This is a genomic window from Roseateles rivi, assembly GCF_043555845.1.
GTDB lineage: Bacteria > Pseudomonadota > Gammaproteobacteria > Burkholderiales > Burkholderiaceae_C > Roseateles > Roseateles rivi.
Genome location: NZ_JBIGHZ010000005.1, coordinates 112,343 through 169,841, shown reverse-complemented (window position 1 = coordinate 169,841; position 57,499 = coordinate 112,343). Strand labels below are relative to the sequence as shown.

Below are 57,499 nucleotides of genomic sequence, written 5' to 3'. Positions count from 1 at the left end.
CCCCGAGCAGCTGGTTGCTTGGTTCGATGGCAGCCATCTGTCCAAGAGTCCGGCGCAATGGGATCCGGCCAAGCTTGAATGGGTGAATGCTCAATACATCAAGCGTGCCGACGATCAACGCCTGGCCAGCCTGGTGCAGGCGCAGTTGGCCAAGCGTGGTGTAGCCGCGCCGGCACGGCTGGAAGCCATCTGCGCTTTGTACAAAGACCGCTGCGCGACCACGGTGGCTTTGGCTGACTGGGCCAGCGTGTATGCAACTCAGGTGCAGCCTAGCCAGGATGATTTGGCACAGCACCTTACTGAGCTTGCGAAACCTGCATTGGCAAGCTTGGCAGCGCGTTTTGAGTCGCTGGCGCAATGGACCCGTGCGGACATTGCTGCGGCGTTCAAGGAAACCTTGAGCGAGCATGGGCTGAAGATGCCGCAATTGGCTGTGCCTGTGCGTGTTTTGGTCTGTGGCTGCGCCCAAACCCCCTCAGTCGATGCGGTGCTGGAGTTGTTCGACAAAGAAATTGTTGTGAAACGCTTGCGTCAGCAGTAAAAAACGTTCTATACTCTCGTTCTCGCTTGAACAGCGCAGCGCCGTAGGGTGAACGCAATACCAAGCCGCAAGGTAGGTTTGCACACTTGAGGGGGTATAGCTCAGCTGGGAGAGCGCTTGCATGGCATGCAAGAGGTCAGCGGTTCGATCCCGCTTACCTCCACCATCACAGGTGGCGCGCTGTTCGGGAAGAAGGTTTAGTCCCCTTCGTCTAGAGGCCTAGGACACGACCCTTTCACGGTTGTAACAGGGGTTCGAATCCCCTAGGGGACGCCAAGTTTTGCGATACTTGAAAAATCATTCAGTGATTTTTGAAATTGCCAGAATATATCGGTGATATAATATATCTCGATATAAGGAGTGGTAGTTCAGTTGGTTAGAATACCGGCCTGTCACGCCGGGGGTCGCGGGTTCGAGCCCCGTCCACTCCGCCAACATTATGAGCTTGTGGCTCGCTATGCCGAATTTCGGGGGTATAGCTCAGCTGGGAGAGCGCTTGCATGGCATGCAAGAGGTCAGCGGTTCGATCCCGCTTACCTCCACCAAATTTGCTTTGCGGGCCGCAGGTTCAATATGTCCCCTTCGTCTAGAGGCCTAGGACACGACCCTTTCACGGTTGTAACAGGGGTTCGAATCCCCTAGGGGACGCCAAATAGAGAGTTTGGCTCTGGTCAGGCTCTTTGAATCGACGTAAAGCCGATTCTGGAGTGGTAGTTCAGTTGGTTAGAATACCGGCCTGTCACGCCGGGGGTCGCGGGTTCGAGCCCCGTCCACTCCGCCAACATATTTGCATAGCTTTTGCTGTGCGCAATTGAGTGAAAGTCCCCTTCGTCTAGAGGCCTAGGACACGACCCTTTCACGGTTGTAACAGGGGTTCGAATCCCCTAGGGGACGCCAAATAGAGAGTTTGGCTCTGGTCAGGCTCTTTGAATCGACGTAAAGCCGATTCTGGAGTGGTAGTTCAGTTGGTTAGAATACCGGCCTGTCACGCCGGGGGTCGCGGGTTCGAGCCCCGTCCACTCCGCCAACATATTTACGCATAAATTCCCCGGAATTTAGCGCTCATGAAAAAGGCCACCGCAAGGTGGCCTTTTTGTTTTCGTGAATCTTATTGCGCGCATAGGCGCTGACAAATGCTTGGCTTACAAGCATTTGCGCAATTTCTGTCAGGCATTGTTGCGGGATGGTTTGGGGTCGGCGACAACCCTGGTGTCGCCCGTATTCCAAGAAAAAACCCAAGTGACGAATACATCACTTGGGTTTTGATCTGGCGGAGAGAGCGGGATTCGAACCCGCGGTGGGCTATTAACCCACACACGCTTTCCAGGCGTGCGACTTAAACCACTCATCCATCTCTCCAGATGAGTCTGCTACTATAGCACGAAATTTCAGTAGCAAGACTGAACTTGCCAAAATGATGGGGCTGTGGTGCCCCTACTTCAGCCCCCCGCTGAGGAAGGCCTTGAGGCGTTCGCTTTGGGGGCGCACCAGCACTTCTTTTGGGGCGCCTTGTTCTTCCACCTTACCCTGGTGCAGGAAGAGGGTGTAGTTGGAGACTTCGCGGGCAAAGCCCATTTCGTGGGTGACCACGATCATGGTGCGGCCCTCAGCCGCGAGGTCGCGCATGACTTTGAGCACTTCGCCCACCAGTTCGGGGTCCAGGGCCGAGGTGGGCTCGTCAAACAGCATCACCTCAGGGTCCACGGCCAGCGCGCGCGCAATGGCCACACGCTGCTGTTCGCCGCCCGAGAGCTGCGCAGGGTAGACCGACTTGCGGTGGCTTACACCTACGCGTGCCAGCAGGGCTTCGGCTTTTTCAATGGCTTCAGCTTTGGGGATGCCCAGCACGTGGATGGGCACTTCGGTGACGTTTTCCAGCACCGTGCGGTGCGCCCAGAGGTTGAAGTTCTGAAACACCATGGCCAGGCGCGAGCGCCAGCGCTGTAGCTGTGCGGCGTCGGCGGCTTTGAGGCTGCCGTCGCGGTCGCGCACCAACTTGAGTTCTTCTTCGCCCAGGCGCAGCCGGCCTTCCCAGGGTTGCTCCAGCAAGTTGATGCAACGCAGGAAGGTACTTTTGCCTGAGCCGCTAGAGCCGATGAGGGTGATCACATCGCCGGGCTTGGCCGCGAGGGAAACACCTTTGAGCACTTCGCGCTCTCCATAGCGCTTGTGCAACTCTTCTACAACCAGACTGGCTGACATCTCAACGAGCTCCTAACAATTTGCCGCTGCGCGTGGGATTGCGTCCGGCGACTTTGGCAATGCGCGCTCCAGCGCACACCAAGTGAAGCGCATCACGCGCAAAAAACAGCCCATCCACGGGGGCCACGATTTCGGTCAGCACGCCGCTGAGTGGGTCGATGACGTGCGCCAGGCACTCACCGGCTTGAACCTCTCGCCCCAGTTCGCACACATAGGCCAGAACACCGCCGACCGGAGTCTCGACAAATTCGCAGCCAGCCAGAGGCCGCGCCTGACCGGCACTGGGCAAGGGCGGGGGCGTGAGGTCAAGCACGCCGCGCCGGGCCAGGTAGTGCAGCAAGGCCTGGGCGTCCTGACGGGCCAGCTCATGGTTCACATCGTGCTGGCCGCGCAGCTCCACCGTGGTGGACATGCAGGCTTGCGGAATGGGAAAGCGCACGTGCTCGCCGTTGAAGTGTTGCTGCCACTGTTGCCAGGGGCCAGAGCAGGCTTCGTCGAACGGGTGGTCGCCCGACTCTTCGGCCAGCAAGGTCAGCGGGGCTTGCAGGTCCGCGGCCAGTGCCTCGCACTGCGGCCAGCAGGCTGGGGTGGTGTAGAGGTGCATCAGCGACTGTGCGTCGCAATGCAGGTCCAGCACGATGTCGGCGTCGCAAGCCAGCAGGTAGAGCGTGCGGCGCAGCGATTGCAGCTCGGTGTGCGGCCGGTAGGCCGCCACTTGCGCCTTGAGGGCTTGACGCAGCACGCTCACGTTGTGAGCGGCGTCGCTGCTGCTGAGCTGGGCTTGGGCTGCCTGCGCAGCAGCCAGGGCAAAGGCCGGGTAGTGGCGGTTGAAGTTCTCGCCGCTGAGGCTTTCAAAGCGCCCCAGATGGGCTTGCTGCCACCACTGCGAGGCGCCTATGGGGTTGGCCATGGGGACCAGCACGACTTCACCCCGGATGGCGCCTTGGGCCTCCAGCGTGTTGAAGTGCTGGCGCAGATGCCAGGCGGTCAACATGCCGGGCAGTTCGTCGGCATGCAAGGAGGTCTGGATATAGACCTTGGGTCCACGCCCGGGCTGGCCATAGTGCAGCGACAGCAGCTCGCGCTGCGTGCCGGGCACGGGGCTGATGAGGGGGTGTCGTTGTTCGCGCATGAATCACAAAGCCTCAATGCAGACGCCTAGGGTAGGCTATCAGCGTGGCATGAGCGGTTTGAGCCAACGCGCTTCGGCGCGATGGAAAAGGGCCACCAGCACCAAGGTCAGGGTCAGGTAAAACGCTGCAGCGGTGATGAAGGCCTCGAAGGGGATGTAGTAGCTGCTGTTGACCACGCGTGCGGCATTCGTCAGGTCTGAGATGGTGACAATAGAAGCCAGCGATGTGCCATGCAGCATGAAGATGGCCTCATTGCTGTAGGCCGGTATGGCGCGGCGCAGCGCCGAGGGCAGCACGATGCGGCGCAGCATCACCCAGCGGCTCATGCCCATGGCCTTGGCCGCCTCGATCTCACCCGCAGGCATTGCACGAATGCCCCCAGCAATGATCTCCACCGTGTAGGCGCAGGTGTTGAGCGCAAAAGCCAGGCAAGCGCAAAACCATGGCGAGCTGAAGTAGGGCCACAGGGCGCTGTTTTGCATCCAGGCGAATTGCGCCAGGCCGTAGTAAATGAGAAAGAGCTGCACCAGCATAGGGGTGCCGCGAAACACATAGGTGTAGAGCCAAATTGGGCGCGACACCCAGGGGATAGGCAGAGCCCGCAGCACGGCAAGCGGAATGGCCGCCACCAAGCCCAGCAGCAGGGATGTAGCTAGCAGCTGCAGCGTCACCAGTGCTGCAGAAAAGTACATCGGCAGCTGCTCGGCAATGATGTTCCAGTTCATAGCGTGTGCCCCTTGACGCCAATGGACAGACGCTTTTGCAAGCGATCAAACAACAGCTCAGAAGCTGAGGTGAATACCAAGTAGATCAACGCAACAGCGGTATAGAACACAAAGGGCTCCCGCGTAGCCCCTGCGGCTTGGGATCCCCGTGTCATGAGGTCTGAGAGGCCGATGACCGAAACAATGGCGGTGCTCTTGATCAAGACCAGCCAGTTGTTGGACAAGCCCGGCAGCGCGTGACGAAACATCTGTGGAAAGGTGATGCGCCACGCAATCTGCCAAGGGCTCATGCCATAGGCTTGACCGGCCTCACGCTGCCCTGGCGGAACTGCCAGGAAAGCGCCACGAAAAGCCTCAGTGAGATAGGCGCCGAAGATGAAACCAATGGTCAGAATGCCCGCCAAAAAGGGGTTGATGTCCACGTACTCGTCATGCCCCAGGGCTGTTGCGATGGCGTTGACGGCAACCTGGCCGCCAAAAAACACCAACAGCATCAACAACAAGTCAGGCACACCGCGGATCACCGTGGTGTAGGCCGTGGCAGGCAATCGCAAGACTGCCCAGCGCGAGAGCTTGCAGAGCGCGCCCACCAGCCCCAACACCATGGCCAGAGACATGGAACTCAGAGCCACCCCGAGGGTGACTCCTGCGCCCTCGATCAGACTGTGCAAATAGCCATACAACATCTTCGACAACCGTTTTCTTTACTTCTTGGGGGCGATGTCGTACTCGAAGTACTTGTCGTTGAGCTTCTTGAAGGTGCCATTGACTCGCACAGCAGCGATGGCGTCGTTGATCTTCTTGCCCAAGGTCTTCTCGTCGAGCTTGCGCAGGCCAGCGCCTACGCCGGTGCCGAAGTATTTCGGGTCTTCAAAGTTGGGGCCCACGAAGGCAAAGCCCTTGCCGCCCGGCGTTTTCAGAAATCCGGTGTCGGCAGCAACCAGGTCAGCCAGCGTCAGGTCCACTCGGCCTGACTTGAGGTCCAGGAAGGCTTGGTCCTGGGTGGCGTAGCGCACGATTTGGCTGTTTTTGAACACCTCAGAGACAAAGCGCTCATGGATGGTGGCACGTTGCACGGCAATCTTCTTGCCTTTGAGGCCGGTGGGAGAGATTTCCAGCTTGGCATCGGCGCGCGCCACAAAGCGTGCGGGCATGTTGTAGTAGGAGTTGGAGAAGGCGATGACTTTTTTGCGCTCGTCCGTGATGGACATGGAGGCAATGATGGCGTCGACCTTGCGCGCTTGCAGCGCGGGGATGAGGCCGTCAAAGTCTTGTTGCACCAGCGTGCACTCAGCCTTCATTTCAGCGCAAAGGGCATTGGCCAGATCGATTTCAAAGCCCTTGAGCTTGCCGTCCGGGCCAACCTCGGAGAAGGGGGGGTATGCACCTTCCACGCCGATGCGGATTTTTTTCCACTCCGGTGATTGGGCATGAGCGGTGCTGAATGCGCTGATGGCCATGGCCAAAGCAAGCGCGCCTTGGGCGATGAGGTGTCGACGTTGCATGTACTCTCCTGTGGTTGCTGGGGTGAGGTGGAAAGGGTGGATAGTGCGCTGTCCCTGATCGCTAGAGCATCAGGGTTTGAGCGAGTGCAAAAACTCAAGAACGGGCTCCACGCTGGCGCGAGGATCTTCTTCCTGTGGCATATGCCCCAAATGTGCAAAGGTATGCCAGCGGCTGTGGGGCCAAGACGCGGTGAGATCACGCGTGGCTTGTTGGGGAATGTAGGTGTCGCGCTCGCCCCAAAGGATCAGGGTCGGAGTTTGTGAAACCGTCGAAGGTTCCGAGGGGTTGGCTCGCAGCACCTGCCAGCGCTGGCGTAGGGCCTCGCGGTGACCTTGTCGTTGGATCAGCTCGTAGTGGCGCTGCACCAGTTCGCTGCTGACGGCGCTGGGGTCTCCCCACAACTGCTGCAGTGTTTGCCGCAACAAAGGCCGGGGCAAGATGTCGTTCAGCAGCGGTGAGAGCAGGGCGTCCAGCCCCAGCAGCTGAAAGCCAATGGGCGGGTGCTGCAGCGCCGAGGGCTGCTGCCAGCCACCGTTGACCAGCACCAACGCCTCAACGCGTTCAGGGTGTTTGGCCGCGAATTGCCAAGCCAGCTGCGCGCCCAGCGAGTGCCCGCCCAGCACCACGCGGTCGAGCTTGAGCTGGGCCATCAAGGCCGTGATGAAGTTCAGGTCTTCCTCGGTGCTGTAGCGGCCTTGTGGCGAGGGACCACTCAGGCCCAGACCTGGCAGATCGACGGTGATGACACGGTAGCGGCCTTGCAGCTGCGCCACCCAGCCCTCCCAGCTGTGCAGGCTTGAGCCCAGGCCGTGCAGCAAGAGCAGCGGTGGACGCGCGCCCGCGGGGCCTTGATCGCGCACATGCAACAGTTGCGGCGTGCTTGTACCGGGCAGGCGAAGTTCAATGAAGTCAGACGGCGCAGGCGCCCAGCGTGGCACCAGCGAAGTGAGGTCCCGCTGTGGCGCACGGAAAGCCATGGCACACAAGGCCAGACCGAGCAGCATCAAACCTAGCATGCGCCACACCGCGACCGCGACCACGCCACTGGGGCGCTGATGGGCGGGGTCAGTGCGCGGTGGCATGGCAACCGGTAGCAAGGGCGAAACTACGCATGAAATCATTCTAAGAGGCCCGTCTGTTGGGGCTTGGCGCATTGTCAAGCTCGACAGACGCAAAGGAGAGGTGCTTACTCCCGCGATCGTGGGGCGCGCTTCCCCTAGGCCTGGGCCAGGACTTGCTATGCAAGAAGGCCTCAGGGCTGGGCAGTCGGTGGTGCCTCGCGGACCGGTGCGCTGGCGCTGCAAAGGTCCACATAGCCGGGGCTGTGCACAAACCAGCCACCGCGCTGGCGGCGTGTTTGCAGCCACTCTTGCCAGCTGCTGCTGTCGGAGCGCAGCACCTGCAGGCGCGGGCGCTCCGCCTCGGGCAGGCTGCTGGAGAGGCGAATGTGCTGGATGGTGGTGTGTTGCTCGGGCGAGGCATAAAAACCCATAGCTCCGGTGCCGCGCGGCAGGGCTGCCAGCCAGTGCATGCCCTGCAGCACGCGACCCACCACGGTGATGTTGAGGTCCAGCCCGCGTGCTGGTGTCAGCATGGCGTAGAGCTCAGCACCGGTGCTGGAGTCCACCGTGTCGCCCCGGCCTGCGCCCACCACGCCGTAGCAATGGGCCAGCCAGGCGCGCCCGCTTTGCGGATTGGCGGCCACTTGAAAGCCCTCCACATGCCCCGCCACGGGGGCCCAGCCGTCCACATCGCGCAGCGGCGTGAGGGGCAAGCCCGCCAGTGGCAGCGAAAACTCTGCGGGCAGCTTGGCGCGCGCGCCGGCCTTGGGCCGCGCTTTGGTGGCGTCTTCATCGTTGGGGTCGCCCCACTGCGCCACATAGTTGTCCTGCACGCGCAGCACGCTCAGACCGTCCCAGTAGTGGTTGCGTGCCAGTGCGCGGATATTGGCCACATGCTGAGGCGCAAAACGCTCGGCCAGCTCGATGAGCACGCGCCCTTGCGGCAGCGTCATGACGAGCAGGTTGTCGGGTGCAACGTCGCACCAATGCTCCGCAGGGGCTTGCGCCAGCACATCCGCGCCGGTGCGGGGCGGCTTTTGCGCTTGGGTTTGGGCCGCGGCAAGGGGCGCGGCACAAAGCAAGCCCGCCAGGGTGGCCAGGCTCAAAAGGGCAGAGCGTTGGAGGTGTGGTGCCATACAAAGCGGCCGCACAAGCGGCAGGTGCTGGTGGATGTGGCGGCAGCTTAACCAGCTTGATGGCCAGCCCAGGGCAAGCCCAGGCGAAAAGTCCAACAAAAGAGTTTGCGAGCGGTCGCCTTTGGCGCGTGCGGCAAGGGCGGCGGCGCCCAGGGGGCTGCCTACAATCGCGCCCCATGGCATTTGTTCACCTGCGCACCCACTCCGAGTTCTCCGTCGTTGACGGCACCTTGCGTATCGACGACGCGGCCAAGGCGGCCGCCAAAGACGGCCAAGTGGCCTTGGCTTTGACCGATCTGGCCAATATGTTTGGCGCGGTCAAGTTCTACAACGCCTGCCGCAAAAACGGCGTCAAACCGGTGCTGGGCGCAGACGTGTGGCTGGAGCCCGATGCGGCAGACCGCCCCCCCAGCCGCGTGCTGCTGCTGGTGCAAAGCACGCAGGGCTACCTCAACCTCAGCGAGCTGCTGTCGCGCGCCTGGATCACCAACGTGCAGCGCAACCAGGCCCTCGTCAAGCTGGAATGGCTGCAGGAACTGGGCGAGGGGCTGATCTGCCTCTCGGGCATGCAACACGGGCCGCTGGGTCAGGCCCTGGTGGCGGGCGACAGGCCGCGCGCCCTGGCCGCAGCAAAGCAGCTGGCACTGCTCTTTCCGCGCCGTTTTTATGTGGAGCTGCAGCGCGCGGGCCTGCCCGGGCAGGACGCGCTGGTGCGCCAGCTCGTGCCCTTGGCGGCGGAACTGCAGCTGCCCGTGGTGGCCACGCACCCGATTCAGTTCCTCACGCCCGAGGACTTTGACGCTCACGAGGCGCGCGTGTGCATTGCCGAGGGCGAAACCCTGGCCAACCCCAAGCGCATCAAGCGTTTTTTGCCCGATCAGCATTTCAAAACCCAGGCGCAGATGGAGGCGCTGTTTGCCGATGTGCCCAGCGCCGTGGCCAACACCGTGGAAATTGCGCGCCGCTGCAGCGTCGTGCTGGTGCTGGGCAAGCCGCAGCTGCCCAATTTCCCCACGCCCATCCAGGACGACGGCACGCCCATGCCGATGGACCAGTACTTCCGCCAGCTCTCGCATGAGGGGCTGGAGGAGAGGCTGCTCCAGCTCTACCCCGACGCGCAGCAGCGCGAAGCGCAGCGCCCGCGCTATGTGCAGCGCCTGGAGTTTGAGCTCGAGACCATCATCAAGATGGGCTTCCCTGGCTACTTCCTCATCGTGGGTGACTTCATCCGCTGGGCCAAGCAAAACGGCTGCCCCGTGGGGCCGGGCCGGGGCTCGGGTGCGGGTTCGCTGGTGGCTTATGTGCTGCTCATCACCGACCTGGACCCGCTCAAATACAACCTGCTGTTCGAGCGTTTCTTGAACCCTGAGCGGGTCTCCATGCCCGACTTTGACATTGACTTTTGCCAGGGCAACCGAGACCGGGTGATCGACTACGTCAAAGACAAATACGGCCTGCCCGCAGTCAGCCAGATTGCCACCTTCGGCACCATGGCGGCCAAGGCCGCGCTGCGCGACATCGGCCGCGTGCTGGGCATGGGCTTTGGGCATGTGGATTCCATCGCCAAGCTCATTCCTGCGCCACCGGGCAAAACCGTCACGCTGGCCAAGCTGCCGCCGGACTTCGACCCGGACAAAGCCAAGGTCATCTACGCCCGCCACGAGGCGCCCGAAATCGAGGAGCGCGAGCAGCAGGAAGAGGAAGTGGCTGAGCTGCTGAAGCTGGCCGCACGGGTTGAAGGCATGGTGCGCAACATCGGCATGCACGCCGGCGGCGTGCTGATCGCACCGGGCAAGATCACCGACTTCTGCCCCATGTACCAGCAGCCGGGCTCCACCAGCGCGGTGAGCATGTACGACAAGGACGACGTCGAGGCCATTGGCCTGGTGAAGTTCGACTTCTTGGGCCTGGCCACGCTGACCATTTTGGAGCTGGCCAAGCAGTTCATCGTCGCGCGCCACCCGCAGCGCCACGATTTCGACTGGGCCAAAGTGCCGCTGGACGACGGCAAAGTCTTCAAGCTCTTCGGGGACGGCTATTCCGAGAGCGTGTTCCAGTTTGAATCGCCGGGCATGCAGCGTCTGCTCAAGGATGCCAAGCCCTCGCGCTTTGAAGATTTGATCGCGCTGGTGTCGCTCTACCGCCCAGGGCCGATGGACCTGATCCCGTCCTTCGTGGCGCGCAAGCATGGCAAGGAAACCATCTCTTACCCCCACCCGCTGCTGGGCCAGGTGCTGGAAGAGACCTACGGCGTTTTCGTCTACCAGGAGCAGGTGATGCAGGCCGCGCAGGTGCTGGGCGGCTACAGCCTGGGCGGCGCGGACATGCTGCGCCGTGCCATGGGCAAGAAGAAGGCCGAGGAAATGGCCATGCACCGCGAGATCTTCCGCAAGGGGGCGGCGGAGAAGGGCATCGACCAGGTCAAGGCCGACGAGGTCTTTGACCTGATGGAGAAGTTCGCGGGCTACGGTTTCAACAAGTCGCACGCCGCGGCCTATGCGCTGTTGAGCTACCACACGGCCTGGCTCAAGACGCACTACACAGCGGAGTTCTACGCCGCCAACATGACCATCGAAATGGACGACACCGACAAGCTCAAGGTGTTGCTCAACGATGCCAAGATTTTTGGCATTGCTTTCGATGGCCCCTGCGTCAACAGCGGTGTCTACCGGTTTGAGCCCTTGTCCAACAAGCTCATCAACTATGGCTTGGGCGCCATCAAGGGCACGGGGCAGGGCGCTATCGAGGCCATCATGGCCGCGCGCGCTGAAGGCGGCCCCTTCAAGAGCTTCTTTGATTTCTGTGCGCGTGTGGACCGCAAGTCGGTGAACAAGCGCGTGGTGGAGGCGCTCATCAAAGCCGGTGCGTTTGACCGCGTTGAGCCCAATCGCGCGGCGCTGCTGGCCTCGGTGGCGCTGGGCTACACCTACGCCGACAACCTGGCCGCCAACGTCAACCAGGGCGGGCTGTTCGACTTCGACGACACGCACGGTTCCTCCACGGCCGAGCCGCCCTTGGTGGAGCTGCCCGAGTGGGGCGTCAAAGAGCGCCTGAGCATGGAGAAAACGGCCATTGGCTACTACCTCTCCGGCCATTTGTTCGACCAAGCCGAGGCCGAGCTCTCGCGCATGGTGCGCCGCCGCATCGTGGACCTGCAAGACAGCCGCGAGCCGGTGATGGTGGCCGGCGTGATTGGGGATTTGCGCATCATCAACGGCAACCGCGGCCGCGCGGCGCTGTTCCAGCTGGACGACAAAACCCACCGCATCGACGCCGTGGCCAACGAAGAAACCATCAACCAGCACAAAGACTTGCTGGCGGACGACGAGCTGGTGGTGGCCGTGGGCCGTGTGCAAAACGACCGCTTCAGCGGCGGTTTGCGCATGAACGTGCAGCAGCTCTACAGCCTCACCGAGGCCCGCGCCCGCCTGGGCCGCTTTGTGCGCACCGCACGCAACTGCCCCGCAGCCACGGTGCAAGCGCTGCTGCGCCAATGGCCCGCACGCGAGGTGCAAACCGAGCAGGGCACTGTGCGCCAGGGGCTGCAGCTGCGCATTCCCATCCAGCGCGAAGGCGCCACGGCCGAGCTGGAGCTGCGCGGCGACGCGCGCTTTTGGCCCTGCGACGAAGCCCTGCAACACCTGGCCCAGGCTGAGATCATTTACGACAACGCGGGCTAAATCCCGCAGCGCGTCTTGGCCGCCACAAGGCCTCGATTTGGACGGCATTGGCGCGGATTTTTCACCCTCGAGCGTGGGGCAGGGGGCGTAAGCTGGCCCCATGCCCGCTCCGCCCTGGATAGAACCCAATGCCGCGCTCAGCGCCTCGCGTTTTGAGGCGCAGCCGCCCAAAACCCGCCGCGCCGGCCTGGTGCTCAGCGGTGGCGGCGCGCGTGCGGCCTACCAAGTGGGGGTGCTGGCGGCCATTGCCCAGCTGCGGCGTAATGCCGCGGCTGAGCCGATTTCGCCTTTTGAGGTCATCGTGGGCACCTCGGCCGGGGCCATCAACGCCTGCACGCTGGCCAGCGAGGCCGACGATTTCTGCGGCGCGGTCGATGGCCTCATGCACATGTGGCAGAACCTGCACGTGGATCAGGTCTACGCCGCCGATTCCCTGGGCGTGGTGCGCTCCGGCGCACGCTGGCTGACCATGATGAGCCTGGGCTGGGCGCTGGCGCGCTGGCGCCGCAGCCAGCCGCGCAGCCTCCTGGACAACGCGCCGCTGCGTGAGCTGCTCACGCGCTGGGTGCGCCTGCACCGCGTGCCGCGCATGCTCAGCAGTGGCGCGCTCAAGGCGCTGTCGGTCACGGGCTTTTCTTACTCATCGGGCCAGCACGTCACCTTTTATCAATCGAGTGAACCTGTCTCGCCCTGGCTGCGCACCAACCGCGTGGCCGTGCCGGCCGACATCAACCACTCGCACTTGCTGGCCTCCTCCTCCATTCCCTTCATCTTCCCGCCCGAGCCTCTGGTGCTGGGCGACGAGCGCCAGTGGTTTGGCGACGGCTCCATGCGCCAGAGCTCCCCGGTCTCGCCCGCCGTGCATTTGGGCGCGGAGCGCATCTTGGTGGTGGGGGCCGGGCGCATGCAGGAAATCGGCCAGCTGCAGGTGCGCGCTGGCCAGTCCCACGGCGCACCCACGCTGGCGCAAATCGCCGGGCATGCGCTGTCCAACATCTTTTTGGATGCGCTCTCGGTCGACGTAGAGCGCCTGCAGCGCATCAACCACACCCTGTCATTGCTGCCGCCAGGCGCGCGCCATGGCACCGCGCTCAAACCCATTGACGTAATGCTCATCGCCCCCAGTCGGCGCCTTGACGACCTGGCCGCCGAGCATTTCGAGAGCCTGCCTCTGCCCATTCGCGGCCTGCTGCGCGGCGTGGGGGTGAACGTCAAAGGCCAACGCGCCAGCGGCACCGCCCTGGCCAGCTATTTGCTGTTTGAGCCCTCGTACACGCGCGAGCTCATCATGCTGGGCATGCGCGACACCCTGGAGCGGCGCGAGGAAGTGCTGCGCTTCTTCGGCTGGCCCAACCACACCGAGGGCTTTGACCCCGCCCAAGTGGCCTCCCGCGGCGCGGGCTTTGTGGCGCAGCAAACGGCTTAGCTGCGGCTCACTCGTGCTGCATCAATACCAAGCCGGCGTACACGCCAGATTGCGCCATCAGCGCTTCGTGTGTGCCGGACTCCAGCAGCCGGCCATGGCCCAGCACGTGGATGCAGTCGGCATGGCGCACGGTGGAGAGGCGGTGCGCGATGACGATGAGGGTTTTCTTGCCCTGCCACTGTTCCAGGGCCTGCTGCACGGCGCGTTCGCTGTCGCTGTCCAGGGCGCTGGTGGCTTCATCGAAGATCCAGACGGGGGCATCTTTGTAGAGCGCGCGGGCAATGGCCAGACGCTGGCGCTGACCACCTGAGAGTTTGGAGCCGTTGGTGCCCACCGGGGTGTCCAGGCCTTGTGGCAGGGTTTGCACAAAGTCCCACAGCGCTGCGGCGCGCAGCACTTGCTCCAGGCGCGCGTCGTCCCGAGGCTGGGCGTAGGCGATATTGCCCGCCACGCTGCTGTCAAACAGCACGATGTCTTGCGACACCACTGCGAACTGTTGGCGCAGCGAGGCCCGACTCAGTGTTGCAATGTCCAGCCCATCCAGGGTGATGCGGCCTTGGTCTGGCGCGGCAAAGCCCAGCAGCAAATGCACCACCGAGCTTTTGCCCGCGCCTGATGCTCCCACCAAGGCTGTTGTGCAACCGGCGGGGATGCTCAGGCTCAGGGCGTCCAGGGCAGGGCGCTCGGCGCCGGGGTAGCGCAGGGTGACTTGCTCCAGCTGCAGATCACCTTTGGCGCTCTTGAGTGTGGCCCTGCCCTGTTCTTGCTCGGGCTCGCAGTCCAGCAGCTCCAGGCAGCCCTTGAGCACAGACAGTGCCGTGGTGATGGGCTGCATCAAATCGCTGAGGTGGCGCAGGCGAGAGATGAGCAGCAGCAGTGCGGCGAAGTAGGCCAGAAACTCTTCCGCCCCACCGCCGGCTTGTCGCGTCTGGTGAATGGCCAGGGCCACGATGAAGGACAGCCCCACGCTGGCCATGAGCTGCGACAGCGGCTGGCCCAGGGCAGCGGCGGCGGCGGTTTTGAGCGCGCTGCGCTGGGCTTCTTGCGTCAGCTGCGCGAACTCTTGGCGCTCGTAGTCCACAGCGTCGAATGAGCGCACCACGCGCCAGGCGCGGGTGACATCGTCGACCTTGTTCACAAGGTGGATTTGCGCGTCGTAGTTGCGGTCGGCCATGCGCTTGACGCGGTGGTTGATGCGTCGCACCACATAGCCCATGGCCGGGGTCACCACCAAGGCCATGAGCGTGAGCTGCCAGTTGGTCCAAAGCAGCCACAGCAAGATGCCGATGGCGGGCAGCCCGTCGCGCAAAACCGCCATGGCGCTGGCGCCCAGCAGCGAGATGATTTGCTGCGGGTCGTTCACCACCTTGGCCACCGTGGCGCCAGACTGCAGCCGCGTGTAGACCGAAGCGTCAGCGCGCAGCAGCGCGTCCATCATGGCCTGGCGCATGAGCATGACGCTGCGCGTGATGCTGCGGTGAAACAGGTATTGCCCCAGAAAACCAAAAGCCCCACGCACCGCAAACAGCCCAATCAACACCACCGGCACCCACCAAATGGCAAAGGGCTTTTCCCTGAAGCCCGGGCCAAAAACGTATTTGACCAAGGCCGGAATAGCTGGCTCGGTGGCTGCCACGGCCACAAAGGCCAGCACCATCAACACCAGCGCGTTGCGCTGCGGGCGCACAAAAGGCAGGAGTCGGCGCAGTAGGTGGCGGCGGGGTTCGGAAGGGGAGGGGGTCATGTCGCGCTGCGAGTTCTGGCTTGATATCGCCGTTGCCGACGCTTGGCGTTGAGCTGACGCAGTGCCAGTAGTACCCGTTCCCACAGGCTTGGTTTACAGGTTGTCACGATGCCATGTAGCAAGTACTTCTGAGTCCAGCGAGCAGCGCCCAGGTCGTACTCTTGAAGAATTCGGGCTTCGTCGCTTCGAGGGTCCATCTCGGGATTGTTCCGATAAAGGTCGCCACCCAACGGACGCGTGTGCTTCACCGGTGTTGCGTCCAACACGGCGATTGCGTCTTTGCGGCCTCGGCCTGCTAGGTGCGGCCAAACCCAATCCAAGCCCCAGCCACTGCGACTTTGGCCAAATGTGTGCAGGCAGGCCTTCAGTGCGCTCTTTTCAAACAGGGGGGCCATCACTTCCACAAAACTTGTAAAGCGCAAGATATGTTCTGGCCGTTGCAGCAGCACATCCCAGCTGTGATACGAGTCGCGTGTCAGTGCAGGCTGGGCGAGGGCCAAGGCAAATCCGTGAAACAACCCGAACATGCGATTCAACGTTTCAGTGGTCGCGGCCAAGTCATCGTCTGGGAACCAGAACGCGTCGTATTGGTTCAGCAGCTCGGGGTGTTCAGATAGCAAATCCGCAATGCACGACCATTTGGGACCGGGACGTTGTTCGTAGTAGTCGGCATCGGCCCGGTGCATGTCCGCTTGCTTGCCGTAGTAGCTGATGAAGAGGTCGAAGTCGCGGTTGGGTTCAGCAATCCAGCCGCGATGTAGTGATCCGTCGCCCGCGCGCAGGATGACCAAATTGCGACGATTGGGAGTGTGCAAGGGGCTGGGCGTGATCATGGCTGGGTCTCCAGCAGGCCTTGGGCCGCCGTCAGCGCAGTAGCGACGATTTGGTCCATGTTGTAGTAGCGGTACTGAGCTAGGCGCCCAACAAAAGTCACTCCCTGTGCAGCTTCAGCCAGGGCCTGATAACGCTTGAACAGGGCCTCGTTCTCCGGTCTTGGTACGGGGTAATAAGGATCGCCCTCAGCTTGCGGATACTCACGCACGATCGAGGTTCCGACGTGCTGCTGCCCCGTCAAGTGTTTGAACTCTGTGATCCGGGTATAGGCGTGCTCGTTGGGGAAATTGACCGTTCCTACTGCCTGGAACTGCGCGGTGTCGGCAAGATGTTCATGGGCAAAGCTCAGGCTGCGGTAAGGTAATGCGCCGTAGCAATGATCGAAATAGGCATCGATGGGGCCGGTGTAAATGATGTGCGCTCGGGGGTGCTGGTCGCGAATGTCTTTGAAGTCGCAACTGGTGCGTACTGCGATGCCAGGGTGGTCCAGCATGCGCTCGAACATGGCGGTGTAGCCCTCAGCCGGCATGAACTGGAAGCTGTCGCTGAAATAGCGGTCGTCGTCGTTGCTGCGCGTGGGGATTCGCGCAGCAACGCCAGCCGAGAGTTGAGACAACTCCAAACCCCACTGCTTTTTTGTGTAGCCGCGGAAGAACTTGTCGCACAGGTCTAGACCCACTGAGTTCAACACCACGTCTTCGCTGGTCTGCAGCGACTCGCGCGGTTGGCGCACTTTTTCCAGGTAGCTCGGCACTTCGTCTTCACTCAGGTTCAGGCCGTAGAGCTGGTTGATGGTGGTGCGATTGATCGGGATGGGTAGCAGCTGTGCACCGACCTGAGCCAATACTCTGTGCTCGTAAAAGCGCCATGCGGTGAAGCGTGACAAATATTCGAACACCTTCTTGCTGTTGGTGTGAAAGATGTGTGGGCCGTAGGGGTGGATCAGCACACCGTGAGCATCGCGCTCGTCATAGGCATTGCCCCCAATGTGCCTTCGTTTATCGACCAGCAGTACAGCCTTACCAGCTTCAGCCAAAACACGGGCGCAGACCGATCCCGCAAAACCAGCGCCGACAATCAGGTAGTCAGGGTGCATCGTTCCTCTCCAATTCGGGAAATGGATTGCCCTGGCGAGATAGATGCAGGTTCGCCCAGGCATTGCGCAAGGTGTAGGTCCATTGTCCGAGCGCCTTGCGCCAGCGGCGCGCCCACCACTGGCCAAGCTCGCGCTGACCAATCGTGGACACCAGGGACTCGTCGCCAAGTGAGACCGGGTAAGGCCAGAGGCCATATAGGCGCAGTCCCGAACGCCACCAGTGGCGCAAGTCCACATCGATGGGGCGGTAGAAGCGACTGTGAGCGGCGAGCAGCTTGATGGCACCATCGCGACTGAGCAGGTAGGCACCGGTCAGGCTGGGCGGTCGGTGATATCGGATCAGGTCGGTGCCGACCGCTGGAGCCTGCAAGGTCCAGCGCTGCCAGGGCTTCTCACGCTCCCGTCCAACCAGCTTGATCATGTCCCAACGTGGGGGCAGCTGTGCTAAAGATTCAAGCACTGCAGGAAGCTGGGGAAGCAGCAGAACATCGTCTTCCAGCACCATCGCGAGGGGCGCTGAACCATCGGCCAACTGCTGCCAAACCGCAAGATGGCTGGCATAGCAGCCAATCTCACCAAGCGTCATCACTTGGTGATAGCGAGCAGCATTGGCCGCGGCGTCATACAACTGCTCCTGCTGCGCTTCGCTCAGGTCCTTGCCGTATACCGCCTGCACCTGATGAAAGGGAAGCTGCAAGGCATGGAGCTGCTGCGCCATCACCGCCAAGCGCTGTGTGTCACGCGGCAAGTTGATTAAGTAGATGGGGACGGTGCAGCTCACAGGCGCAGAAGGGCGTTGTGTTGACGGCGATAAAAGGCCTCAATGTGCGCCGCTTGATTGGGCAACTGAAAGCCTTCGAGGGGGTATTGCTGCCGGGCGGGCGGCTGTGCAGCGATCGCACGAAGGGCATCGCACAAGGCCGGAACATCTTCGCAAGGAAGAAGAGGTCGCTGGATCAAGCTTTTGAGATGCATGGCTCCCTGGCTCGCACTGGCCAAAATGGGCAAACCCGCATGCATCGCCTCCAAGAACACCAAGCCAAAGGGCTCGCTGCGCGCGGCGCTGACGAACAAATCAAAGGCGGCGAACCAAGCCTGAGGGTTGGATACAAAGCCAGGCATGATCACATCAGCAGGCGCTTGGCGACGCAAAGCAGCCCAATCCCGGCCGTCGCCGACGATCGCTAGCCTTGCATTAGGTAGGGCAGCTTGTCGCCAGGCCTGCAGCAGCAGATCCAGGCCTTTGCTGCGCTCCGTGCGGCCCAGCGCGCCCACCAGCAGGACGTCGTCACTAAGACCCAGTTGCGCACGTAGTGCAGCGCGTGTGCCCGCCGTGGGTAGGGGCGCAACGCTCCAGTTGTCGATTTGTTCGCAAGGTAATTGCGGCGGGACGGCCGCCAGCTGCCAGGGTGCAATGGCGATAAGCGCATCCAGCTCCCTGTGTTGCTGTGACTTGTAGTGGATATGCAAAGTGGCTGTACGCAGGGTGCGGCCGCGCGGAAGAGCGGCTACAGCCTTGCAAGCCTGGCTCAGGTGAGCGTGGGCGACATCGGGACGCAGACGCTGCAGCACTTTGCACGCCGCATAGCTGCGCATCAATTTCCAACCACCCAGCAGATGAATTTGTACCTGGGCATCGACCCGATGTGCCAGGGCGTCATCTCGGTTTTCTGCTGCGCTACGCGGCAGGATCAGGCTGACTCGATGGCGTTGCGCCTGCCAGTTGGCCAGTTCCAGAGCGTAGCGTTCACTGCCAGCAAAACGGTCGGTGAGCAGCACGTGGCAAATATGCAGACGATCGTCACTCATTCGCGCCAATGCCCCGCGATCCAAGGTGCCGCTTTGGCCTTGCGCCAATTGCCGTTGCTGCGCCCGGCCAGGGCATCAGGGGGGTTGACCACGCCGTGGAAGATCAAGATGCGCGCGCCGGTCGGGATACTGGGTGCACGTAGGTAGTTCAAGGGCCAGCGCGGGATGCAGTGGTATTTGTAGCTGGCGCACCAGCGTTCGTCCCAGTACTGCAGCTGGCCTTTTTGCTGGATTTCGTCCGAGAGGTAAGCCTGCTCGTTGCGGAACTTGGCGCGGATGCTGTCGAACTCGCGGCGGAATTTGGCCAGTACGTCGGCGTGCGCGCCCAGCCTGAAGCGGTAGACCGAGGAGTTGCCGGTGATGCGCCAGGGGCGCTTCCAGTCGTGGATGATGAGGAACTCGCCCGGGACTTCAAAGAAGGGGGTGATGTCGTCGACGATCACCACGTCCAAATCCAGAAACAGGGCTGTGCCGCGCAGGCCGTGCAGGTCGGCCTCAAAGGTGGTGAGCTTGGTCCAGCCGCGCTCAGGCGTGCCTGGCGGCAGGGCCAGCGCGGGGATGGGCAGGCACTGCACTTCGGGGCGTATGCCCTCGCTGCGGTCGGTCAGGCAGACAAAACGAAAGGGGCCGCGCAGGTGCCGTGCCACCATGGCGTAGAGACGGTTGACGTACTCGGGGCCGTACTTGGTGCCCCATTTCATGCACAGGATGACGCGCTCTGGCGTCGGTGTCGCGGCAGGGGCGGACATCACAATTCCTCGACGTGGCGTGGCGGGTAGCTCTCCCAGCTCAAACAGCCCGGGCACTGCCAGAAGTAATGCTGCGATTCAAAGCCGCAGGCGGCGCAGCGGTAGCGCCGCAGCGGGCGCAGTGCCTGCTTCAGCGCGGCTTGTACCAGAGTAGCTTCGCTGGCGTCGAGCTGGGCGTGGGTTTGCTCCAGTAGAGCCGCCGCCGCACTGAGGCTGGGTTCGTGGCGCAGATGGGTGTTGAGGCGTTCGCGCCGCTGCTGGTCTTGTGTTTGCAGCAGCGCCAGCGCGTCCAGCAGCGCCAAGCTGGGCCGCTGCTGATAAAGGCTTTGCAGCTGCTGCAGCGCTTGTTCTTGTCGCCCACAGCCTTGTGCTGCGCGAGCGTAGTCGCTGGCAGCCAGATTGAAGGCGTCCGGATTGGCACTCACCAAGGTGGTCAGTGCCTCAAAAGCCTGTTGCGGCTGGCCGTCTTGCATGGCCATTTGGGCCAGCAGCACATGGGCGCGGCCGGACTGTGGCGCGCGTGCACGGGCTTGCTGCAGCAGTGTCAGCGCGGCGTCGGCGTGTTGCTGGGCGCGGGCCTCCAGCGCTTGCTCGCAGCAGTAGTGAGCAATGCGTGTGGCGAAGGAGCCTGCACCGGCGGCTTCCAGGTGCCCGGCCATTTGTGCGGCCTTGCTCCATTCGCGCGAGCGCTCGTAGAGCGACAGCAGCGCTTGGCTGGCGTCCAAGTCGAAGGCGCTGTCTTTGAGCTGCGCATAGGCTGCTTCAGCGCGGTCAAACAGGCCGGCCTTGAAGAAGTCTTGCGCCAGCGCGTACTGCGCGCGGTCGCGTTCGGCTTGGGGTAAGTCGGCGCGCGCCAGCAAGTGCTGGTGCACACGCACGGCGCGCTCGTGCTCGCCCCGGCGGCGAAACAGATTGCCCAGCGCAAAGTGCAGCTCGGTGGTGTCGGGGTCGGATTGAACGGCTTCGATGAAGGCGTCAATGGCTTTGTCTTGTTGCTCGTTGAGCAGCAGGTTGAGGCCTTTGAAATAGGCACGCGGCGCGTCGCGTTGTTCGCGGCGCCACTGGCGTGAATCCCATTTGGCACCCAACCACCCCAGCGCGAACACCAGGGGCGCGCCAATCAAAAGCCAGCTTGGGTCAAATTCCATCAGGATGCGGGGGCACAGGGTCAGCGGGAGCCGTTTGAGTGGCCGCGGCACGCCGCGCCTCGACACGGGCGATGCGGCGCTGGCGCCACCACCCGGGCAGCATGGCCAGGACGCCAAAGGCGCAACCCAGCGCAAAAACCAGCAGCACCACGATGATCAGTGGGGCGTGCCAAGTTTGCCCAAAAAACCAATGGACACGCACTTCTTGGCTGTTGTTCAGCGAGAAGGCAAACAGGGTGAAAAACACAAAGGCTCGAAAGAGCCAAACCAGCACACGCATGGTGCGGATTCTAGGCCCTCAGAGAGAGGAATTGCCATGGAGTGGGGCGCAGGCGACTGGTACGTCGACCGCCTCGCGCAGGGCTTTGCCTGGCTTGAAATGGGGTACGCGCTTTTCAGGGATGAGCACTTGCTCGCCGCTGCGCGGGTTGCGGCCTTTGCGCGGTGGGCGCCGGTTCACACTGAAGCTGCCAAAGCCGCGAATTTCAATGCGGTGGCCACGGGCCAGCGCGTCGGACATGGCGTCCAGAATGGTCTTGACCGCGAACTCGGTATCGCGCTGAGTGAGCTGCGTGAAGCGCTCGGACAGGAGGTTTACCAGGTCTGATCGGGTCATGGGCATCTCACAAGTACACAGTGGGAGAGGAAAAGGCCCACCGCAAAGGGTGGGCCTGTGGTCCCAATTGCGCTGCTGCAGCGCTCGCGCACTGCAGCAGCAGCCCAGAACAGGGATCAACACGGAGAGGGTGGCGTGCGCTTGGGCTGCGCCGCCCTATGCCCGTGAGATCAGTTGCCCTGGTTGTCCAGCTTGGCGCGCAGCAGTGCGCCCAGGCTGGTGGTGCCAGCGTTTTCACGCTCGTTGGACTGCGACAGGCGGCTCATCGCTTCTTGCTGGTCAGCGCTGTCCTTGGCCTTGATCGACAGCTGGATGCTGCGGGTCTTGCGGTCCACGTTGACGATGATGGCGGTGACTTCGTCGCCTTCCTTCAGCACATTACGGGCGTCTTCCACGCGGTCGCGGGAGATTTCCGAAGCGCGCAGGTAGCCGGTGATGTCTTCACCCAGATCGATCTCGGCGCCACGGGCGTCAACCGTCTTGACCTTGCCGGTCACGGTCTGGCCACGGTCGTTGACCGACACGAAGGTGGAGAAGGGGTCGCCATCGAGCTGCTTGATGCCCAGCGAGATGCGCTCGCGCTCGACGTCCACAGCCAACACCACGGCGTCGACTTCCTGGCCCTTCTTGTAGTTGCGCACAGCGGTTTCGCCGGGCTCGTTCCAAGACAGGTCGGAGAGGTGCACCAGGCCATCGATGCCTTGTGCCAGGCCCACGAACACGCCGAAGTCGGTGATGCTCTTGATGGGGCCCTTGACCTTGTCGCCGCGCTTGACGTTCTCGGCGAACTCTTCCCAGGGGTTGGCGCGGCATTGCTTCATGCCCAGCGAGATGCGACGCTTGTCTTCGTCGATCTCCAGCACCATGACTTCGACTTCGTCGCCCAGCGAGACAACCTTGGAAGGAGCCACGTTCTTGTTGGTCCAGTCCATTTCGGAGACGTGCACCAGGCCTTCGATGCCGGGTTCGATCTCGACGAATGCGCCGTAGTCAGCGATGTTGGTGACCTTGCCGAACAGGCGGGTGTTGGCCGGGTAGCGGCGCGAAACGCCGAACCAGGGGTCGTCGCCCAGCTGCTTCAGGCCCAGAGACACGCGGTTCTTCTCGGCGTCGAACTTCAGGACCTTGGCGGTCAGCTCTTGGCCCACGGTCACCACCTCGGAGGGGTGACGCACGCGGCGCCATGCCATGTCGGTGATGTGCAGCAGGCCGTCGATGCCGCCCAGATCCACGAATGCGCCGTACTCGGTGATGTTCTTGACCACACCTTGCACGATAGCGCCTTCGGACAGGGTCTCCAGCAGCTTGGCGCGCTCTTCGCCCATCGAAGCCTCAACCACAGCGCGGCGGCTCAACACCACGTTGTTGCGCTTGCGGTCCAGCTTGATGACCTTGAATTCCATGGTCTTGCCCTCGTAGGGGCTCATGTCCTTCACGGGGCGGGTGTCCAGCAGCGAGCCGGGCAGGAAGGCGCGGATGCCGTTGACCAGAACGGTCAGGCCGCCCTTGACCTTGCCGGAGACGGTGCCGGTGACGAAGTCGCCAGACTCCAGCGCGGTTTCCAGGCTCAGCCACGAGGCCAGGCGCTTGGCCTTGTCGCGCGACAGGATGGTGTCGCCGTAGCCGTTTTCGATGGCGTCGATGGCCACCGAGATGAAGTCGCCGACTTGAACTTCGACTTCGCCTTGGTCGTTCTTGAACTCTTCGACGGGAACGTAGGCTTCAGACTTCAGGCCAGCGTTGACGACGACGAAGTTGTGCTCGATGCGAACGACTTCTGCCGAGATGACTTCGCCAGCGCGCATGTTGGAGCGCTGCAGCGATTCCTCGAACAGGGCGGCAAAAGATTCGCCACCGAAGGCGGTTTGGGTTTCGGACATGGTGTGTGCAAGCCCATGCTTGCGGGTTGGGTTGGTGAATACACCGCCCCCAGTGAACTGACGTTCGGCGGGAGGGGCGGCGCTCCGGTGGGCTTCTCAGGCCCGGGGCTCTTCGGTGCGGTGGCTGCGTGGACGCATCACGCCGCAGGGAAGGGCCTGCGCTCTTGCCACCAAGTCAGCACCAGATCACGAGATTGCTCAATGGTCTGTGCCGAGTTGTCTAGCAAGAGCGCGTCTGCGGCGGCTCGGGTGGGCGATGAACTGCGGTTTTGATCCCGCGCGTCCCGCGCTTCCAAGTCTGCACGCAAGCTCTCGATATTAGCTGAAATCCCCTTGGAAATCAATTGCTTATGCCGCCTGTCCGCGCGCGTTGAGGCGCTGGCGGTGAGGAAGACTTTGAGATCGGCCTGCGGAAACAGCGCCGTTCCCATGTCGCGCCCATCGGCCACCAGACCGGGCAGGCGTCGAAAACTGTGCTGCAGCGCCGTGAGTGCCTCACGCACTGGCGGGTGAACTGCAACCTGCGAGGCCATCAGCCCCGTGGCTTCCTCGCGCAGCGCGGCGCTGACTTCTTCTTCGCCCAGCCAGATCTCGCCGGCCACAAAGCGCAGTTGCAAACTCGGCACCAACGCGGCCACAGCCTCGCCATCAGACAGGTCCAGTCCGGCGCGTGTGGCGGCCAAGCCGGTCACGCGGTAGAGCGCGCCGGAGTCCAGCACTTGGTAGCCCAGCGCATCGGCCACCTCATGGGCCAGCGTGCCTTTGCCCGATGCAGTGGGGCCGTCGATGGTGATGACGGGGATGTCCTGCGCGTGGGTGCGCACCACACCAAAGAGGGTCTCGAAGTAATCCGGGAAAGTCTTGGCCACGCATTTGGGGTCGAGGATGCGCACGGGCAGGCCCGCAGCCTGCGGTGCTCCCGCGCGGATGCCATTGAGCGCTGCCAGCGAGAAGCACATGGCCATGCGGTGGTCGTCGTAGGTATGAATGGCTGCAGCACGCCATTGCGACAAGGGCTGGATTTGCAGCCAATCCGGACCTTCTTCCACCTGGGCGCCGAGGCGCCGCAGCTCTGTGGCCATGGCGCTGAGGCGGTCGGTCTCTTTCACGCGCCAGGACGCAATGTTGCGCAGCCGGCTGGGGCCATCGGCAAACAACGCCATCACGGCCAGGGTCATGGCCGCGTCGGGGATGTGGTTGCAGTCCAGGTCCAAGGCGCGCAGCGGCCACAGACCGCGACGCACTTCAATCCAATTGGGCCCGAGCTCTACCTGCGCACCCATGGCCTGCGCGGCCTCGACGAAACGGATGTCGCCTTGCACCGATTGCGCGCCCACACCCTCGATGCGCAGCGGCTGCTCGACGGCCGCCATGGCGCCCAGGGCTACAAAGTAGGAGGCCGAAGAGGCATCGCCTTCAACGTAAATACTGCCGGGCGAGCGGTAGCGGCTGCCTGCGGGGATGACGAAGCGGCGCCACTGCTCGTCGCGCTGCACCGTCACACCAAAGCGGGCCAGCAGCTGCAGGGTGATTTCGATATAGGGCTTGGAGATGAGCTCCCCCGTGACCTCGATCACCAGGTCTTGGGTGGATTGTGCGTCGCTGCTCAGCAGCGGGAAGGCCAGCAGCAACGCGGTCAGGAACTGGCTGGATACATCGCCGCGCACGCGCACCGCTTGATCGAGCTTGAGCGCGCAGGGGCCGCTCAGGCGCAGCGGCGGGTAGCCGGGCTGCCCCAGGTCTTCAATCGTGCAGCCCAGAGCGCGCAGAGCGTCGACCAGGTCGGCAATGGGCCGCTCGTGCATGCGCGGCACGCCGCTGAGCTCCATCTGCCCGCCTTGGCGTGCCGTCAGCAAGGCCAGCGCGGCGGTGAGTGGGCGCATGGCTGTGCCCGCATTGCCCAAAAACAGACTGGCTTGTTTCACCGCCAGCTGGCCGCCCAGCCCCCGCACGCGCAGGGTGCGAGCGTCTGGCTGCGTGATCTCGCAGCCGAGCTGGCGCAGCGCCTGCAGCATGACGTGGGTGTCCTCGGACTCCAGGATGTCGTGAACCAGGGTTTCGCCTTCAGCCAATCCGGCCAAGAGCAGTACACGGTTGGAAATGCTTTTTGAGCCGGGCAGCTGCACCGTGCCCACCGCGCTTTGCAGGGGCGGCAGGTCCAAATAGGCAGTCGTAAACATGGGGGAATTCAGACCTTGGGTTTGACAATAGCGCGGCGTCGCGAGCTGGGTTCTTGCCAGCGGCTGCGCCCTTCAGAGGCTTGTCTGAGCACGCGCTCCAGGCCGGAGCCGTCTTCCTCTTCCAGCGCGCGTTCCATGGCGTCGAGCTGGTGGCGGAAGTGCTTGAGTTGCTGCAGCAGTTCGCTGCGGTTCGATAAAAAGATGTCGCGCCACATGCCAGGTTCGCTGGCTGCAATGCGCGTGAAGTCGCGAAAGCCCGGGCCGGCCAGGCTCATGAAGTCGCTGCCAGAAGTCTGCGCGGCCACGGCGTTGAAGTAGCTGTAAGCCAGCAAATGGGGCAGGTGGCTGACCGCGGCAAAAGCCGCGTCGTGCAGCCGGGGCTCCATGCGCAACACGCGGCAGCCCAGGGCGCTCCAAACATCGATGGCTTTTTGCACCAACTCTGGCCGGTTGCTGGGCAGCGGGGTCAGCACCACTTGGCTGCCAAGGTACAAATCCGCGTCCGCGTTGGCCACGCCCGATTTTTCTTTGCCCGCTATGGGGTGGGCTGGCACAAAAGACTCGATGTGTTTGCCCAGTGCTTTTTGCGCCGCCAGCACCACATCCTGTTTGGTTGAGCCCACGTCCATGACCAGGGTCTGCGGCGATACCAAGTGGCGTATGGCTCGCAGCGTCGATTCCGTGGCCGACACCGGCACGGCCAGCAGCACCAAGTCAGAGCCTGACGTGGCCAGCAATGCAGAGTCCGCCACCACGTCCACGACACCCAGGCGCCTGGCTGCCTCGGTGGTGGAGGGCGATTTGGAGTAGCCCACCACGCGCCGCACCAGCCCGGCCTTCTTCAGGGCAAGGGCGAAGGAGCCCCCCATCAGGCCGCAGCCAATGATGCCTAGTTGCTGGAACATGTCTTAAGTCTTGATTGGGTAAGCGCCAATCACCTTGAAGAAAGCGCAGAGTTGACGCAGCTCCGCCAGCGCCGCGGCCACATGCGGCTGCGAGGGGTGCCCGTCCAAGTCGATGTAGAAATAGTATTCCCATTGCCCGGTGCGCGCCGGGCGGGACTCCAGCCGCGTCATCGAGACCCCATGCGTTTTCAGCGGCATGAGCAAATCGTGCATGGCACCGGGCCGGTTGGGGACGGAGACGATCAGGCTGGTGCAATCGCGCCCGCTGGCTGGCGGCGTACCCATGGTTTGCGGCAGGCAAATCACGGCAAAGCGCGTGCGGTTGTAAGCCTCGTCCTGCACCGCGTGAGCGGCAATGTGCAGGCCAAACAAGGAGGCGGCACGCTCGCTGGCAATGGCAGCCCATTCGGGGTGCTGGGCTGCCAGCCGTGCGCCTTCAGCGTTGCTGGAGACGGCGCGGCGCTCAGCGTCGGGCAGGTGCTTGTTCAGCCAATGTTGGCATTGCGCCAGGGCCTGCGGGTGTGCCAGCACAGCCTGCACGCCTTGCAGTGAATTGCTCTGGCGCAGCAGGTTGTGGCGAATCAGCAGGCTGACTTCACCGATTTGGTGAGCAGGCGTGTGCAAGAACAAATCCAGCGAGCGCGTCACCACGCCCTCGGTCATGTTCTCCACGCCCACCACGCCGTACTGCGCGCTGCCGCAGGCCGTGGCGTGAAAGACTTCGTCAAAGCTCGCGCAGTAGATCAAATCGGCCGCGCCGCCGAAGTACTCAATCGCCGCCAACTCGCAAAACGTACCCACCGGGCCCAGCACGGCGACGCGCTGGGGAGATTCCAGCGCCAAACAGGCGGACATGATTTCCCGCCACACGGCGCTGACATGTTCGTCCTTGAGGGGGCCTTGGTTGGCGCTTTGAATCTTGGCAATCACCTGCGCCACCCGGTCAGGGCGAAAGAATGGTGTGCCTTCACGTCGCTTGACTTCGCCCACTTGCTCCGCAACGCGTGCGCGCTGGTTGAGCAGGGACAGCAACTGGCTGTCGAGCGCGTCGATTTGATCGCGCAATGCCAGCAGTTCAGGGTTGGCTTGAGGTTCTGGTGCCGTGGGCTCAGCCATATTGCAACTCGAATTCCTTGAGATAGCGCACCAGTGCTTGCACGCCTTCTATGGGCATGGCGTTGTACAGCGATGCCCTCAAACCCCCTGCAGATTTATGTCCTTTGAGCTGAAGCAGCCCGCGCTCTTGGGCGCCAGTTAAAAACGTCTCGTACAGCGCGTCGGATGCGCGCTGTGCCTTCAAGAAGAAGGGAATATTCATGCGCGAGCGCGCCGCCACGGCCACGCGGCTCTCAAACAGCGGCGATGCATCCAGCGCTTCGTAAAGCAGTGCGGCCTTGTCGATGTTGCGCTGCTCTACGGCTGCCAAGCCGGACAGGCCACGGTATTGCTGTGCCAGCAGCCACTCGAACACAAGCCCTGCCACGTAGATGCCAAAGGTGGGCGGCGTGTTGAACATGGACTCGGCCTTGGCCACGGCCTCATAGTTCAGGGCTGAGGGGCAAGTGGCGCTGGCATGGCCCAGCAAGTCTTCGCGCACGATCACCAGGGTCAAGCCGGCGGGACCGATGTTTTTTTGCGCCCCCCCAAATGCCAAGCCGATGCGCGACCAGTCAATGCGACGAGAAGCGACATGGGAAGAAAAATCGACCACCAGCGGCGCATGGCAACCGAGCGCGGCCAAGTCGGGCAGCTCGTGCATTTCCAGGCCATCAATCGTCTCGTTGCTGCAGACGTGGACGTAAGCGGTGTCGCGGCGCAACTGCCAGCTCGATGGCGAGGGGATCTCGGTGTAGCGGCCTTGCGCATCGGCACCTTGGGCCACCACCTGCACATCGGCGTATTTGCGCGCCTCAGCCGCACTCTTGGCCGACCAGGAGCCGCTGACCACCACGTCCACCTTGCCGCTGCCACCGCGCTGCGCCAAGTTCATGGGCACGATGGCGTTGTGCGCCAATGCCCCGCCTTGCATGAACAAGATGTGGAAGTGCTCGGGTACGGCCAGCAGCTGACGCAAATCGCGCTGGGCTTGGTCCGCGATGAGCTTGAACTCTTTGCCCCGGTGGCTCATCTCCATCACGCCCATGCCACAGCCGCGCCAGGACAACATGTCTTCGGCCACTCGTTGCAGCACTGCTTCGGGCAGAGCTGCCGGACCGGCGGAAAAGTTGAACGGACGTTGCTGAGTCATGGGGCGGTGCCGAGGCAGACGCTAAAGGGGGCTCAGCGCCAGGGACTGTGCCTGGCGCTGCCACAGGTTTACTTCTTGGGGCTATCGCCCTTGCCAGCAGCGGGTGCCACACCCAGGTGCTTGCCAACCGCGTTTTGCAGCGCATTGAAGCGCTCGTCCATGGTCTTGCCTGCATCGGCCATGAGCTTTTCGGACAGCGTGCGCTGCAAGTCCGGCATGGTTTGGCTCAGCTTGCGGTTCACCGGAGACTCCAGCCAGGCAATGGCCTGACGCAGTTCGTCTTCGCTGAAACGTTCATCCAACACGGGAGACAGTGCGCTCGGCGCTACCTTGACGGCCCGTTCTTTGAGGAAGGCCGTGTTGGTGTCGAGGAACTTGCGCACATCGGCCTCAATGGCCTTGGCGGCAGCTTCGCGTTTGTCTTGTGGCAGCTGTTGCAAGGCATTGCCAGCGCGTTGCATCAGCTGCCCCACAGGCGCTTGCAACAGGCCCGCAGCAACAGCTTCACCGCCACCGAGCTGCAACTGCACCAGCTTAGCAATCAGTGCCTTTTTGGCGGGAGAGGTGGCCGAAGCAGGTGCTTGGGTGGAGCTGGCTGCAGTGCTTTGTGCCTGAGCCAGGGGAACCACGCCCAAAAGGGCGGCCAAAATCAGCGGGTGATGGAGTTTCAAGAGTTGTCCTCGTCTGACGCAGTCGGCTCGCCATCTTCGGGGGCATCCACCCCTTGGTCGTTGGCGTCGTTTTCCACGATACGTTGCAAGCCCGACAGTTTGGCACCGTCATCCAGGGCAATCAGCGTCACCCCCTGAGTTGCGCGTCCCAGTTCACGAATTTCCGCGACGCGGGTTCGCACCAAAACGCCGGTATCGGTGATCAGCATGATCTCGTCTTCCGGGCGCACCAGCGTGGCGGCGACCACGCGGCCGTTGCGCTCACTTTGCTGGATGGCGATCATGCCCTTGGTGCCGCGGCCATGGCGCGTGTACTCCACGATGGAGGTGCGCTTGCCGTAGCCGTTTTCCGTGGCGGTCAGTACGCTTTGGCTTTCGTCCTCGGCCACCAACATGGCGATGAGGCGCTGTTCGGGCTCCAGCATCATGCCGCGGACACCGCGCGCTTGGCGACCCATGGGGCGTACGTCGTTTTCGTCGAAGCGCACAGCCTTGCCGCCGTCGCTGAAGAGCATCACATCATGGTGCCCGTCGGTCAGCGCGGCGCCAACAAGGTAGTCGCCCTCATCCAAGTCCACGGCAATGATGCCGGCCTTGCGCGGATTGCTGAAATCCTTGAGCGAGGTCTTTTTCACCGTGCCCAGGGCCGTGGCCATGAAGATGTAGTGGTCCTCAGGGAAGCTGCGGAACTCGCCGGTGAGCGGCAGCACCACATTGATTTTTTCTTCAGGCTGCAGCGGGAACATGTTCACGATAGGCTTGCCGCGCGAATTGCGCGAACCCTGCGGCACTTCCCAGACCTTGAGCCAATACACGCGCCCACGATTGCTGAAGCACAGCATCCAGTCGTGGGTGTTGGCGATGAAGAGCTGATCAATCCAGTCGTCATCCTTGGTGGCGGTGGCCTGCTTGCCGCGGCCACCGCGACGTTGGGCTCGGTACTCACTCAAGGCCTGACTCTTGATGTAGCCCGTGTGTGAGAGCGTCACCACCATGTCGGTGGGGGTGATCAGGTCTTCGGTGCCCAGCTCTTGGGCGTTGTGCTCGATGACGCTGCGGCGTGCGCCCAGCTTGGTCTGACCAAACTCTTGACGCAGCTGGGTGAGCTCGTCCGTGATGATGATGGTCACGCGTTCGGGCTTGGCAAGGATGTCCAGCAAATCGGCGATTTGCGCCATCACGTCGCGGTACTCGCCAACGATCTTGTCTTGCTCCAGCCCGGTGAGGCGTTGCAGGCGCATCTGCAAAATCTCACCCGCTTGGTCGTCCGAGAGGCGGTAGAGGCCGTCGGGCTGCATGCCGAACTGAGCCGCCAAGCCTTCGGGGCGGTAGGCATTGCGGCCGCCTGGCGTGTCGGACTCAGCCCGCGACAGCATCTCGCGCACCAGTGAGGAATCCCACGCTCGGGTCATCAACTCTGCCTTGGCCACAGGGGGCGTGGGCGAGCGCTTGATGATGGCGATGAACTCGTCGATATTGGCCAGCGCAACCGCCAGGCCTTCCAAAACATGACCCCGCTCACGGGCCTTGCGCAGCTCGTAGACGGTGCGCCGCGTGACCACTTCACGGCGGTGCTCCAGGAACACCGAAATGAGGTCCTTCAGATTGCAGAGCTTGGGTTGCCCATCAATCAGGGCCACCATATTCATGCCGAAGGTGTCTTGCAGCTGCGTTTGCTTGTAGAGGTTGTTGAGCACCACCTCAGGAACTTCACCGCGCTTGAGTTCAATCACAACGCGCATGCCCGACTTGTCGGACTCGTCCTGGATGTGGCTGATGCCCTCAATCTTTTTGTCATGGACCAGCTCGGCAATGCGCTCGAGCAGGGTCTTTTTGTTGACCTGATAGGGGATCTCGTCAACGATGATCGCTTGCCGGTTGCCGCGATCGATGTCCTCGAAGTGGACTTTGGCGCGCATGATCACCTTGCCGCGGCCCGTCCGATAGCCTTCGCGCACGCCGTTGAGGCCGTAGATGATGCCGGCCGTCGGGAAGTCCGGTGCGGGCACGATTTCCATCAGCTCATCGATGCTGCAATCGGGGTTCTTGAGCGCGTGCAAGCAGGCATCGACCACCTCGTTGAGGTTGTGCGGCGGAATGTTGGTGGCCATGCCCACAGCGATGCCGGCACTGCCATTGATGAGCAGCTGCGGCAGACGGGCGGGCAGCACGAGCGGCTCTTTTTCCGAGCCGTCGTAGTTCGGTCCGAAATCGACGGTTTCTTTGTCGATGTCGGCCAGCATGTCGTGGGCGATTTTGGCCAGGCGGATTTCGGTGTACCGCATGGCTGCGGCGTTGTCCCCGTCCACCGAGCCGAAGTTACCTTGCCCATCCACCAGCATGTGGCGCAGCGAAAAGTCCTGCGCCATACGCACGATGGTGTCGTACACCGCGCTGTCGCCGTGCGGGTGGTATTTACCGATCACGTCACCGACGATACGCGCCGACTTCTTGTAGGGGCGGTTCCAGTCGTTGTTGAGCTCGTGCATGGCGAACAGCACGCGCCGATGCACTGGTTTCAATCCGTCTCGGGCGTCGGGCAGGGCCCGTCCGACGATCACGCTCATCGCGTAATCCAGATACGAACGCCGCATCTCCTCTTCGAGGCTGATGGGCAGGGTTTCCTTGGCGAACTGGGTCATGCGCGAAAGGGGCACTGGTGCCCCAGCCTAGAGGTCAACGGAGCCCCCGATTCTAAGTGGGCGTTCTTGTCTCGCTATCGCAACATCATGTGCATGTGCACCATGAGCTGCCGCCACAATGAGGGCGTGTTGTTGCTCTATGGCACAATCTTTCGGTTCCTGGGGAAAACCCAAATATCGGGTCATCCTTTGGGTGGTGTCGATATTAACTGGATGACTCGCAGGGCAACTGCGGCTTTCCTTGAGAGGAGAATCATGAAGAAATTGAATCGCGTGGCGTCGCTCTTCGCATTGGCTGCTGTGGCCGCTTCGGGCGCTATGGCTCAAACCGTGGATAACTGGCGTGCTACCGACGGTACCGTCTGGAAAAACGGCACCAACGAACTGTGCTGGCGTGACAGCAACTGGACTCCGGCTACCGCCGCCAAGGACTGCGACGGCGCGCCGAAGCCTGTGGTGAAGCCTGCTTCTGCACCGGCACCTGTTGTGGCAGCTCCCGCTCCTGCGGCAGCACCAGCACCCGCTGCAGCTCCCGCTCCGGCCAAGCCCGTGAGCGAGAAGGTAACCTATGCCGCTGACGCCTTCTTTGACTTCGACAAGGCTGTGTTGAAGTCTGAAGCCAAGACCAAGCTGGATGACTTGGTGTCCAAGACTGGCGCCATCAATCTGGAAGTGATCATCGCTGTGGGTCACACCGACAGCGTCGGCTCTGATGTCTACAACCAGAAGCTGTCGGTTCGCCGCGCTGAAGCCGTGAAGGCCTATCTGGTCGGCAAGGGTCTGGAAAAGACTCGCGTCTACACCGAAGGTAAGGGTGAGAAGCAGCCGGTTGCTGACAACAAGACTGGCGAAGGCCGTGCCAAGAACCGCCGCGTCGAAATCGAAGTGGTTGGTACCCGCACTGTGACCAAGTAATCGCCTTTCCGGCCTTTACCGGCCAAGTTACTTAGGCTTGGCCGATAAACCCTGCTGCAGCGCTGCTTCAGCAGGGTTTTTGATTTTCCGGCCAGTGGTTTTCGGTGCAATTGCACGGGCTGCTGACTTCAATATCTTTGGCATCTATGACAAACGTCGATACCAACGAGCTCCAAAAATTCAGTGACTTGGCTCACAAGTGGTGGGACCCGGAAAGTGAGTTCAAGCCGCTTCATCGCATCAACCCGCTGCGCCTGGATTGGATTCAGTCTTACGCACCCTTGCGGGGCTTGCGAGTTCTGGATGTTGGTTGCGGCGGCGGCATCCTGGCTGAAGCCATGGCCAAGCAGGGTGCCGAAGTGCTGGGCATTGACTTGGCAGTGAAGTCTTTGAAGGTTGCGCAGCTCCACGCCATGGAATCTGGTGTGACATCGCTCGCCTACAAAGAGATTGCGGTGGAGGCGCTCGCGCAAGAACAAGCCGGCAGCTTTGATGTTGTGACATGCATGGAGATGCTTGAGCACGTCCCTGACCCCGCATCCGTTGTGCGCGCCTGTCATGCGCTGGTGCGCCCCGGTGGCTGGGTGTTTATGTCTACGCTCAACCGCAACCTCAAGAGCTTTTTGTTTGCGGTGGTGGGCGCGGAATATGTGCTAAAGCTCTTGCCGCGCGGGACCCACGACTACGCGCGTTTTCTCAAACCGGCTGAGCTCGCGCAAATGGCCAGAGACGCTGATCTGGACGTGATTGGCGCGCGTGGCCTGAGCTACAACCCGCTCACGCAGCGATATGCCTTGGGTGAGGACACCGACGTCAACTACCTGTTGGCGACAAGGCGGGCGCTGTGAGGGCGAAGGCACTGTCGGACGCCACTCAGGTGAGGGCTGTGCTGTTCGACCTTGACGGTACCTTGGTCGATAGCGCACCTGACTTGGCCGCCGCCGCCAACGAGTTGCGACACCAGCAAGCCTTGCCCCCTCTGCCGCTGGAGCAGTTGCGCCCGTACGTTGGTACTGGGGCGCGCGGTATGTTGGCTGTGGCGATGAATGTGGGGCCAGACGATGCGTCTTTTGAGGCTCTGAGGCAAGACTTTTTGTGCCGCTACGAACGCATCATGCTGGAGCGTACGGCGTTGTTTGCGGGCGTCGAGTGCCTTCTGCGAAGCTTGGAGTCTGATGGCATGCCCTGGGGCATTGTGACGAACAAGGCTGAGCGATTTGCACTGCCCATCGTGCATGCGCTGGGGCTGAGTGCGCGCGCTGCTGCGGTGATTGCAGGCGACACCACCCCCTATGCCAAGCCTCATCCGCGGCCTTTGCTGGAGGCTGCTGTCCGCATGGGTGTAGACCCAGAATTTTGTCTCTACCTAGGCGATGATGCGCGAGACATGCAGGCTGCTCGCGCTGCAGGCATGGGGGCGGTCGCTGCAGCTTGGGGTTACCTGGGGCCGGGGGCAGATGTGAATACTTGGGCCGCAGATGTCGTGCTTCAGGCACCGCAAGATCTTTTGGCGCTATTTGAGATGGCATAATGAACCACCCTTTCAGGGGCCGACCTGGTTTCGACGTGGGTGCGGATCTGGAGTAGGGCATGCCGAGCACCAGTTCGCTCGTAAAACCACTGGAAACAAAGTAACTGCAAACGACGAAAAGTTTGCCCTCGCTGCTTAATTAGCACGAGGCTCAGCAACAGTTGGCCTATGGGCTGGGGTGGCAACACCTGCTGAGTCATTCACATAGGCTGGTTCCGGATTGGGCTGCACAGCACGGGACGAGATCTAGCAGCTGGCGGTGTTCAAAGCGTGCCCCTGCGCGTTGACGCCGTGAGAATCAAATCAGACGGCTAAGCATGTAGAACTGCCCGGTGATGGCTTACGGACGCGGGTTCAATTCCCGCCGGCTCCACCATTAGTACTTCCGGTAATGTCCCGGAACATCCAAAAGGCCCAAGTAAATCAACGACTTGGGCCTTTTTTTCGTCTGCTGACTTCCGGGTAAGTCCGCCAGCTTCCAGCGATTGACCGGGTAACTTTCCGGGTAACTTGAGCTACCCGGGTAACATGCGCGCCGAGTTACCCGGTTCAGTGCCGGGCTTAGAGGCAAGCAAGATGGCAGCGAGCGACCTACTCTCAGATAAAACGATCCGGGCCGCACTCAAGGTGGCAGGGCAGGCCGACAAGGCGCGAAAAATCAGCGACGGTGGCGGGTTGGTGCTTGATGTGAGGCCAACGGGCGCGGGCTGGTGGCGCTTGCGTTACTGGCTGGATGGCAAGGAGCGCATGCTTTCCCTTGGAACGTACCCGGATACATCGTTGGCGCAAGCCCGGGCGAAGCGGGATGAAGCCCGCCGCCTGCTGGCAGATGGGCAGGACCCTAGTGCGGCCCGGCAAGAGGCAAAGGCTGCAATGCAGCGCAAGCGCCAGGCAGAACAGTTGGCGGACGCGGGTTTGCCGCCTGAAGGTTCTTTTGAGGCTGTCGCGCGTGAATGGCTGACCCGAGTGCATCAAGTCAAGGTCAGCGCAGGCCATGCCGAACGCACCCGCATTCGACTAGAACAAGATGCTTTCCCTTGGCTGGGGCGGCGGCCCATCGGGGAGATTGAGGCGCCCGAGTTGCTGCAAATGCTGCGCCGGGTGGAAGGGCGGGGGGCAATTGAAACGGCGCACCGAATCAAGGACGCCTGCGGGCAGGTGTTCCGCTATGGCATTGCCATCGGGGCATGTGCGCGCAACCCCGCTGCCGACCTGCGAGACGCCTTGCAGCCGGTCCAGACAAAGCACCATGCGGCAATTGTTGACCCGGTGCAGGTTGGCAAGCTGCTGAGGGACATGCACGACTATCAAGGCAACGCAATCACGCGGGCGGCCTTGGCCTTGTCCGCGCTGCTGTTGCTTCGGCCTGGTGAGCTGCGGCACATGGAATGGGCTTGGCTTGATCTTGACGCCGGGTTGTTGACCGTACCGGCTGAGGTGATGAAGCGCAAGAAAGCCGACAAGGCGGACGGCCCGCCTCACCTGGTGCCCCTGGCAGCGCAAGCGGTGGCGGTCCTGCGTGACCTGGAGCCTTTGACGGGTTCGGGGCGGTTTGTCTTTCCGGCCCTGACCAGCAAGCAGCGATGCATGAGTGAAAACACAGTGCGCAGCGCTTTGCGCCGGTTGGGCTACGGCAATGACGACATGACGGCCCACGGGTTCAGGGCCACGGCCCGCACCATGATTGCAGAGCGCCTGGGCGTACCTGCCGAAGTGATCGAGGCGCAACTTGCCCACGCGGTGGGTGATGCGCTAGGGCGGGCCTACAACCGGACTCAGTTTGCCGACCAACGCCGCGCCATGATGCAGTCATGGGCCGATTACTTGGACAAGCTGCGCAAGGGGGCCGATGTATTACCCATGCCCAGCAAAGCCGCATGACGGCTTGCTGAAGCCACATCAACACCAAGGGGCCGCAAGGCCCTTTTTGTTTGCCCGCGCGGTGGTGGTGGTGGGGCGGGGATCACTATTGCGCCAACTTTTGAGGGTGTGCAGTGCGCCAGCAAAGAGAACGGAAAGCCAGCCAACGGAAACGGATCAACGCAAATCGTCCCGAAACGCACGAAGGCAACGGGAACACGGGAACACGGCGCCAGGGCGGAGACAAAAACCGGGCAAGAGGGCCCAATTGATAGAGGTTCTAAGCCATTTGCAGAGCGAGACGATGCCCCAAAAAGGGCGGGAACAGAGACGGGAACAGAGCGGGAACAACGGGAACAGAAGAAGGAATGAGGAAATCAATATTCATATCAATATCCACATATACAAACCCTGCCTTCCGCCTTTCGTCCGCTGCGCCCTGGGGTAGGCATGAGGGAGGGGGGTACAAAAGTCTCAGGGTGCGACCCCAAGGACCGATCGGTTAGTCGGATTTTTGAGGCGAGCAAAAAATACCCCCGGGGGGGTTCAAGGGTGAGGGGCTGAGGCCGGGTGCGGGTCCTTCCCGAGGCGTGGACACGTGAGGTCGTTCGGGCCGCGTGGCGTGGGCGGTTCCGGTTTTCCGGGCTGGGTTGACGCCCTGGGTTGACGGTATGCCTTGCGGTAATGGTTGACGGTTGACGCGGCGCCGACTGTCCGCGCATCCCCTGGCACTGAATCTCGTTGGATTTTGGCAACAAACTGGGGACTTTGTGCGCATAAATATTCCCTACCCCCAGCATCCAAGTCGCGCCGATTTGAGCCTTCCAAGGCGCAGTTTGTTCGGTTGAAATTGCCCGACTTCAACAACAGACAGAGCGAAGACACCAAGAACACTAACGGAGACGGGGCTATCAACCACTCGAATCAGGGTTGACGCATTGCGCTGCCGCTGCGAAAGCGAACCCCATTTAGCAAGTCAAGCCCATCGCTTCGCGCCTAGAAAAACCAACGCAAACAGTTTTAGGCAAATATGAGGTTGGCTAACATTGTGTCTTGCTGCATCCATCAGCGTGCAGCAAGACATATGGGCTTGTGCAGCCTGAACGCCGGTTGGAGCGCCTTTCGGGGCCTTGCGGCAAGCGGCGCACAGAGCCCTGCCAAAACCACGGGAGAAGACTTAACGGAAAGACGTACTGCCACCAAAGGCGATGCGCACAAATGCGAGTGACGGACAGTCGCTCAAAAGAGAAGACCGAGATGGCGGCAACCACCCCGGCCTTGATGTGACGCGAAGCCACAGCGACTTAGCCCGACCGGGCGATGCCTGGTCGAACCCGCGTTCAAGTTCACGCTTGAACGCTTCCGAGCGATCCCCCGCCAAGTTTGGCGGATGGCTCCCTCTTTGGAGTCCTTGGTTCCCCCAAGGAGTTCACAAGACGTGAATCCTACTACCCCTGTCATTTTTTCTGCCAAATCAGTCAAGTCTGAAATGGCGATATTCGCACAAGGCACAAGAAAAACTTGTGTGATTGAGGGTGCTGTGGCAGCCCATCGACCCATCGGCCAGGACTTGGACCGCCCCACTGCGGGCGCGTCGTCCCGTTTGGTCAAGCTGCCCGAGGTCATGAACTTGACCGCACTTTCGCGCAGCAGCGTGTACGCCAAGATGAAGCAATCCGGCCCCGACCGCTTCCCGGCCTGCGTGGCCGTGGGAGGCCGCGCCGTGGCTTGGCGCCTGGTTGATGTGCTGGCCTGGATCGACAGCAGGCAAGCCAAAGCCCCCGCGTCTTGATCGACCTGCCCTAGCGCCCTCTGCGCGGCGCTTCGTGCCCTGACCGCCTTTCGCATTTGATGCCTTCCCCTGGGGTGGCATTGGTGCTGCGCCCTGGGCTATTGCTTTCCGCTTTGTGTCGCTTGCTACCGAGCAGGCGTAATGCCATGAATCAAACTTCCAGCTGCGAGGTCCAATCTCGCCACCCCGTCGCCCGGGCGCGCCTTGCCGCCCCGGTCGAACGGCGTACCTATACCCCACGCCAAAAGCGACAGATGCGCCACCTTGTGCTCTTTGCAAGAGCCCGGGGGCGCATGAGTGATGCGCAAGCCATCTTGCACTTGCATGCACTGCAACCTTCAGAGGCAAGCCAAGATCACGGAATGCCTATTGCCATGAGCCCGCACGGCGCGGTGTATGGCTCGCTGTGGGCCGAGAGCTTGGACACCTACGCTTCCACGCCAAAAGAGGCGCGTTGGCTAGCGTTGTGCGCCCGCCAGGTCTTGGTGGCCGAATGGCGCCCCAACTTGTACGCCTGCGACTTTGAATGCAACGGGCAGCACTACCGCGCAGAGTTACACCTGATCCATGACGCCAAGCAGCCAGGGCGAACACCTGTCATGCGCTTGTTGGTGACTGCGCGCGCTAGCGGCGCCCTTGTCTCTCAATCGGTTGCGCTTCCCTGGGATCAACTGCGGCGAGCTGATGACATCCATACAGACGCCACGGCGCCATGCGTGGATGCCAGCGAAGAGGCCCGGAAGTGGGCCACTGCCTGGGCACGGTCTGACGCGCCGTCAGTCCAACAAGAGGCCGCAAAGGCCATGGCGCAAGCCCGGCATGAGGTCGCGGGCGAACACTTCAACCTTGTAGGCGGCACCCCTGCACACGGATACTTTTACCGCGTGACTTTGTTGAGCGATGAAGTCCAGCGGGTGCGCTTGGCGGTGTTGCGCCTGGGGCATGACGGATTTTTGTCGGATCAATTGACGCTGCTTTCGCCCTGGCTTGAATTGAGTTGCATGGAGTTGGGCAGCAGCGCATGTGCCCCCGTGCTAAATTGCTCGCCGGTGCTAGTCACACCACAAAACAAGCGTTTGGCCGCCACGACAGCGCGGCTGTGTCATGCCCCGAATTCATCAAGGTTTTGGGGCTGGGAGCGCCCACCCGTAAGGACGGCGGCACGGCTTGTTTCGTGTGACTATCCCCAGCCCCACCAACTTGCGCTAGTCACGCAATTTGGTGGTTTCAAGCAGCTCAACAAGGAGCCTGAAACCATGTCCGTCAAAACCTGCGGCAACGTGCCCGCATGCCTTGCTTCGCCCGCTGCGGGCGAGTTCCCCCACTACCTGCGCCGCGTGGCGCGTGTGATTGTGCTGCGTGCCGCCTTGCGGGGCCGCATTGGCTGGCCTGTGGCCTTGCTGGTGCTGAACAAGATTGGGGGCCAAGCATGAGCCGCGCACAAGGCAACACCGCCACCTTCCAGCCGGTGCGCATGCCGGGCGCCTATGCCGCCGAACATGGCATTTGGGCAACCATGCCGGGAAGTGCGATGGCGCACCTACTGGGGCAGGTCCGCGACATTGCCCAAGGCGTTCAAACCGTGCTTGAAATGCTGGAACGGGACGATGCCGAGGCCGAAGCTCGCCGCATGATGGCTGATGCACAAGCCCCCATTCTTAGCCCCTTGCATCGGGAGCAACTGCACCGCCTGGCTATTGCTTCATCGGCACTGCTGGCACAGCGCGCCGAACAGTGGTGCGACCAATTGGACGCCAACGCACGCAAAGCGGAGCAAGAAAACTCGCCTGACGTGATCGAGGGGGCCGACCATGCGGCAGACCAATGAACCACGCCCCCCGCGCGCCATTACCCCCGAGCTGATCCGCGATGCGCTGCACCATGTGCCGCCCACGGTGGAGCGGGAAACCTGGGTGAAGCTAGGCATGGCCGTTAAGGCGGAAATGGGCAGCGGTGGCTTTGACGTTTGGGACGCTTGGAGCGCCCAAGCCGACAACTACAGCAGTCAAGATGCCCGCGACACGTGGCGCGGCATCAAGGCCGGGGGCAAGGTGGGCGTGGGTTCGCTGTTCCACATTGCCAAGCAGTACGGCTTTCGCTTCCCCGATGATGACCGCACCCTGACCGCTGCGGAGTTGGCAGCCCTGCACCAGCAGCGCCAGCAGGCCCAAGCCGCGCAGCAAGCCCGAGCACTGCAAGAGCAACAAGCCGAAGCCGCCGCACATGAGCGCGCGGCCCAAGCGGCGGCGAAGCTGTGGGAGAGTGGGCAAGCCCCCGAGCAAGCCACCCAAACTAGCCCCTACATGCAGCGCAAAGGCGTGAACCCTGAAGGCGTGCGCCTGCTGCAAGAGCCCGAAGGCATGGCCGTGCTGGTGCCCTTGCGTGACCACGCGGGGCGGCTGTGGAACGTGCAGACCATCCACGCCAACGGGGAAAAGCGCTTTCTCAAAGGCGGGCGCAAGTCGGGCTTGTGGTGCATGGTTGCCGCTGGCGGTGAAGTGGGCAACGCGCCTGCGCTGCTGCTGGCTGAGGGGCTGGCTACGGCCCTGAGCTTGCACCAGGCGTGCGGCTTGCCGGTGGCCGTGGCGTTTGATGCGGGCAACCTGCGCCGCGTGGCTGAGGCGCTGCGCGCCGCGCACCCTGCCGTGCCGCTGCTGGTGTGCGGTGATGATGACCGCCGCACCCAAGCCGACACGGGCACCAATCCGGGCCGCAAGTACGCACAGCAGGCCGCGCAAGTGGCGCATGGTGCGACAGCGCCCGCCGCTGTGGTGTTCCCTGAAGGCTTGCCGGATGAGGGGTCAGACTTCAACGACTTGGCCCAACACGCCGGGCTTGAGGCCGTGGCCGCCATCGTGCGCGCTGCCCTGGTGCAGTTCAAAGCGGGCACAGCCACGCCACCCGGCCCGCCACCACCAGCCCCGCCACCCGAACGCAAGCCCAAGGCGCCACCAGCAGCGACCGAAGGAGCCGCGCCGAATGATCCGTTCTTCGTGCGCCTTAAAGGCCCCAGCCCTGGCCTGTACTTCGTGGGCCGCGACCGTGAGGGCCGCGAAAGCGCGCCCGAGTGGGTGTGCGCGCCCATCGTGATATCGGCCAAGACCCGCACCGAAGGCGCGGACCAGTGGGGCTTCCTTCTGGAGTTCACCGACCCGGACGGCAACCCCAAAACCTGGGCCATGCCTGCGCAAATGCTGGCGGGCGATGGCAGCGAGTGGGCGGGGTACTTGCGCGCCATGGGCCTTCAGATGGCCCCGGGCACCAAGGCCCGCAACCTGCTGGCCCGCTACATCGACACGCGCAGCACCACAGCCCGCGCCACCTGTACGGATCGCGTCGGCTGGCATGGGGCGGTGTACGTGCTGCCATCGGCAACCTTGGGCACCAGCGAGGGGCACCGCTATGTGTTTCAAAGCGAAGGCGGCATAGAGGACCAATACAAGCAGCGGGGCAGCTTGCAGGCATGGCAAACCGAAGTCGCGGCGCTGGCCGTGGGCAATTCGCGCTTGGCCTTTGCGCTGTGCTGTGCATTTGCGGGGCCACTGTTGCGCCTGGCTGGTGTGGAGAGTGGGGGCTTCCAGCTCAAGGGCAATTCCAGCGGCGGCAAAACGACTGCGCTCAAAGTGGCCGCTTCGGTGTTCGGCCCGCCTGGCTACATGCAGCGGTGGCGCACCACCGACAATGCCTTAGAGGCCACAGCGGTTCAGCATAGTGATTCGCTTTTGATCCTGGATGAGTTCGGGCAGCTGGATGCCAAGGTAGCGGGGGAATGCGCCTACATGCTGGCCAACGAGCAAGAGAAGGGCCGGGCCACGCGGGGCGGTTTGGCCAAGCGGCGGCGAACGTGGCGGCTGTTGTTCTTGTCGTCCGGGGAACTGGGCCTTGCGGATCACATGCGCCAAGCAGGCAAAGAGGTACGTGCCGGGCAGGAGGTTCGCTTTGTCGATGTGCCCTTAGAGGCCGGGGCGGGCATGGGCGGCTTGGAGCGCCTGCACGGGTTTGAATCGCCCCAAGCCCTGGCCGAAGCCATCATTGAACGTGCCGCGCAGCACTACGGCACAGCCGGGCGTGCCTGGCTGGAATGGCTGACCGCCCACCATGCCACCCTGCCCGAGAAGCTACCGCAACAGATGGAAGCGCAAAAGGCCAAAATGGTGCCCGAGTCTGCCGCGCAGCAAGTGGCACGCATTGGCAATCGCTTTGCGGTGGTGGCCGCTGCGGGCGAACTGGCCACACAAGCAGGCGTGACAGGCTGGCCAGCGGGGGAGGCTTCAGCGGCGGTGCGCGAATGCTTCAATGCTTGGCTTGGTGCCCGTGGCCACATGGAAAACGGCGAAGAGGCCGCCATCCTGCGCCAGGTGCGCGCCTGGTTGGAGAAGAACGGGGATGCGCTCTTTACCTGGAGCCATCGGGCCATGGATGACCACCGCCCGAACACGCCATACCGGGCAGGCTTTAAGCGGCTGGTGGACTCGGACGGCAAGCCGCTGAAATTCGATGCGGCAACCGACTACATGGAAAAGCACAGCACCAGCGAAAGCAGCGAGCGCGCCCATGCAGTGGTGGAATACATGGTGCTTCCCGAAGCCTTCCGCCAAGAGATGGCCAAGGGCTATGACCCTGGGGCGGTTGCTGCCGTGCTCAGGAGGCGCGGGCACCTGATCCATGAGAAGGACCGGAACACCAACAAGCAGCGCTTGCCGGGCATGGGGGCAGTGCCTGTGTTTCACATCAAGCCGAGCTTGTTTGCCGATGAAATGTGCGCCGCCTAGGGCGAAAGCACGGGCCGCGCACCCACCAAACACCCACGGGGCCAGATGGCCCCTTTTTGCTGCCCGCATCCCTGGCAAGCCTGTTCCCGGTGTTATTTGGGAACGGGAACGCAAAAACGCCACCCGGGAACGCTGTTTCCCTTGTAAATCAAAGAGTTGCGGCGACTGTTCCCGAAATCCCGCTGTTCCCGCTGAAAAATGAATGGGGTGGAAGTTGGGGCGGTTGCAACATGACTCACTGCGCCGGGGCAAGAGCTCAGTGGTGATGGCTGAGCGTGCGGCGCGTCTGGTGGAGAGGGGTAGAACTGGAACGATTCGGGTAGGTCGCGGCGCACTGACCGGGTAACTTTCCGGGTAACTCAAGGGTGTTGAATTGAGGAAACACAGTGTTCATGGGGCTTTCCGGCTGCGGTTCAAGTGACGCCGGCCCACCATTAGTACTTCCGGTAATGTCCCGGAACATCCAAAAGGCCCAAGTAAATCAACGACTTGGGCCTTTTTATTTGTCCTGTGAAGTGCAAGAACTTACCTGGGTTTCCTGCTTCCGACAGCAAGAACTCGACCATCGAGACGGCTGCACAATCCACCCCCTTGCAGGGCTGAGCGTGCCATTAGAGACCGAATTGGTTGCGAATCAAACCTACGGCAATACCTTCGATGGTGATGTCGTCGCGATCAGCCTGAACGATGATGGGTTCAAAATCGGGATTTTCGGGCAGCAGTTCGATTCGCTGCCCCTGACGCCGCCAGCGCTTGACGGTCACTTCGTCACCCAGCCGGGCCACCACGATTTGCCCGTTGCGAGCCTCGCGGGTTTGGCGCACTGCCAATAAATCACCGTCGAGGATGCCCGCATCTTTCATGCTGAGCCCTTTGACGCGCAGCAGGTAGTCGGGCTGGGCGCTGAACAAATGGGCTTGGACGGCTACATGTTGCTCAACATGCTCTTGGGCCAAGATGGGGTGGCCTGCGGCGACGCGGCCGACCAGGGGCAAAACGCAGGGCAGGGCGTCGGAGATGGCCTGCAGCGGTGAAAACTTGCTCTGAACTTGCTGGCGGGCACGGTGCAGTTGCTGCAGCGTGTCGGCCTTGAGCCGGATGCCGCGAGAGGTGCCCCCCACCAACTCCAAAACGCCCTTGCGAGCGAGCGCTTGGAGGTGTTCTTCAGCTGCATTGGCGGAACGAAAGCCCAGCTGGGCGGCGATCTCGGCCCGCGTGGGTGGCGCTCCTGTGGTTTCGATGCTGCGGCGAACCAGGTCCAGAATTTCCTGCTGGCGGGGGGTAAGTTTGGTTTTGTTGTCCAAAGGAATCCTCGGCTTGATGGCGGCTCCGCGCAGTGCGCGACAATGGGGCTGACTTTTCATCCAGTATCTGTATTTTTATCCAGCTATCGAAAAATGCAAAGCGTTGCAAATACTGTTGTAGTTCTGGGAACGGGTGGAACCATCGCCGGGCGTGCGAATCGCGGCGATGACAACGTGGGCTACCAGGCCGGCGAGGTCGGCGTTGCTGATTTGGTGGCTGAAGTTCCCGGGCTGGCTGCCTTCACCTTGGAAGCCCACCAGCTCGCGCAGCTCGACAGCAAAGACATGGACGTGCCGACGTGGCAGCGTTTGGCGCAGGCTGTTTTGAGCCATGTGCAGCGCGAGGACGTGACCGGGGTGGTCATCACTCATGGCACGGACACGCTGGAGGAGACCGCCTACTTTCTGCATCGTGTCTTGCCGCAGTCCAAGCCTGTGGTGTTGACGGCAGCCATGCGCCCCACCACGGCTTTGCTGCGGGACGGGCCGCAAAACCTGCTGGACGCCGTGCGCCTGGCCGCTTTGCCCGGCGCACAAGGTGTGCTGGTGCTGCTTGCGGGGCAAGTGCACGCGGCGCACGCGGTGCGCAAGGTACATAGCTACGCGGTGGCTGCGTTTGCCTCTCCCGAGAGCGGGCCCTTGGCGCTGATGGAGGAGGGCGCCGTGCGCCAGTTGCATGCCTGGCCCCAGCAGGCCGAAGCGCCTCTGGCCCTGCGAGCTTGGATGAAGGACGTTCAACAGTGGCCGCGTGTGGAGATCGTGCTCAACCACGTGGGCGCAGACGGGCGCTTGGTGGACGCGCTGCTGGCGCAAGGCGTGGTCGGGCTGGTGGTGGCTGGCACGGGCAATGGCACGGTGTCAACGGGCTTGGCACAGGCGTTGGATCGCGCTCAGGCGCAAGGCGTGGCTGTGCTGCGCAGCACACGCTGCGATGCCGGCGCGGTGGTGGGCGAGGGACGGTGGCCACACGCCGGTAGCCTGGGGCCGGTGAAGGCGCGCATTGCGCTGCAGCTGGAGTTGCTGCAGCGCTGACAAGCCCATGGGGCTTGGCTCAAAGCCCCGCGGCTTGGGTGCGTGTTTGAATGTCTTCGCTGAGTTCCAGCCAGCGCAACTCAAGACTGTCGATTTGATCCCCCACAGCTTTGAGCCTGCGCCCTTGCTCGGCGATTTGCGCTGCCGTCAAACTGCCCTCGGCCAAGGCGGCTTCAAGTGTTGAGCGCTCCTGCGTGAGCAGGGGCAGCTCTTTCTCGATGCGTTCCAGCTCTTTTCGCAGCGGGCGAATTTCTTCGTTCAGGCGCGCGCGGAGTTGGGCCTGCGCTTTGCGCTCTTCGCGCGAGCCGCCCTGTGCTGCAGCCGCAGGCGCGCCACCGTTTTGGGCAGCCTCGCGCAGCTGCTTGGCCACCTCACGGTTGGTGTCCAGCAGCCATTGCTGATAGTCGTCCAAGTCGCCATCGAAAGGCTCAATGCCGCCCTTGGTGACGAGCCAGAACTCATCGCAGACCTCGCGCAGCAGCGCCCGGTCGTGGCTGACCAACATGACGCTGCCTTCAAACTCGTTGAGCGCCATCGATAGCGCTTCGCGGGTGTTGAGGTCCAGGTGGTTGGTGGGCTCATCCAGCAGCAGCAGATTGGGTCGCTGCCACACCAGCATGGCCAGCACGAGGCGGGCCTTTTCACCACCCGAGAGCGAGTCCACGGCTTGGTTGACCATGTCGCCCACGAAGCGGAATTGCCCAAGGAAGTCGCGCAGCTCCTGCTCGCGGGCCTGGGGCGAGACGGCCTTGGCCAGGCGGATCATGTGCGCCAGGGGGCCTTCTTGCGGGCGCAGCACATCAAGCTCTTGCTGCGCGAAATAGCCGATGGACAAACCCTTGCCTTGCGTGACCGTGCCGCTCACCGGCTCCAGCGTGCCTGCCAGTGTTTTCACAAAGGTGGACTTGCCCTGGCCGTTGGCACCCAGGATGCCGATGCGCTGGCCCGCCAGCACCGTGCGCTGGATATTGCGCACGATGGTGATGGGTTCGGCCTGTGGCTCGGCGCCGGGGTAGCCGCAGCTCACGCCGCTCAGCGCTAGCATGGGGTTGGGCAGGGAGGCCGGTTCGCGGAACTCAAAGCTGAAGTCGGCAGAGGTGAGCACCGGCGCGAGGCGCTCCATGCGCTCCAGGGCTTTGACACGGCTTTGCGCCTGCTTGGCTTTGCTGGCCTTGGCCTTGAAGCGGTCGATGAATTTCTGCAGGTGGGTGATGCGGTCTTGCTGGCGCTCAAAAGCGGCTTGCTGCTGCACCATGCGCTCGGCGCGCATGGTCTCAAAAGCACTGTAGTTGCCGCCGTAGCGTGCGAGCTTGCCTTCGTCCAGGTGCAGGGTCACGCGCGTCACGGCGTCGAGGAACTCGCGGTCGTGGCTGATGATGATGAGCGTGCCTTCAAAGCGCTTGAGCCAGGACTCCAGCCACACCAAGGCATCCAAATCCAAGTGGTTGGTGGGCTCGTCCAGCAGCATCAGGTCCGCCGGGCACATCAGCGCGCGCGCCAGTTGCAGGCGCATGCGCCAGCCGCCGGAGAAGCTGTTGACGGGGGCGTCGAGCTGGTCGACACGAAAGCCCAGGCCCATCAGCAAGGTCTGCGCGCGGGACGGTGCATCGAAGGCCTGCGCATCGCTCAAAGCCACATGGGCTTCGGCCAAGGCATGGCCGTCGCCGCTGGCATCGGCCTGCGCCAGCAGCGCGCGCGCCGCCATCAAACGCGTGTCGCCCTCGAGCACGAAGTCGGTGGCGCCTTGCGAGGTCTCGGGCATGTGCTGGGCCACCTCGGCCCGGCGCCAATGCTTGGGGCACTCGAACTCGCCCTGGTCGGCCTGCAGGCGTTCGGCCAGCAGTGCAAACAGGCTGGATTTGCCCGCGCCATTGCGGCCCACCAGACCGACCTTCTCGCCGGGTTGCAGGAGCGCGCTGGCGCCGTCCAAAACCACTTTGGTGCCGCGTCGCAGCACCACGTTTTTGAGCTGAATCATGGGCTTAGACGGCTGAGTTTTGCGGGCCCTGGGCCAGCAGGGCGTCGCGCGTGACCAGCAACACCTGGTCTTCGCCTGCGCTGCATTCCAGCCACGCCACTTCCAGGCGCGGGAAGGCGGCCTCGAAGTGCTCGCGCTCGTTGCCGATCTCCAGCACCAACACGCCCTCAGCACTGAGTTTGGCGGGGGCTTGTGCCAGTAGCTGGCGGATGAAGTCCATGCCATCGCTGCCACCGGCCAGGGCCAGCGTGGGCTCGGCTTGGTATTCGGCGGGCAGGGCATTCATGGAGCCTGCATTGACGTAGGGCGGGTTGCACAAGATGAGGTCGTACACGCCTTGCGCGGGAATGAGCCCATCACCCTGCAGCAGTTGAATGCGCTCACTCAGGCCGTGGCGGTCCACATTGATGCGCGCCACCTCCAAGGCCTCAGGGCTGAGGTCGATGGCGTCGAGCGTGAGTTCAGGCCAGGCCATGGCCGCCAGGATGGCGAGACTGCCGTTGCCCGTGCACAGGTCCAGCGCCCGGCGCGTGCGCTCAGACAGCCAGGGGTCGATGCTGGCCTCGGCAATGAGCTCGGCAATAAAGCTGCGCGGCACGATGGCGCGCTCGTCCACGTAAAAAGGCACGCCTTGCAGCCAGGCTTCGTGCGTGAGGTAGGCCGTGGGCTTGCGCGACTGGATGCGCTCTTGCACCAGCGCTTGCACGGCCTGCAGTTGCGCAGCGTCCAGCACATCGGCTTCATGGTCTTGCAGCGCGTGCAGGGGCAGACCCAAGCGCCACAGCACCAGCCAGCAGGCTTCATCCATGGCGTTGGTGGTGCCATGACCAAAAGACACGCCTGCGGCTTCCAACAGCGCCGCTTGGGCGCGAATGCATTCAATCAGGGTCACAGCAGCAGGTTTTCCAAGGTTTTTGCGTAGATGGCCGCCAGCGGGCCGAGTTGGTCCAGGGGCACGTATTCGTCGATTTTGTGAATGCTCGCGTTGAGCGGGCCGAACTCGACGACTTGGGGGCAGAGCGTGGCGATGAAGCGCCCGTCAGAGGTGCCGCCGGTGGTGGACAGTTCGGTCTGCACCCCCGTGTGGTGCAGGATGGCCGCACTCAGCGCCTGGCTGAGCGTGCCCACGGGTGTCAGAAAGGGCTGGCCCGAGAGTGTCCAGCTCAGCTCGTAGCGCAGCTGGTGCGCGTCCAGCAGCGCATGCACACGGGATTTGAGGCTCTCGGCCGTGGATTCGGTGCTGAAGCGGAAGTTGAAGTCCACCCAGAAGTCGCCCGGGATGACATTGCCCGCGCCTGTGCCAGCCTGCACATTGGAGATTTGGAAGGACGTGGCCGGGAAATGTGCGTTGCCCGAGTCCCAGCTGGTGGCGACCAGCTCGGCCAGCGCTGCGGCAGCTTCGTGCACGGGGTTGCGCGCCAGCTGCGGGTAGGCCACATGGCCTTGTACGCCCAGCACGCGCAGCCGCCCCGAGAGCGAACCGCGCCGACCGTTCTTCACGGTGTCGCCCAGCTGCTGCACGGAGGTGGGTTCGCCCACGATGCAGTAGTCCATGCGCTGGCCGCGCGCGCGCAGTTGTTCCACACACAGCTTGGTGCCGTGCAGCGCCGGGCCTTCTTCGTCGCTGGTGAGCAAAAAGGCAATGCCGCCGCGGTGCTTGGCGTGCTTGCGCACAAAGTGCTCGACGGCCACCACCATCGCGGCCAGCGAGGTTTTCATGTCCGCCGCGCCGCGTCCATAGAGCTTGCCGTCTCGGATGCTGGGCACAAAGGGGTCGCTGTGCCAGTGGTTCAAGTCGCCGGTGGGCACCACATCGGTGTGGCCTGCAAACACCAGAATTTCGCCCTCGGGGTCAGTGCCGGGCTTGAGTGCCCAGAGGTTGCTCACGCGCGCCTCAGCCGGGCCGCCGTCCATGCGCTCCAGCGCAAAACCCAGCGCGGAGAGGCGCTCGCCGATGAGCTCCAGGCAGCCTGCATCCTGCGGCGTGACGGAGGGGCGGGCAATCAGGGCCTCAAGCAGGGTCAGTGTTTCGTCGGCCCAGTGGTCGGACAAGGGCGCGGGGGCAGTGTTGGCAATCGTTGGCACGGCAGAGATGTCAGTCGTGATGCACGTCTAGCGTGATGGAGGTGAAGGTGGCTTCGTCCTCGGCGTTGTCTTCAGTGCGCGCCGCACCGGGTTTGGCGCCTGGTCCGTCGTTTTGCAAGCGCCACAGCAGATTGGTGGGCGAGTCGGCGTAAGCCAAGCCCTCTTCGCGGCTGATGGTGCCGTTCTCGATCAATCTGGCGAAGTGCTCTTCAAAGCTCATAGAGCCTTCGGCGATGGATTTCTCCATGGCCTCTTTCACGCCCGCGAAGTTTCCAAGCTCAATGAACTCGGCGATGAGCTTGGTGTTGAGCAAGATCTCCATCACCGGCGTGCGTTGGCCCGTTTGCGAGCTCACCAAGCGCTGCGACACGATGGCCCGCAGCGCCGCACCCAAGTCGTTGAGCATGGCTGGCCGCGCATCGGGCGGGTAGAAAGACATGATGCGATTGAGCGCGTGATAGCTGTTGTTGCCATGCAAGGTGGCCAGCACCAAGTGCCCGGACAGCGCATAGGAAATGGCCGAGGTCATGGTGTCGCGGTCGCGGATCTCGCCAATCAAGATGCAGTCCGGGGCCTGGCGCAGGGCGTTTTTCAGCGCCAGTTGCAGCGAGACGGTGTCGCGCCCGACCTCGCGCTGGTTCACCAGCGAGCGCTTGTTGGTGAACAAGAACTCCACCGGGTCTTCGATGGTGAGAATGTGCCCGCTCATGGTCTTGTTGCGGTGCTCCAGCATGGAGGCCAGCGTGGTGCTCTTGCCCGTGCCGGTGGCGCCCACCATCAAAATGAGCCCACGCTTTTCCTTCACCAACTGTCCCAATATGGGCGGCAGGCCCAGCTCTTCCAGCGAGGGAATGACGTGCGGGATGTGCCGAAAGACCGCAGCAATCGAACCGCGCTGGCGAAAGCCCGAGAGCCGAAAGCTTCCCACCTTGGGAATAGCCACGGCCATATTCAACTCGCCATGCGCCTCAAGCTCAGCCATTTGATTGGCGTCGATGACTTCTCCGATGAGCTGGCGCGGTTGGCTGGGGGTCAGCACCTGGTCTGAGAGCTGCAAGATCTGACCGTTGATGCGCACCAATACGGGCATGTTGGCTGACAGGTAGGCGTCCGACGCGCCCTTTTCCGCCATCAGGCGCAGGATGCGTTCCATGTTTCCGCTGCTCATGCCCTTGCTCCGTGTGGGTGGTGTGCTGGTCGTGAATGCTGGGGTGTTGGTGCAGCGGGGCGCGTGCCCCCGTGCTCACCCGCGGTTGTGGCGCTGGTGGCGGGCAACGGGGGAGCCCAGGCTGCGCTCAGGCGCGCAGCAGCTCGTTGATGCTGGTCTTGGCGCGGGTGCCTGCGTCGACCTTTTTCACAATGATGGCGGCATAGAGGCTGTACTTGCCATCGGCCTTGGGCAGCGAACCGCTGATCACCACCGAGCCCGCGGGCACGCGGCCATAGCTGACGGTGTCGGCTTCGCGGTCGTAAATCGGCGTGCTCTGGCCGATGTAGACGCCCATGGAGATGACGGAGTTCTCTTCCACCACCACGCCTTCGACGATTTCCGAGCGCGCGCCGATGAAGCAGTTGTCTTCAATGATGGTGGGGTTGGCTTGCAGGGGTTCCAGCACGCCACCAATGCCCACGCCGCCGCTGAGGTGGACGTTCTTGCCGATCTGGGCGCAGGAGCCCACCGTGGCCCAGGTGTCCACCATGGCGCCTTCATCGACGTAGGCGCCGATGTTCACGTACGAGGGCATGAGCACCACATTGCGCGCCACAAAGCTGCCACGGCGCGCCACGGCCGGCGGCACCACGCGCACGCCGCTGGCACGCAGCTGCTCTTCGCTCCAGCCCGAAAACTTGGTGGGTACTTTGTCGAAGAAGGTGAGCTCACCCGCACCCATGGCGCGGTTGTCGTTGAGGCGGAAGGACAGCAGCACGGCCTTCTTCACCCACTGGTGAACCGTCCACTCGCCCACGCCCTGGCGCTGGGCCACACGCAGGCGGCCCGCGTCGAGTTCGCCCAGCACATGGTCCACAGCCTCACGGATCTTGGGGTCGGCCTGGCTGGGGCTCAGCGAAGCACGGCCCTCCCAGGCCAAGTCGATCAGGGATTGCAGTTCTTGTGTCATGTTGGGATCTCGTCGAAGCGGTGCAAAGAATGGATGTGGAGCCGGGCTCAGCGGCGAGCCTCGCGCACAAAGGCTGCGATGCGCTGCGCGGCTTCCAGACAGGCGGCCTCTTCGGCCACCAGCGCCAAGCGCAGACGCCCGGCGCCAGGGTTGCAGCCATGCGCACTGCGCGCCAGCAAACTGCCCGGCAGCACGGCCACATTGTATTGAGCGAGCAGGCCCTGAGCGAAGGCGATATCGTCGCCGCCGCAGACATCAGGCGGGATGCCGCACCAAAGGTAAAAGCCCGCATCGGGCAGGCGCACGTCCAGCACCTCGGCCAGCACGGGCGTGACCTGCGCGAACTTGCGCCGGTAGGCCTCGCGGTTGGCCACCACATGGGCTTCGTCACCCCAAGCGGCGATGGAGGCGGCTTGCACCAGTGGGCTCATGGCACTGCCGTGGTAGGTGCGGTAGAGCAGGAACTTGCGGACGATGTCTGCATCCCCGGCCACAAAGCCTGAGCGCAGACCCGGCACGTTGGAGCGCTTGGACAGGCTGGTGAAGACGATGAGGCGGCGGTAGTCCGTCCGGCCCAGCTGCTGAGCAGCCTGCAAGGCCGACAGCGGCGCGGCATCGGCGCCTTCGCGGAAGTAGATCTCGGAGTAGCACTCGTCCGAGGCAATCACAAAGTCGTGGCGGTCGGCCAGCTCAAAGAGCTGGGCCCACTCTTGCAGCGGCATCACCGCGCCTGTGGGGTTGCCCGGTGAGCAGGTGTAGAGCAGCTGCGTGCGTGCCCAGGTGGCCTCGTCAATCTGCGACCAATCCGCGGCGAAATTGCGCGCTGGGTCGGAGTTGGCAAAGGCGGGCGTGGCACCGGCCAGCAGTGCCGCACCTTCGTAGATTTGGTAGAAGGGGTTGGGGCACACCACCACCGGGTCGGGGCGGCTGGCATCCACCACGGCCTGGGCCAGCGCAAACAGCGCCTCACGCGATCCATTCACCGGCAGCACCTGCGTGGCGGCATCCAGGCTCAAGCCATAGCGGCGCTGCACCCAGTCAGCCATGGCTTGGCGCAAGGGCACCGACCCCGCCGTGGGCGGGTAGCTGGACAAGCCGCTGAGGCTGCCCAGCAAGGCGTCTTCCACCAGCTTGGGTGCAGGGTGGCGGGGCTCGCCCATGCCCAGCGAGATGGGGCTCAGGGCCGGGTTGGGGGTGATGTGCCGGGTCAGCGCGTTGAGCCGCTCAAACGGGTAGGGCTGCAGGCGCTCGAGTAGTGGATTCATCGCGTGAGGTGGTGGCGTGGTGCGCTCAACGCAGGCCGCTGGCCTGGGGCAGTTGCGGGGCGGGGATGAGGCTTTCGGACTTGAAGCCACGTGCACGGTGCTCCACCACCACATTGGTGTAGATGCCGCCGCGCACATACCAGCGCGCCGTGATGCGGGCATAGCGCGGCTTGGTGGTGGCCACGATCTTGCCCAAGATGTCGTTGGTGACCTTCTCGTGGAAAGCCCCTTCGTCGCGGAAGCTCCACATATACATCTTCAAGCTCTTGAGCTCCACGCACAGCTTGTCGGCCACCATGTCGATGGTGAAGTGCGCAAAGTCAGGCTGGCCGGTCAGCGGGCAGTGGCAGGTGAACTCGGGCACCTGGAATTGGATCAGGTAGTCGCGTTCAGGCGCGGGGTTGGGGAAGACGTGCAGCTCTTTGCTCGGGCGCGAAGGCGGGTTGGGCGGCATTTCGCGCATGGCCGGTGCGGCCACAGCGGCGGCGCTGGCCTTCTTTTTGCTGCTGCTGGAGGTGGGGGTGGAGGCAGACTTCTTCATGGCTTTGGAGGGTGGGCGGGCGCGGCGGGTGCCTGCCCGGCAGTACAAGGGCGCGATGGTATCATCGAGGCACCGCCTGACGCCCCTTTGAGGGGCGTTTTTACAAGTAAATCAAAGGCTTAGCTGAGGAGTCCCGCCCGCCCATGCGTCTGACCTCGATCAAGCTGTCCGGCTTCAAATCGTTTGCCGAGCCGACCCATTTCCAGCTGCCCGGCCAACTGGTGGGGGTGGTGGGCCCCAATGGCTGCGGCAAGTCCAACATCATGGACGCGGTGCGCTGGGTCTTGGGCGAGAGCAAGGCCAGCGAGCTGCGCGGCGAGTCCATGCAGGACGTGATCTTCAACGGCAGCGGCAACCGCAAGCCCGCCAGCCGTGCCAGCGTGGAGCTGGTGTTTGACAACAGCAGCGCGCGCGCCGGTGGGCAGTGGAACCAGTTTGGCGAAATCGCGGTGAAGCGCGTGCTCACGCGCGACGGCACCAGCAGCTACTACATCAACAACCAGCCTGTGCGTCGGCGTGACGTGCAAGACGTGTTCCTCGGCACCGGCCTGGGCCCGCGCGCCTACGCCATCATCGGCCAGGGCACCATCAGCCGCATCATTGAATCCAAGCCCGAGGAACTGCGCATGTTCCTCGAAGAAGCGGCCGGCGTGTCCAAGTACAAAGAGCGCCGGCGCGAGACCGAGAACCGGCTCAAAGACACGCGTGAAAACCTGACCCGCGTGGACGACATCCTGCGCGAGCTCAACGCCCAGCTCGAAAAGCTCGAACGCCAGGCCGAAGTGGCCTCGCGCTACCAGGGCCTGCAAGACCAAGGCACGCTCAAGCTGCACCAGCTGTGGTTCCTCAAACACCGCGACGCTGCGGGCGAGGCCGCGCGCGTCAAGACTGAGCACCTGGAAGCCGTCAACGCGCTTGAAGCGCGCCTGGCTGAGTTGCGCCACACCGAAGCCGAGCTCGAGGTGCTGCGCCAGCAACACTTCGATGCCGGTGACGCGCTGCACGCCGAACAAGGCCTCTATGCCGAGGCGCAACTGGCCGTCAGCCGCTTGGAAGAGCGCATTCGCTACGTGGTGGAAGGGCGGTCGCGGCTGCAAACCCGTCTGGCCGAAGTGCAGGCGCAAAACGAGCAATGGCTGCAGCGCAGCCGCGCCGCGCAAGAAGAGCTCGACGCCCTGGCCCTGCAGCTCGAACAAGCGCAAGAGCATGGCGAAGTGCTGGAAGCCCAAGCCCAGGAGCAAGCGCTGCGCTTGCCCGAGCTTGAAGAACAACTGCGCCAGGCTCAGCAACGCAGCACCGAGCAGCGAGCGCAAGTCACCCAGGTGCAGCAGCAGATTCAGGTGCTGGCCGCCGAGAGCCGCAGCCTGGACGAGCAACAGCGCAGCCTGCAGCTGCGCCGCGAGCGCTTTGCGCAAGAGCGCTCCGCCCTGAGTGCGCCCGACGACGCTGTGCTGGCGCAGCTGCGCAGCGACTGCGAGGAGGCCGATGCGCAGCTGGAACTCTCGCAAGCCCAGCTGGCCGAGCTGACCGAGCAGGCCGCCCAGGCCGACCTGCTGCGCCAACAGGCCCAGCGCGACGCGCAGCTGCAAAGCGCCACGCTCACCGACATCAGCGCGCGAGTCAGCGCCTTGCGTGCCCTGCAAGAGCGCGTGCAAACCGAGGGCAAGCTCCAGCCCTGGCTGGCCAAACACGGCTTGCAGCAGCTGCAGCCGCTGTGGCGCCAGCTACACATCACGCCGGGCTGGGAAGCAGCACTGGAGGCCGCGCTGAGGGAGCGCATGGGCGCGTTGGCCGTGGGCCGGCTCGAAACCGTGCAGGCCTTTGCGCAGGATGCGCCCCCAGCGCGCCTGGCTTTTTACGCGCTGCCCCAGCAGGCCGAGCCGCCCAAGGCGCACGCCTTGCCCGCGCTGCTGGACTTGCTCAAATTCGACACCGAGTCTGCACCGCTGTCGGCGCCAAGCGGGCATTTGAAGGCGCTCTTGAGCGATTGGCTCGAAGGCATTTACACCGCTGACTCGCTGGAGCAAGCGCTGCTGCAGCGCCCGCAACTGCGCCACGGCGAACTCATCATGACGCGCCAGGGCCATGCCGTGGGCGCCCATGCGGTGAGCTTTTATGCGCCGGACTCCGAGACCGCAGGCCTGCTGGCGCGGGCTCAGGAAATCGAGCAGCTGGACTTGCAGCAGCGTGCGCAGTCGCTCATCAGCGATGAAGCCCGCAGCCAGGCCGTGCGCGCCGAGGCCGCCTACGCCGACATCACCCAGCGCCAAAACGCCCAGCGCCGCCAGGCCAGCGAGGCGCAAGAGCGCGCCCACCGCTTACACGTGGAGCTGCTGCGCCAGTCGCAGCTGAGCGAGACAGCGCGCGCGCGCCACCGCCAGCTCGAAGAAGAGCTCGGTGAGCTGGATGCGCAGCTGCAGTTCCTGCAAGAACGCCGCGCCGAGGGCGAGGCTCGCTTTGAGGAGCTGGACATGCAGCTGGCCAACACCCAGGAGCGCCACGCTGAGCTGGAAGACGCGGTGCTGGACACCGAGCGGCGGCTCAACGATGCGCGCGAGCAGCAGCGCGGCCTGGAGCGTCGCGCCCAGGAAGCCCACTTCAATGCCCGCAGCCTGCAAGCGCGGCGCAGCGAAATGGAACGCACCATCGAGACGGCGCGCCAGCAAATCGAGCTGGGCCAGCAGGGCGTGGCGCAGATGCAGCAAGAGCAGGCCGAGCTGGACGACGCGGCCGCACAGGCCGGTTTGCAAGAGGCGCTGGAGCTCAAGACCCAGCGCGAGCAAGCCCTGAGCCAGGTGCGCCAGAACTACGACGACTTGAGCCTGCGCCTCAAGCGCGGCGAGGAACAGCGGCTCACGCTGGAGCGTGCGCTGGAGCCGCTGCGCGCGGCCATCTCGCAGCTGCAGCTCGACGAGCAGGCCGCGCAGCTCGGCGGCCAGCAGTACCTGGACCAGCTCCAAGCCGCGGGCGTGGACCTGCAGGTGCTCGAGGCCGGTATTGCGGCGCAAGACGTCAAGCTCTGGGGCCTGCAAACCGAGATCGACCGCATCAACCGCGAGATCGCGCAGCTCGGTGCCGTCAACCTGGCAGCACTGGAAGAGCTGGGCGCGGCGCGCGAGCGCAAGCAGTTTTTGGACGCCCAGTACAGCGACCTCACGCACGCCATTGGCACGCTGGAAGACGCCATACGGCGCATCGACTTGGAGACGCGTGATTTGCTCGGGAACACCTTTGCGCAGGTCAACGATCACTTCGGCCGCATGTTCCCCAGCCTCTTTGGCGGCGGGCAGGCCAAGCTGGTGATGACGGGCGACGAAATTCTGGACGCTGGCGTGCAGGTCATGGCGCAGCCCCCGGGCAAGAAGAACAGCACCATTCACCTGCTGTCGGGCGGCGAGAAAGCGCTCACGGCCATTGCGTTGGTGTTTGCCATCTTCCAGCTCAATCCCGCGCCGTTTTGCCTGCTCGACGAGGTGGACGCGCCGCTGGACGATGCCAACACCGAGCGCTACGCCAAGCTGGTAACGCAGATGAGTGAGGTGACGCAGTTCCTCTTCATCTCGCACAACAAAATTGCCATGGAAATGGCCAAGCAATTGATTGGCGTGACCATGCAGGAACAGGGGGTCTCACGCATCGTGGCGGTGGACATGGAGTCCGCACTGGCCATGAGCGAGAGCTGAGGAAATGACGATGGAATGGAATCTGACGAGTTTGCTGGCGCTGACCGGTGCCGTGGTTTTGGTGGGTGTGGTGGTGCACGGTTGGTGGCAGGCGCGCCGCGCGGGCCCGCGCCAAGCGCCGGTGCTGCCGCGCGAGCAACGCCAGGAACCCAGCCTGGGGCAGGGCGCGGCTGAGGGCACACAAGAGGGCGACACCCTGCCCATGGAGTTCGCGCCGGGCACGCCGGGCCAGACCCTGGTGCGCAAGCCCAGCAAGCCTTCGGTGCGTATTGACGCCTTGATCGACGCCATTGCCACCATCCGCCCCGACACCCTGGTCAGTGCCGAGCTGGCGCTGGCGCACCTGCCCGGCAGCTGGCGCGCCGGTACCAAGCCGCTGCACATCGAGGCCATCAACAGCGAGACCGGCGAGTGGGAGCTGCCCCAGCCCGGCCAGCGCTATAGCGAGTTCCAAGCGGCAGTACAGCTGGCCAACCGTGCCGGGGCGCTCAATGAGATCGAGTACTCCGAGTTCGTGCACAAGGTGCAGGCGTTTGCCGATGGCATCAACGCGCTGCCGGAGTTCCCGGACATGCTCGATGTGGTGGCACGTGCGCGCGAGCTGGACCAATTCGCCGCCGGGCATGACGCGCAGCTGGCCATCGTGCTGCGCGCACGCGGTGCGGCGTGGACGCCGGGCTTTGTGCATC

45 protein-coding genes, 9 tRNA genes and 1 other RNA gene (2 of these 55 cut by a window edge) are annotated in these 57,499 nt (G+C 63.1%); 23 read left to right on the top strand and 32 right to left on the bottom strand.

Going from position 1 to position 57,499, the window contains the following annotated elements; genetic code table 11:
- From gltX to ACG0Z6_RS13440, 9 genes are all read left to right on the top strand, one after another.
- Window positions 1-541, top strand: partial view of a glutamate--tRNA ligase gene (gltX, locus tag ACG0Z6_RS13480; protein WP_394462232.1) — the final stretch only. Its footprint begins 884 nt before the window's first position; 541 of the gene's 1,425 nt are visible here — the last part of the coding sequence; its start codon lies beyond the left edge, outside the window; it ends in the stop codon at window positions 539-541.
- A gap of 90 nt (window positions 542-631) precedes the next feature.
- Window positions 632-707: transfer RNA gene (locus tag ACG0Z6_RS13475), tRNA-Ala, on the top strand.
- Between the two features lie 34 nt (window positions 708-741).
- Window positions 742-817 (top strand) — tRNA-Glu (locus ACG0Z6_RS13470).
- Window positions 818-898: 81 nt separating this feature from the next.
- Window positions 899-975 (top strand) — tRNA-Asp (locus ACG0Z6_RS13465).
- A gap of 35 nt (window positions 976-1,010) precedes the next feature.
- Window positions 1,011-1,086: transfer RNA gene (locus ACG0Z6_RS13460), tRNA-Ala, on the top strand.
- Between the two features lie 30 nt (window positions 1,087-1,116).
- Window positions 1,117-1,192, top strand: a tRNA-Glu gene (locus ACG0Z6_RS13455).
- A 53-nt stretch (window positions 1,193-1,245) separates the two neighbouring features.
- Window positions 1,246-1,322: transfer RNA gene (locus tag ACG0Z6_RS13450), tRNA-Asp, on the top strand.
- 40 nt (window positions 1,323-1,362) lie between these two features.
- A tRNA-Glu gene (locus ACG0Z6_RS13445) sits at window positions 1,363-1,438 on the top strand.
- Window positions 1,439-1,491: 53 nt separating this feature from the next.
- Window positions 1,492-1,568: transfer RNA gene (locus ACG0Z6_RS13440), tRNA-Asp, on the top strand.
- Between the two features lie 241 nt (window positions 1,569-1,809).
- Here ACG0Z6_RS13440 and ACG0Z6_RS13435 read toward each other — a convergent pair.
- From ACG0Z6_RS13435 to ACG0Z6_RS13400, 8 genes are all read right to left on the bottom strand, one after another.
- Window positions 1,810-1,900: transfer RNA gene (locus ACG0Z6_RS13435), tRNA-Ser, on the bottom strand.
- Between the two features lie 75 nt (window positions 1,901-1,975).
- Entirely contained in the window at window positions 1,976-2,743 is a 768-nt protein-coding gene (locus ACG0Z6_RS13430; RefSeq protein ID WP_394462230.1) for an ABC transporter ATP-binding protein, read from the bottom strand.
- A gap of 1 nt (window position 2,744) precedes the next feature.
- A complete protein-coding gene (locus ACG0Z6_RS13425) occupies window positions 2,745-3,875 on the bottom strand; it encodes a succinylglutamate desuccinylase/aspartoacylase family protein (protein ID WP_394462228.1) in 1,131 nt (376 codons plus the stop codon).
- Window positions 3,876-3,914: 39 nt separating this feature from the next.
- Window positions 3,915-4,601: an ABC transporter permease gene (locus ACG0Z6_RS13420; RefSeq protein ID WP_394462226.1), complete on the bottom strand. Its 687-nt coding sequence runs from the start codon at window positions 4,599-4,601 to the stop codon at window positions 3,915-3,917.
- A complete protein-coding gene (locus ACG0Z6_RS13415; protein WP_394462860.1) occupies window positions 4,598-5,287 on the bottom strand; it encodes an ABC transporter permease in 690 nt (229 codons plus the stop codon). Before ACG0Z6_RS13415 ends, ACG0Z6_RS13420 begins: the two co-directional genes overlap by 4 nt.
- A gap of 18 nt (window positions 5,288-5,305) precedes the next feature.
- Window positions 5,306-6,106, bottom strand: a complete 801-nt coding sequence (locus tag ACG0Z6_RS13410) for an ABC transporter substrate-binding protein (RefSeq protein ID WP_394462224.1) — start codon at window positions 6,104-6,106, stop codon at window positions 5,306-5,308.
- A gap of 69 nt (window positions 6,107-6,175) precedes the next feature.
- On the bottom strand, window positions 6,176-7,189 hold the full coding sequence (locus ACG0Z6_RS13405) for an alpha/beta fold hydrolase (RefSeq protein WP_394462222.1): 1,014 nt from the start codon (window positions 7,187-7,189) through the stop codon (window positions 6,176-6,178).
- Window positions 7,190-7,359: 170 nt separating this feature from the next.
- Window positions 7,360-8,274 (bottom strand): peptidylprolyl isomerase, encoded by a 915-nt coding sequence (locus ACG0Z6_RS13400; protein ID WP_394462220.1) that lies wholly within the window; start codon window positions 8,272-8,274, stop codon window positions 7,360-7,362.
- A 206-nt stretch (window positions 8,275-8,480) separates the two neighbouring features.
- Between ACG0Z6_RS13400 and dnaE the strand changes: the two genes are divergently transcribed.
- Both dnaE and ACG0Z6_RS13390 read left to right on the top strand, forming a co-directional pair.
- Window positions 8,481-11,984, top strand: a complete 3,504-nt coding sequence (dnaE, locus tag ACG0Z6_RS13395; protein WP_394462218.1) for a DNA polymerase III subunit alpha — start codon at window positions 8,481-8,483, stop codon at window positions 11,982-11,984.
- Between the two features lie 100 nt (window positions 11,985-12,084).
- Window positions 12,085-13,410, top strand: a complete 1,326-nt coding sequence (locus ACG0Z6_RS13390) for a patatin-like phospholipase family protein (RefSeq protein ID WP_394462216.1) — start codon at window positions 12,085-12,087, stop codon at window positions 13,408-13,410.
- 7 nt (window positions 13,411-13,417) lie between these two features.
- On the opposite strand, the gene ACG0Z6_RS13385 is transcribed toward ACG0Z6_RS13390, so the two are convergent.
- The 16 genes from ACG0Z6_RS13385 to gyrA form a co-directional block, all read right to left on the bottom strand.
- The gene (locus ACG0Z6_RS13385; protein WP_394462214.1) at window positions 13,418-15,154 is read right to left on the bottom strand and encodes an ABC transporter transmembrane domain-containing protein; all 1,737 of its coding nucleotides are present in this window, start codon (window positions 15,152-15,154) and stop codon (window positions 13,418-13,420) included.
- Window positions 15,151-15,987 carry a DUF707 domain-containing protein gene (locus ACG0Z6_RS13380; RefSeq protein WP_394462212.1) on the bottom strand — a complete coding sequence of 279 codons (837 nt, stop codon included), beginning with the start codon at window positions 15,985-15,987 and terminating at the stop codon, window positions 15,151-15,153. The genes ACG0Z6_RS13385 and ACG0Z6_RS13380 overlap by 4 nt, the downstream gene beginning before the upstream one ends.
- Window positions 15,984-17,084: a UDP-galactopyranose mutase gene (glf, locus tag ACG0Z6_RS13375; protein ID WP_394462858.1), complete on the bottom strand. Its 1,101-nt coding sequence runs from the start codon at window positions 17,082-17,084 to the stop codon at window positions 15,984-15,986. Before glf ends, ACG0Z6_RS13380 begins: the two co-directional genes overlap by 4 nt.
- On the bottom strand, window positions 17,074-17,865 hold the full coding sequence (locus tag ACG0Z6_RS13370; protein ID WP_394462210.1) for a glycosyltransferase family 25 protein: 792 nt from the start codon (window positions 17,863-17,865) through the stop codon (window positions 17,074-17,076). The genes glf and ACG0Z6_RS13370 overlap by 11 nt, the downstream gene beginning before the upstream one ends.
- Window positions 17,862-18,893: a glycosyltransferase gene (locus tag ACG0Z6_RS13365; protein ID WP_394462208.1), complete on the bottom strand. Its 1,032-nt coding sequence runs from the start codon at window positions 18,891-18,893 to the stop codon at window positions 17,862-17,864. The genes ACG0Z6_RS13370 and ACG0Z6_RS13365 overlap by 4 nt, the downstream gene beginning before the upstream one ends.
- Window positions 18,890-19,642, bottom strand: a complete 753-nt coding sequence (locus ACG0Z6_RS13360) for a glycosyltransferase (protein ID WP_394462206.1) — start codon at window positions 19,640-19,642, stop codon at window positions 18,890-18,892. Before ACG0Z6_RS13360 ends, ACG0Z6_RS13365 begins: the two co-directional genes overlap by 4 nt.
- Window positions 19,642-20,790: a lipopolysaccharide assembly protein LapB gene (lapB, locus tag ACG0Z6_RS13355; protein WP_394462204.1), complete on the bottom strand. Its 1,149-nt coding sequence runs from the start codon at window positions 20,788-20,790 to the stop codon at window positions 19,642-19,644. The genes ACG0Z6_RS13360 and lapB overlap by 1 nt, the downstream gene beginning before the upstream one ends.
- Window positions 20,780-21,070 (bottom strand): LapA family protein, encoded by a 291-nt coding sequence (locus tag ACG0Z6_RS13350; RefSeq protein ID WP_394462202.1) that lies wholly within the window; start codon window positions 21,068-21,070, stop codon window positions 20,780-20,782. The genes lapB and ACG0Z6_RS13350 overlap by 11 nt, the downstream gene beginning before the upstream one ends.
- Window positions 21,071-21,088: 18 nt before the next feature.
- Window positions 21,089-21,406 carry an integration host factor subunit beta gene (locus ACG0Z6_RS13345; protein WP_394462200.1) on the bottom strand — a complete coding sequence of 106 codons (318 nt, stop codon included), beginning with the start codon at window positions 21,404-21,406 and terminating at the stop codon, window positions 21,089-21,091.
- A 170-nt stretch (window positions 21,407-21,576) separates the two neighbouring features.
- Entirely contained in the window at window positions 21,577-23,286 is a 1,710-nt protein-coding gene (gene rpsA / locus ACG0Z6_RS13340) for a 30S ribosomal protein S1 (RefSeq protein WP_394462198.1), read from the bottom strand.
- Between the two features lie 137 nt (window positions 23,287-23,423).
- Entirely contained in the window at window positions 23,424-25,466 is a 2,043-nt protein-coding gene (locus tag ACG0Z6_RS13335) for a bifunctional 3-phosphoshikimate 1-carboxyvinyltransferase/cytidylate kinase (protein ID WP_394462196.1), read from the bottom strand.
- Between the two features lie 8 nt (window positions 25,467-25,474).
- Window positions 25,475-26,371, bottom strand: a complete 897-nt coding sequence (locus ACG0Z6_RS13330) for a prephenate dehydrogenase (protein ID WP_394462193.1) — start codon at window positions 26,369-26,371, stop codon at window positions 25,475-25,477.
- Window positions 26,372-26,374: 3 nt separating this feature from the next.
- Entirely contained in the window at window positions 26,375-27,487 is a 1,113-nt protein-coding gene (gene pheA / locus ACG0Z6_RS13325) for a prephenate dehydratase (protein ID WP_394462191.1), read from the bottom strand.
- Window positions 27,480-28,619, bottom strand: a complete 1,140-nt coding sequence (gene serC, locus ACG0Z6_RS13320; protein WP_394462189.1) for a 3-phosphoserine/phosphohydroxythreonine transaminase — start codon at window positions 28,617-28,619, stop codon at window positions 27,480-27,482. The genes pheA and serC overlap by 8 nt, the downstream gene beginning before the upstream one ends.
- A 68-nt stretch (window positions 28,620-28,687) precedes the next feature.
- Window positions 28,688-29,290: a DUF2059 domain-containing protein gene (locus ACG0Z6_RS13315; RefSeq protein WP_394462187.1), complete on the bottom strand. Its 603-nt coding sequence runs from the start codon at window positions 29,288-29,290 to the stop codon at window positions 28,688-28,690.
- Window positions 29,287-31,932: a DNA gyrase subunit A gene (gene gyrA / locus ACG0Z6_RS13310; protein ID WP_394462185.1), complete on the bottom strand. Its 2,646-nt coding sequence runs from the start codon at window positions 31,930-31,932 to the stop codon at window positions 29,287-29,289. Before gyrA ends, ACG0Z6_RS13315 begins: the two co-directional genes overlap by 4 nt.
- A gap of 255 nt (window positions 31,933-32,187) precedes the next feature.
- Here gyrA and ompA point away from each other — a divergent pair, with 255 nt between their 5' ends.
- From ompA to ACG0Z6_RS13265, 9 genes are all read left to right on the top strand, one after another.
- Window positions 32,188-32,847 (top strand): outer membrane protein OmpA, encoded by a 660-nt coding sequence (ompA, locus tag ACG0Z6_RS13305; RefSeq protein WP_394462856.1) that lies wholly within the window; start codon window positions 32,188-32,190, stop codon window positions 32,845-32,847.
- A gap of 146 nt (window positions 32,848-32,993) precedes the next feature.
- Window positions 32,994-33,695 carry a bifunctional 2-polyprenyl-6-hydroxyphenol methylase/3-demethylubiquinol 3-O-methyltransferase UbiG gene (ubiG, locus tag ACG0Z6_RS13300; RefSeq protein WP_394462854.1) on the top strand — a complete coding sequence of 234 codons (702 nt, stop codon included), beginning with the start codon at window positions 32,994-32,996 and terminating at the stop codon, window positions 33,693-33,695.
- A gap of 38 nt (window positions 33,696-33,733) precedes the next feature.
- Window positions 33,734-34,378: a phosphoglycolate phosphatase gene (gph, locus tag ACG0Z6_RS13295; protein WP_394462182.1), complete on the top strand. Its 645-nt coding sequence runs from the start codon at window positions 33,734-33,736 to the stop codon at window positions 34,376-34,378.
- A gap of 15 nt (window positions 34,379-34,393) precedes the next feature.
- Window positions 34,394-34,754, top strand: a transfer-messenger RNA (tmRNA) gene (ssrA, locus tag ACG0Z6_RS13290).
- Between the two features lie 200 nt (window positions 34,755-34,954).
- Window positions 34,955-36,259, top strand: coding sequence for a tyrosine-type recombinase/integrase (locus tag ACG0Z6_RS13285; RefSeq protein ID WP_394462180.1), 1,305 nt, complete (start codon window positions 34,955-34,957; stop codon window positions 36,257-36,259).
- A 1,519-nt stretch (window positions 36,260-37,778) separates the two neighbouring features.
- Window positions 37,779-38,030, top strand: coding sequence for a helix-turn-helix transcriptional regulator (locus tag ACG0Z6_RS13280; RefSeq protein WP_394462178.1), 252 nt, complete (start codon window positions 37,779-37,781; stop codon window positions 38,028-38,030).
- Between the two features lie 1,256 nt (window positions 38,031-39,286).
- Window positions 39,287-39,463, top strand: coding sequence for a hypothetical protein (locus tag ACG0Z6_RS13275; RefSeq protein WP_394462176.1), 177 nt, complete (start codon window positions 39,287-39,289; stop codon window positions 39,461-39,463).
- The gene (locus ACG0Z6_RS13270; RefSeq protein WP_394462174.1) at window positions 39,460-39,858 is read left to right on the top strand and encodes a hypothetical protein; all 399 of its coding nucleotides are present in this window, start codon (window positions 39,460-39,462) and stop codon (window positions 39,856-39,858) included. The genes ACG0Z6_RS13275 and ACG0Z6_RS13270 overlap by 4 nt, the downstream gene beginning before the upstream one ends.
- Complete coding sequence (locus ACG0Z6_RS13265; RefSeq protein WP_394462172.1) at window positions 39,842-42,802, top strand: DUF927 domain-containing protein; 2,961 nt, start codon at window positions 39,842-39,844, stop codon at window positions 42,800-42,802. The genes ACG0Z6_RS13270 and ACG0Z6_RS13265 overlap by 17 nt, the downstream gene beginning before the upstream one ends.
- A gap of 611 nt (window positions 42,803-43,413) precedes the next feature.
- Here the strand turns inward: ACG0Z6_RS13265 and lexA are convergent.
- Window positions 43,414-44,106 carry a transcriptional repressor LexA gene (gene lexA, locus ACG0Z6_RS13260; protein WP_394462170.1) on the bottom strand — a complete coding sequence of 231 codons (693 nt, stop codon included), beginning with the start codon at window positions 44,104-44,106 and terminating at the stop codon, window positions 43,414-43,416.
- 174 nt (window positions 44,107-44,280) lie between these two features.
- Here lexA and ACG0Z6_RS13255 point away from each other — a divergent pair, with 174 nt between their 5' ends.
- Window positions 44,281-45,138, top strand: a complete 858-nt coding sequence (locus tag ACG0Z6_RS13255; protein WP_394462168.1) for an asparaginase — start codon at window positions 44,281-44,283, stop codon at window positions 45,136-45,138.
- Window positions 45,139-45,157: 19 nt separating this feature from the next.
- Here ACG0Z6_RS13255 and ACG0Z6_RS13250 read toward each other — a convergent pair whose 3' ends face one another.
- The 7 genes from ACG0Z6_RS13250 to queF all read right to left on the bottom strand — a co-directional run bounded on the left by ACG0Z6_RS13250 (window position 45,158) and on the right by queF (window position 53,040).
- Entirely contained in the window at window positions 45,158-47,116 is a 1,959-nt protein-coding gene (locus ACG0Z6_RS13250; protein WP_394462167.1) for an ATP-binding cassette domain-containing protein, read from the bottom strand.
- Between the two features lie 4 nt (window positions 47,117-47,120).
- Window positions 47,121-48,008 carry a 50S ribosomal protein L3 N(5)-glutamine methyltransferase gene (prmB, locus tag ACG0Z6_RS13245; protein ID WP_394462165.1) on the bottom strand — a complete coding sequence of 296 codons (888 nt, stop codon included), beginning with the start codon at window positions 48,006-48,008 and terminating at the stop codon, window positions 47,121-47,123.
- Entirely contained in the window at window positions 48,005-49,168 is a 1,164-nt protein-coding gene (gene dapE / locus ACG0Z6_RS13240) for a succinyl-diaminopimelate desuccinylase (RefSeq protein WP_394462163.1), read from the bottom strand. The genes prmB and dapE overlap by 4 nt, the downstream gene beginning before the upstream one ends.
- Before the next feature lie 43 nt (window positions 49,169-49,211).
- A complete protein-coding gene (locus ACG0Z6_RS13235) occupies window positions 49,212-50,369 on the bottom strand; it encodes a PilT/PilU family type 4a pilus ATPase (protein ID WP_394462161.1) in 1,158 nt (385 codons plus the stop codon).
- Window positions 50,370-50,496: 127 nt separating this feature from the next.
- Entirely contained in the window at window positions 50,497-51,321 is an 825-nt protein-coding gene (dapD, locus tag ACG0Z6_RS13230; RefSeq protein ID WP_394462159.1) for a 2,3,4,5-tetrahydropyridine-2,6-dicarboxylate N-succinyltransferase, read from the bottom strand.
- A gap of 47 nt (window positions 51,322-51,368) precedes the next feature.
- Window positions 51,369-52,586, bottom strand: a complete 1,218-nt coding sequence (gene dapC / locus ACG0Z6_RS13225) for a succinyldiaminopimelate transaminase (protein ID WP_394462157.1) — start codon at window positions 52,584-52,586, stop codon at window positions 51,369-51,371.
- A 25-nt stretch (window positions 52,587-52,611) separates the two neighbouring features.
- Window positions 52,612-53,040: a preQ(1) synthase gene (gene queF, locus ACG0Z6_RS13220; protein ID WP_394462852.1), complete on the bottom strand. Its 429-nt coding sequence runs from the start codon at window positions 53,038-53,040 to the stop codon at window positions 52,612-52,614.
- 230 nt (window positions 53,041-53,270) lie between these two features.
- On the opposite strand from queF, the gene smc reads away from it, so the two are divergent.
- Window positions 53,271-56,810 carry a chromosome segregation protein SMC gene (gene smc, locus ACG0Z6_RS13215; RefSeq protein ID WP_394462155.1) on the top strand — a complete coding sequence of 1,180 codons (3,540 nt, stop codon included), beginning with the start codon at window positions 53,271-53,273 and terminating at the stop codon, window positions 56,808-56,810.
- 10 nt (window positions 56,811-56,820) lie between these two features.
- Window positions 56,821-57,499: the 5' portion of a cell division protein FtsZ gene (locus tag ACG0Z6_RS13210; RefSeq protein ID WP_394462153.1), read on the top strand. Its footprint extends 392 nt past the window's final position; 679 of the gene's 1,071 nt are visible here — the first part of the coding sequence; the start codon lies at window positions 56,821-56,823; its stop codon lies beyond the right edge, outside the window.

Excerpts from the sequence above, each read along its gene's own strand:
- ACG0Z6_RS13430 (WP_394462230.1), bottom strand. The coding sequence starts at position 2,743 with ATGTCAGCCAGTCTGGTTGTAGAAGAGTTGCACAAGCGCTATGGAGAG.
- ACG0Z6_RS13425 (WP_394462228.1), bottom strand. The coding sequence starts at position 3,875 with ATGCGCGAACAACGACACCCCCTCATCAGCCCCGTGCCCGGCACGCAG.
- ACG0Z6_RS13420 (WP_394462226.1), bottom strand. The coding sequence starts at position 4,601 with ATGAACTGGAACATCATTGCCGAGCAGCTGCCGATGTACTTTTCTGCA.
- ACG0Z6_RS13415 (WP_394462860.1), bottom strand. The coding sequence starts at position 5,287 with ATGTTGTATGGCTATTTGCACAGTCTGATCGAGGGCGCAGGAGTCACC.
- ACG0Z6_RS13410 (WP_394462224.1), bottom strand. The coding sequence starts at position 6,106 with ATGCAACGTCGACACCTCATCGCCCAAGGCGCGCTTGCTTTGGCCATG.
- ACG0Z6_RS13405 (WP_394462222.1), bottom strand. The coding sequence starts at position 7,189 with ATGCCACCGCGCACTGACCCCGCCCATCAGCGCCCCAGTGGCGTGGTC.
- dnaE (WP_394462218.1), top strand. The coding sequence starts at position 8,481 with ATGGCATTTGTTCACCTGCGCACCCACTCCGAGTTCTCCGTCGTTGAC.
- ACG0Z6_RS13390 (WP_394462216.1), top strand. The coding sequence starts at position 12,085 with ATGCCCGCTCCGCCCTGGATAGAACCCAATGCCGCGCTCAGCGCCTCG.
- ACG0Z6_RS13385 (WP_394462214.1), bottom strand. The coding sequence starts at position 15,154 with ATGACCCCCTCCCCTTCCGAACCCCGCCGCCACCTACTGCGCCGACTC.
- ACG0Z6_RS13380 (WP_394462212.1), bottom strand. The coding sequence starts at position 15,987 with ATGATCACGCCCAGCCCCTTGCACACTCCCAATCGTCGCAATTTGGTC.
- glf (WP_394462858.1), bottom strand. The coding sequence starts at position 17,084 with ATGCACCCTGACTACCTGATTGTCGGCGCTGGTTTTGCGGGATCGGTC.
- ACG0Z6_RS13365 (WP_394462208.1), bottom strand. The coding sequence starts at position 18,893 with ATGAGTGACGATCGTCTGCATATTTGCCACGTGCTGCTCACCGACCGT.
- ACG0Z6_RS13360 (WP_394462206.1), bottom strand. The coding sequence starts at position 19,642 with ATGTCCGCCCCTGCCGCGACACCGACGCCAGAGCGCGTCATCCTGTGC.
- lapB (WP_394462204.1), bottom strand. The coding sequence starts at position 20,790 with ATGGAATTTGACCCAAGCTGGCTTTTGATTGGCGCGCCCCTGGTGTTC.
- ACG0Z6_RS13350 (WP_394462202.1), bottom strand. The coding sequence starts at position 21,070 with ATGCGTGTGCTGGTTTGGCTCTTTCGAGCCTTTGTGTTTTTCACCCTG.
- ACG0Z6_RS13345 (WP_394462200.1), bottom strand. The coding sequence starts at position 21,406 with ATGACCCGATCAGACCTGGTAAACCTCCTGTCCGAGCGCTTCACGCAG.
- rpsA (WP_394462198.1), bottom strand. The coding sequence starts at position 23,286 with ATGTCCGAAACCCAAACCGCCTTCGGTGGCGAATCTTTTGCCGCCCTG.
- ACG0Z6_RS13335 (WP_394462196.1), bottom strand. The coding sequence starts at position 25,466 with ATGTTTACGACTGCCTATTTGGACCTGCCGCCCCTGCAAAGCGCGGTG.
- ACG0Z6_RS13330 (WP_394462193.1), bottom strand. The coding sequence starts at position 26,371 with ATGTTCCAGCAACTAGGCATCATTGGCTGCGGCCTGATGGGGGGCTCC.
- pheA (WP_394462191.1), bottom strand. The coding sequence starts at position 27,487 with ATGGCTGAGCCCACGGCACCAGAACCTCAAGCCAACCCTGAACTGCTG.
- serC (WP_394462189.1), bottom strand. The coding sequence starts at position 28,619 with ATGACTCAGCAACGTCCGTTCAACTTTTCCGCCGGTCCGGCAGCTCTG.
- gyrA (WP_394462185.1), bottom strand. The coding sequence starts at position 31,932 with ATGACCCAGTTCGCCAAGGAAACCCTGCCCATCAGCCTCGAAGAGGAG.
- ompA (WP_394462856.1), top strand. The coding sequence starts at position 32,188 with ATGAAGAAATTGAATCGCGTGGCGTCGCTCTTCGCATTGGCTGCTGTG.
- ubiG (WP_394462854.1), top strand. The coding sequence starts at position 32,994 with ATGACAAACGTCGATACCAACGAGCTCCAAAAATTCAGTGACTTGGCT.
- ACG0Z6_RS13285 (WP_394462180.1), top strand. The coding sequence starts at position 34,955 with ATGGCAGCGAGCGACCTACTCTCAGATAAAACGATCCGGGCCGCACTC.
- ACG0Z6_RS13275 (WP_394462176.1), top strand. The coding sequence starts at position 39,287 with ATGTCCGTCAAAACCTGCGGCAACGTGCCCGCATGCCTTGCTTCGCCC.
- ACG0Z6_RS13270 (WP_394462174.1), top strand. The coding sequence starts at position 39,460 with ATGAGCCGCGCACAAGGCAACACCGCCACCTTCCAGCCGGTGCGCATG.
- ACG0Z6_RS13265 (WP_394462172.1), top strand. The coding sequence starts at position 39,842 with ATGCGGCAGACCAATGAACCACGCCCCCCGCGCGCCATTACCCCCGAG.
- ACG0Z6_RS13250 (WP_394462167.1), bottom strand. The coding sequence starts at position 47,116 with ATGATTCAGCTCAAAAACGTGGTGCTGCGACGCGGCACCAAAGTGGTT.
- ACG0Z6_RS13235 (WP_394462161.1), bottom strand. The coding sequence starts at position 50,369 with ATGAGCAGCGGAAACATGGAACGCATCCTGCGCCTGATGGCGGAAAAG.
- dapD (WP_394462159.1), bottom strand. The coding sequence starts at position 51,321 with ATGACACAAGAACTGCAATCCCTGATCGACTTGGCCTGGGAGGGCCGT.
- dapC (WP_394462157.1), bottom strand. The coding sequence starts at position 52,586 with ATGAATCCACTACTCGAGCGCCTGCAGCCCTACCCGTTTGAGCGGCTC.
- queF (WP_394462852.1), bottom strand. The coding sequence starts at position 53,040 with ATGCCGCCCAACCCGCCTTCGCGCCCGAGCAAAGAGCTGCACGTCTTC.
- smc (WP_394462155.1), top strand. The coding sequence starts at position 53,271 with ATGCGTCTGACCTCGATCAAGCTGTCCGGCTTCAAATCGTTTGCCGAG.